This is a genomic window from Paeniglutamicibacter sp. ORCA_105 (assembly GCF_045798545.1).
Taxonomy (GTDB): Bacteria; Actinomycetota; Actinomycetes; order Actinomycetales; family Micrococcaceae; genus Paeniglutamicibacter; species Paeniglutamicibacter sulfureus.
In genome coordinates, this window is sequence record NZ_JBIXLM010000028.1 from 1 (window position 1) to 56,993 (window position 56,993).

Here is a 56,993-nt window from a genome sequence, read left to right on the forward strand (position 1 = left end):
CCCCCCCCCCCCCCCCCCCCCCCCCCCCCCCCCCCCCCCCCCCCCCCCCCCCCCCCCCCCCACAGCATGTTTCATCCACCCAAACCCGGAAGGCCCAGGCCATGACACAGCAGAACGAACGCGGTTCCGCTGCCGTTGAATTCGCCATTGTCCTTCCCGTCCTGCTCATGCTGGTCATGGGCATCATCGAGTTCGGGCATGCCTACAACGCCCAACTCACTCTGACCCAGGCCGCCCGCGAGGGCGTCCGGGTCATGGCCATCTCCAATGATCCGGCCAAGGCGCGCTCGGCCACCAAGATGGCCGCCACATCCCTGTTTTCCTCGATCACCGATGGAAACGTGGCCATCTCCCCCGCAGCCTGCACGCCCGGCACGCAGGCCAGCGTCACCATCACCTACCCCCTGTCGACGATCACCGGCATCGTCTCCCCCATCACCCTCACCGGCAAGGGGGTCATGCGATGCGGAGGCTAAGGAAATCTTCGGATTCCGAACGCGGAACCGTGAGCGTCATGACCGCCCTGCTGCTGGTCGTCCTGCTCGGCTTCACCGCCCTCGTGGTGGACGTCGGAATGCTGTACGCCGAAAAGGCCCAGCTGCAAAACGGCGCGGACGCCGCGGCGCTTGCCGTTGCACAGGAATGCGCCCGTAGCCTGGCCAGCGCCAACTGCGCCACCGCCTCTCCGCTGGCTGCAAACTACGCGAAATCCAACGCCAACGACGGGCTCAGCAACATCCAGTCCGTCCAGCTGAACAAGAGCGCGGGCACTGTCACCGTGACCACAGGAGCCCAGCAGGCAGGCGGCGAAGCCAACAAGGTCTCGCTGTCCTTCGCCCGCATCCTGGGCTTTGACTCGGCCGAAGTCGGTGCCAGTGCCGGAGCCCAATGGGGCAGCCCGGTGGCCGGTCCCACCGTTTTCCCTGCGGCATTCTCCGTCTGCCAAGTCGAAGGCCACGTCGACGGCGGACTCCAACGCCTGGGGTTGCACGGCGGGTCCTACGCCAACCCGGGCTGCAACTACGGACCCGCGGGGGCACCTGTCCCCGGCGGCTTCGGCTGGCTGTCGCAGATTCCCGGACAGTGCGGCGGCTACATCGACCTGCTGGTCCAGGAAGGCGGCAGCGCCCCGGGCAACAGCGAGCCGCCCAACTGCGACGCTGTCCTGAACCGCTGGGCCGCCGAGATCGCTGCCGGCGGCCGTCCCACGGTTCTGCTTCCGGTCTTCAACCTCGCCATCGGAACCGGCTCCGGGGCCATCTACAAGATTTCCTCCTTCGCTGCCTTCGAGGTCGCCGGCTGGAAGTTCACCGGTGGGTCCTCGCTGCCCTCCGTATTCCGCAACACCACCGCCTACGCCGGTTCCCAGGCATGCACAGGGGACTGCCGCGGCATCATCGGCAAGTTCGTCCGCTACGTGTCCCTCGACGAGGGGCACATCCTAGGACCTGTCAACAAATATGGTGCCACCGTCGTCCGAATGACCCACTAGGAGCTTTTCTTGAAATCCCGACTCTTGGGCGGTGTTGCCGCCGCCGTCCTCGCGCTGCTGGGCGCCGTCCTCGTCTACTCCTACGCGGCAAACGCCGACGCGCGCGCCATGGCGGCACTGACGCCCACCAACGTCTTGGTCGTTCGCCAGGCCGTTCCCGAGGGAACGTCCGTTGCGGACCTTGGCGAATCCGTGGCACTCGAAGCCAGGCCCGCGGGCACCGTGCCAGCCGGGGCGATGGCCACCCTGGACAATGTCGCCGGCCAGGTGACGGTCGCGGATCTGGCACCCGGCGAGGTGCTGCTCTCCAGCCGTCTCGTCGACCCTGCCTCCCTCCAAACACCCGGCACCGTCGCGGTGCCCAAGGGCCTGCAGGAAGTCAGCTTCGCCCTGGAGCCGCAGCGGATGGTCGGCGGCAACATCACCGCCGGAAGCACCGTCGGGGTCTTCGCCTCCTTCGACAAGGGAGCGATCAAGGACGATGCAGGTTCCCCGGCCACCGGCCGGGTCTTCCACAAGATGCTCGTCACCCGGCTCCAACGCGCCGATGCCGCAGTGGAACCGGCCGAAGGCGCCCAGGCCATGCCCGCGGGCACCATGCTCGTCACCGTCGCGGTCAATGACCGCGATGCCTCGAAGCTCATCCACTCCGCCGAATTCGGCCGGATCTGGCTGACCAACGAACCCAAGGATGCCAAACAGGAATCCCGTCCCCAGCCAGTTCGCCTATCGGAGGTGTACCCGTGAGCCGTTTCGTCCTGATCTCCCCGGATGCCCAGTTTGACCAGCTCGTCCGCGCCGCCGTCGAAGGCGGCCTGCACGGTGAGGTGCGCTCCTTCCTGACCACCAGCGTGCCCACCGACCCCCGGCAATTGCTGGACTCCCTGGAGCAGGCCCCCGAGGTCCTGATCCTGGGTCCCGGCATCCCCGTCGAGGAGGCCCTCCGCCTGGCCACCGTCTTCGATGTCCAGTGCCCGGAAATCAGCGTCGTCCTCGCCGCCGAGTACGACCCCGAACTCGTGGTCTTGGCCATGCGCGCCGGCATCCGCGACGTCCTCGGCCCCTCGGCCGACATCGCCCAGGTCGCATCGGTGCTGGACCGCGCCTGCCAGGCGCACTCGGCACGCAGCCGCCACCACCAGCCGGCGAGCGCCGAACCGCAGGAGAAAAAGGGCCAGGTGATTGGCGTGTTCTCCCCCAAGGGCGGCGTGGGCAAGACCACCGTGGCCACCAACCTTGCCGTGGGCCTGGGCAAGATCGCGCCCATGGGCGTCGTCATTGTCGACCTGGACCTGCAATTCGGGGACGTCGCCTCCGCGCTGTCGCTGGATCCCGAGCACACCGTGATGGACGCCGTTTCCTTCTCGGCGAGCCAGGACACCCTGGTCCTCAAGGCCTTCCTGACCGTCCACCCCGCCGGGCTCTACGCGCTGTGCGCATCGAAGAACCCCGCCGACGCCGACCACGTCACCAGTGAGCACATCGAGCGCCTGCTCGACCAGCTGGCAGGGGAATTCCAGTACGTCATCGTGGACAGCGCCCCCGGCCTCACCGAGCTCGCCCTGACCGCCATGGAACGCTGCACCGACGCCGTGTGGGTCAGCGGCATGGACGTGCCCAGCGTGCGCGGACTGCGCACCGGCCTGGATGTGCTCAAGAAGCTGGATATCCTTCCCGAAACCCGCCACGTGGTGCTGAACATGGCCGACCCCAAGACGGGGCTGACCATCGGCGACATCGAGACCTGGATCGGCGCCCCGGTGGATGTGAGCATCCCCCGCTCGCGGACCGTGGCATTCTCCACGAACCGCGGCATCCCGGTGCTCCAGGATTCCAAGCCAGACCGCGCGGTCAAGGGCTTCGCCCACCTCGCCCGGCGCTTCGATCCGCAATGGCGGGCCCAACCCGCCCGCAAGCTTCACCGACGGGTGGTCGTGCGATGAAACTCTCCGAGCGACTCAGCGCCGCGGAAAACGCTGCGCCCTTGAACCGTGCCGCCGGCGCCCGCCAGACGGCAACCCAACGCCTGGACAACGCCGTGCCCCAGGCGGCTTCCGTCCCCATGCCCGCAGCCAAAACGGTCATGCCTTCGGCGGCGCCCGCTGACATCTACAAGCCGGCCGTGCAGGCACCCGTCGCGGGTTCGGCGAGCGCGAAGGCCTCGATCTCCCACCCGGTGGATGCCTATGCCGGGCTGAAGCAGCGTGCCGCCAAGGCACTGTTCGAACGCATGGGAAGCCGCTTCAACGATTCCACCCTGACCGAGGAGGATCTGCGCGCCAGCGCCCGCGAGGAACTGGTCCAGGTCATCGACGCCGAAAAGGTCCCGCTCTCCCCCGCCGAACGCTCACGCCTGATCAACGACGTGGCCAACGACGTGCTGGGCTATGGTCCGCTGCAGCAGTATCTGGAGGACGAGGACGTCACCGAGATCATGGTCAACCGCATGGACAGGATCTACGTGGAGCGCAAGGGCAAGCTGGTCCTCAGCGACTCGCGCTTCAGCTCCGAGGAGCACCTGCGCAAGGTGATCGAGCGCATCGTGGCCAAGGTGGGCCGTCGCATCGACGAGTCCTCGCCGCTGGTCGATGCCCGCCTGGAGGACGGGTCGCGTGTCAACGCGATCATTCCGCCGCTGGCGGTGGGCGGTTCCTCCCTGACCATCCGAAAGTTCAGCAAGATCCCGCTGACGGTGCAGGACCTGATCCGCTTCGGCACGCTGACCCCGGCGATGGCCGAACTGCTCAATGCCTGCGTCAAGGCGAAATTGAACATCATCGTTTCCGGAGGCACCGGCACGGGCAAGACCACCTTGCTCAACGTGCTGTCCTCCTTCCTGCCCGAAACCGATCGCATCGTCACCATCGAGGATGCCGTCGAACTCCAGATCCAGCAGGACCACGTCGTGCGCCTGGAAAGCCGCCCGCCCAACACGGAAGGAAAAGGCGAAGTGACCATCCGCGAACTGCTGCGCAACTCCCTGCGCATGCGCCCGGACAGGATCGTGGTGGGCGAGGTCCGTGGCGGCGAATCCCTGGACATGCTCCAGGCCATGAACACCGGCCACGACGGCTCGCTCTCCACGGTGCACTCGAACTCGCCCCGCGACGCCATCGCCCGGCTCGAGACCCTGGTCCTGATGGCAGGCATGGACCTTCCGCTGCGCGCCATCCGCGAACAGATCGCCTCCGCCGTGCACCTGATCATCCAGATTTCCCGGCTGCGCGACGGCACGCGGCGCATCACGCACGTGACCGAGGTCCAGGGCATGGAGGGCGACATCGTCACCCTGCAGGATGCCTTCGTCTTCGACTTCGCCGCCGGCGTTGACGATGACGGGCGCTTCCGCGGCACGCCGATCCCCACCGGCATCCGGCCCACGTTCATGGACAGGTTCCAGGACATGGGCATCCAGGTTTCGCCCGCCGTCTTTGCCGGCCGGCAACACGCCGTCGCCAACGCCTAGGAGGGCGAGATGGAACTGATGATCGGATTGGCCTTCGTGCTGCTGGCCCTGGGCCTGGCACTGGGTATCGTATTTCGGCCGGCACGGGTTGCCGTGGATCGCCGTGCCCCCGTGGACGTCTCACCCACCACCGGGCTTTCCCGGCTTGCCGGCGGAACCACCGGATTCCTCGAATCCATGCTCGCCCGGCGCAAGCTGCGGATCTTCAGCAGCGAGGCGCTGGAAAGCGCCGGACTGCGCCTGCGCCAGAGCGAGTTCCTGGTGCTCATGGCCTCCGCCGCGCTCGTCGCCATGGTGCTGGGCATGCTGATTGCCGGACCTTCCCTGGGCGTGCTCTTTTTCCTGCTGGTCCCGGCGTTAGGGCACCTGTACCTGCAGCGTCGCACCGCCAAGCGCCGCCACGGATTCGGCGAGCAATTGGTGGACACCCTGCAACTGCTCTCCGGCAGCCTGCGTGCGGGGCACAGCATCCTGCGCGCCATGGACGCTGCAGCCCTGGAGTCCCCGGTGCCGACGTCCGAGGAGATGCGGCGCATCGTCTCGGAAACCAGCCTGGGAAGGGACCTGCTGGCCTCGCTGAACGACACCGCCACCCGGATGCAGAGCGAGGACTTCAAGTGGATCGCACAGGCCGTGCAAATCAACCGCGAGGTCGGCGGAAACCTGGCCGAAGTGCTGGACCAGGTCAATGAAACGATCCGCGAACGCAGCGAAATCAAGGGACAGATCGCGTCCCTTGCCGCCGAGGGCAAGTTCTCGGCCTACATCCTCATGGCCATGCCCGTGGGCATCATTGCCATGCTCATGGTCATCAGCCCCGGCTACATGACCCCGCTGTTCACCCAGCCCCTGGGCTGGGTCATGATGGGCGCCTCCGTCGTCCTCATGACCGTCGGCGGGTTGTGGATGCGCAAGATCATCGACTTGAAGTTCTGAGGACCGGAAAATGCCACTCATCGTCACCGCCGGCGCGTTGCTGGTCGGCTTCGCCATGCTCTACCTCGGTCTCGCCTTCTTCTCGGTCGACCGCAAGGGCCAGGCCGCCAGCAGGGAGAACCTGCGCCGCGGCCACGACCCGGAGGAAATCGCTGCCCGGCCGGATACCGGCCTGCTGGTGCGGATCGGCAGGCGCCTCACCCCCGAGGCGTATGTTCGCCGACTCGACAAGCTGCTCTCCCTGGCCGGGCGCCCGACCTCCATGCCGTTGGACCGCCTCCTGGCGGTGAAGCCCGCGCTGGCGTTGGCCGGTGCGGTCCTGGGGTTCCTTTTCGGCCTGGATCCGCACCCGATCATGAAGGTCATGGGGCTTGGGGTCTTCGTCGCTGCATATTTCATCCCCGACCTGCTGTTGATCAGCAACGGCCAGAAACGACAACAGGAATTGCAGCTTGAACTGCCCAATACGCTCGACCAGATGCTGATCAGTGTTGAGGCGGGCCTCGGATTCGAGGGTGCCGTGTCTCGGGCCGGTGAAAACGGCCGGGGACCCCTGGCGCAGGAATTGATCCGCACCCTGCAGGACATGCAGGTCGGCCGTTCACGCCGGGAGGCTTACTCCGCCCTCGCCCAGCGAACCAACGTCCCCGAATTGCGCAGCTTTGTCCAGGCCGTCGTCCAGGCGGATGCCTACGGCATCGCCATCAGCCAGGTCCTGCGGGTGCAAGCCAAGGTCATGCGGGTGAAAAGAAGGCAACGTGCCGAGGAGAAGGCCATGAAGTTGCCGGTCAAGATCCTGTTCCCGCTCCTGTTCTTCATATTTCCCGTTCTCTTCATCGCCATCCTTGGACCGGCGGTGATCAATGCCATCGCAACGTTCAGCGGGCAATGACCCCACGGAAGGCACCCTCATGACATCCCCACCCCGGGTGGGCCGCGCAGACGCTCCCGCGGGCCAACAGCCAATGGACCCAAGCACTGATCAGGCGGTCTTTAACGGCACTTACAACGTCTTGGCCCATTGCCAAACGCAGGATTCACGCAGATTGTCCCAGTTGTCCGGTTTTGCCCTTATCTTGCCCAGTCCCAGCGGATATCCTAAGGCAATGCACACTCCGTCCACCGCCCCGATCATGGGCCTAACCGACACCATGGCAGGGGTCGCCAGAGAAGACTCGCCAATGTCCACCTTGCCATCACCCAACGGCCAGCCCCTGGTGGATCTTGCGGTTCTCCGGGAGCTCGAGCAGCAAGTCGACGACCCTTCGATCGTCGTGGGCTTCGTCCACGACTTCGTGGATCTGTGGGAATCGCGTTATGAACGGTTGGCCCAGGCACTGGATCCCCTGGATCCGGATACTGCGCTGGACGCCCTGATCAGCATCAAGACTGCCGCTGCCATGGCGGGAGCCGTGCGCCTCGCAGGGGATGCGCGGGAACTGGGGGAAGTCGTCAAACGCGGCGATGAAGCGGCAGCGAAGGCCTTGTTGCCGCTTCTGGCATCCTGCGGGCAGCAGACCTTGCTTCAGCTGCAGGAGCATTACCCCAAGTCGAAGGAACAGGGCTAGGGGCGAATCATTCCTGTTCCGGATGGGGCGCCGCCATGCGGTAGCCCACTCCGCGCACCGTCAGCAGCCACTGCGGGTTTTTGGCGTCCTCACGAAGTTTCCGGCGCAAGTTCCCGATGTGCACCTCGATCGCGCGTTCATCGACATCGCTGACATAGCCGCGGCCACCGCCGCGTTGGGACTCGCCGCGGACGACATGGACCAGATCGGCCTTGGTCCGTACCGCGCCCACGTTGCGCAGCAGGTCCTGCAGAAGGTCAAACTCGCTTTTGGTCAGGGAAAGCCCGGCTCCTGACAACCGCGCGGTCCGCGCTTCGCTGTCCAGGACCAGGTCGCCGTGGCGCAGGACCGACCGTTTCCCGGTGGGTACCTGCACCGCCGGGAGCCGGGGTTCGGGTACCGGGGATCCGGAGCGCGGACGGCGCAACAGTGCCGCAACCCGGGCACGTAGTTCCCGCGGACGAAAAGGCTTAGTGAGGTAGTCATCGGCACCGGCATGCAAGGCGGTCAAGGTGTCCGCCTCATCGTCCCTGCCGGTCAACATGATGATGTAGCAGTCGCTGAACTGGCGGATGCGGCGAAGCACCTCATGGCCGTCGATGTCCGGCAGGCCAAGGTCCAGGGTCACGACGACCGGCTTCTTAATCCTGGCCATTTCCACGCCTTCGAGCCCGGTGGCCGCCGGGACCACATCGAACCCGGACTGCCGCAGTACCGCGACCACGAGGTTCCGGACGTCGGCGTCATCCTCAATGACCACGACGGTCCCTTGATCCATAGTCCGTGTCCTCTGGCGTAGGTTAAACGTAAATACGAATACACCTCCCCACGGGCTCCCCTAAATACCTACCAGTGGATTCCTGAAACCACAAGTGGAATGCAGGTTAAGCCAACGAAGAATGCTCGGGGAAGCCGGGGATTCCTGCCCAATCGCGAGTCCATGGTGGCACTATGGTTCCATGCGGTATTCAGGCGCGGGCATGAATGGTCGATCTTCCGTTGGGGCGGGAATCCCCGATCCCCTACAGCCGACGAAACTGCTGTTCCATCTGCGTCGGCTCGGGCCGCGGGCGCGTATCGGCCTCTGCCATTTGCCGCTGACCGTGGTGCTCACTTTCGCCATGATTGCCGCGACGGTCGCCTCGCCCATCCTGCTGGAGCGAGAACTCGTCGTGGCCGGGCTGGCCGGGCATGGAATGCTCATCCTTGCGGCGTGGCTGGTTCCGTGGGAACGGCTTCCACACGGTGCCCCGCTGCTGATCCCGGTCTGCGACTTGGTCGTCATCGGGTTGTTGCACAACGGGGCCTCGGACATCCTGCGGGGCCTGGCGGCACTCGCAGTGTTTCCGGTCATCTGGTTGTCGGTCTCGGGCATGTTCCCCTGGGCTGCGGCCATCATCAGCTTCGTGGGCCCTCTGGCAATCATGGCCGCGAGCGTGCCCTTGCTCTCTGGTGCGACGGGGACCCAGCTGACCAGCATGTTCCTGTTGCCCTTGATGCTTTTGGCCGTTTCCCTGGCCATCCGTTCGGTGGCCGGCAACGTGGCCGTGCAGCAACGGCAATTGGAGCGGCAAGACAGGGAATTGCGGGAGCTGTTGAATTCCAGCATCGAACGTGAACGACTGCTGGGCACCGTCCTTGACACCGTGGACGTGGGCATCGTGGCCGTTGATGCCCAAGGAAAAACCATCCTCTCCAACGAATGGCTCCGGCAATTGACCCGGCGCACCGCCGCGCAGGCAACCGCCGAAGAGGGATTGGTGCTGCTGGGCCAGGATCGGGAGGCGGTCCTCCCTGTCGACAAGCACCCGATCCGCAGGGCGGTGAATGGCGAGGAATTCGGCGACTACGTGGTGTGGACGGGGACGGGGAATGAACAACGGGCGCTCGGCACGGCTGCCCGGAGCATGCGCGGACGGGACGGAGGCTTCGGCGGGGCCGTGATCGCCTTCAGCGACGTGACGGGCCTCTACGAGGCGGTCTCGGCCAAGGACGAACTGATTGCCAACGTTTCCCACGACCTGCGCGCGCCGTTGACCTCGATCTTCGGAAACCTTGAGCTGGTGCTCGACCAGCTGGACATCGACGCCGAGGCAACCCTGGGCAGCATGGGCCAATACCTTCGGTACTCCCACCACAGCGCCGAACGCCTGCTCGAACTGGTCTCGGACCTGCTGCTCTCCGCCTCGGCTGCAACCACCATCCATCCCCGCAAGACCGACCTCGCCGGGCTGGTCCAGTCCTGCGTCGGGGCCGTCAGGCCGCAGGCGCAGGCAGCAAAGGTCTCAATCGTGACTGACTTTCCCTCCCCGCTGTGGGCTCACGCGGATCCGGCGAGGATCGCCCAGGTGGTGGACAACCTCATTTCCAATGCCATCAAGTACTCACCCGACGGCGGCGAGGTCCGCGTCACCGCGACCTCGAACGGACGCGAAGCGATCCTTGAAGTGCGCGACTCGGGTCTCGGGATATCTCCCCACGACGTGTCCCGGGTCTTCGACAAGTTCTTCAGGAGCAACGAGGTGCGTGATGCCGCCATCCCCGGGACCGGCCTGGGGCTCTCCATCGCCAAGGCCATCGTGGACCGGCATGGCGGAAGCATCCAGTGCACCAGCACTCCCGGCGAGGGCACCAGCATGAACGTCACCCTGCCCGTGGAGCCAGCCCTGGCATGATGGCCGGGGAACATCGAAGTGCCGGGTTGCCGGCCCCGATGGACCTAAAGAACGAAATAGCCAGGAAACTCCCGCTAGAACGCCGAGGAATTAGCAGAACCCCGCCCTCCGGAAGGATTGGGCAGGGTTCTTACCGCGGGAAGCATCGATGAAGGAGACCGATGCGAAAATCATGTATCAATTCACGGTGGGCAGCGGTGCCGGGGCAGGCGTCGTCGCGGTATTTGGTGAACCAGGCCTCCCCGCGAGTCGCTTGAATCCCTTGGCTATCAGCCAAACACCGATGAACACCTCCCAGAGACCGCCCGGAATGGCGTGCATCGAGAGCAGATCGAAACCCAGGATTTCGAGCGCGGAACCGCAAAGAATGATCGCGTACCCCGCGAGCCCCCACACCGCCAACGGACGCGGAAGCAAGTTCGCCCTGTAGAAGACCCAGCAAACAATCAGCCCGGCAACACCCAAGGTAAACATGGCGATGCTGTAGGCATAGAGCTGTGTCTGCATGAACACGGTGCTCAAACCAAGCAAGGACCCGTCGGACGTTTCTGCCACGCTGTCCAAGCCGGCGATGGGAACCTGGGCAAGTATCACCAGGACCATGATGGCAATGAACGTGGCATCAACGATCCTGAAACCCAGGTAGCCAACGGCCATCCGTTCGCTATGCTTTCGCAAAATTGGGTACATCAGGATTCCGTGGGCGACGTCGCCGGCCACGGTCAGCAACCAAAGCAGTGCTGCGATTGCCAACAGCATGCTGTTTTGTGAAATCGAGGCCATTCGATCGGGCGCCGAAAGGATGGACAGGATGAGAACGTTTCCGAGAATTCCGATGACCATCCCTGCCAAGTAGATGACACCGACGATTTTTGCGGTCCTTCTGTAAGATCCGGTCCCGGACTGAACCGCACCGACCATGATTTGGTTATGCATATTCTTTATCCCTTGTATCGTGGTTCGCCGTAGTCCTGAACAGCCAGGGAGATACAACCGGTGAAGCCGACGGGCCACCCCTCGACCGGCCCTGCGGGCTTCGCCATCTCCTCCAATGCGGGGACGGTATGAACCAGTTTGGCCCCCTCGACGGAACGATGTTCATTGGTCGTCAAGGGAAGCTTTTGATGACTGAAAATGGAGAGATGCCCATGCGGGGAGAAAATCTGGCGCATTCCCCGACAAGAAGATGGGGAGCGCAAGGATGATTCGGGCGCGGGTGATTGGTAAACGGACCTCGAGCGCGACGACGATTCCGATGGCTGACTTCGGGGCAGTCGCGGGACGGTGCCGGGCCCCAGTCCCGGTATCCAGAGTCGGCACGATGCGTGGGCCGCGAAGCCTTGATGAACCCTTGCCGCTAGCCCTTGCGAACTCGCCTCAAGGAAGAGTTTGGGAGCAAGGGGTTAAGTCAGCGTCGCAGCTCTACGCTGATAAGGCGGTCGTACCCTGAGGAGAGGGTGCGCGGCGCCATCATTGACGCCGACTAAGGCGAACTGTACACGCGCACGCAGGCCGTGACGGCCTTGAAATATGACATTCTTTTAATACCGAGATGCCATCGAACGACGGCCGCACATCACGCCGGCCTTGCAGTACTTGCATGGGTTCCCCCGCCTTGTAAGGTGAACGCATGGAATTGCACGCGATTGGCGATTGGATATGGGCCTCGCTTCAAGAATTGTCTGGCATCGCACCTCTGGGAGCACTTCTCGCCGTCATCGTTGCCTATTTCTCCTATCGTGGGACGGTGAGACAAAAGACATTGGCCGATAACCGGAATGCCTGGTGGAACCGTGCTCAGTGGGCCATTGATGCCGCGTTGTCGTACGGCGAGCAGCGTCGGGCTACCGGCATGGCGGCGATCGAACAGATGCAGGACTCCGAGCTTGCGACCACGGCCGACCAAGCACTTCTCGCGGCCATGGCCGACGCCGTCGTTGACGAAACGCTCGACATCCTTGGGGCCGACGACGGCTCCAGGCCCATCGTTGAAGGCGCATCCGCGAAAACCGATGAGAAGAGCGAGAGTGGTGCAATGGGTATCCCACCGCGAATCAGCGGGACGACGCCTGCTCCCGCATCTTCGGGTGGGTACGAAATTACCTTGGACTCCCGCGATGGCAAGGTGGTCCACGCAAGGTCGCTTACACAAAAGCGGATCCTGGAAAGCGCCGAACGGATCATCGCCAAGGCAAACAAGAAGATAGCCGAGTAGCCGCCCCGCCAACGACCCAGGCGATGGCCGATCGCACATCGCGCGCGGTCCTGCGGACCTATGTACCCGGGCCTCTGGCCTCAAGCACCGGGAATCCCAGTTCCCAGACAGATTCCGGGGACAGGGTCTCCTCCGCGTGCAGGGACACCACCGCGTAGATCCCACAGGCCTTGGCGACGGCCTTGACCCAGGCGGCGCTGTCCTCGGCCTTGCGCCCGGCATCCACCGCGACCCATAGCTGGTCGGGAGCCAGCAACTCCAGCAGTTGCAGCTGCGCAGGCAGTGCCAGCAGCGGATTGATGGCAACCGAGACGAGCAGGGGCACGCCGTCGGCCACGGCGTTGGCGCGGGCCCGCAGGATGCCGCGCCGGTCAAGGATCGGTCTGCGGGCCAGGGCAAGGGTGTCGAACTTCTGGGCCAGCTCCCCCGCGTTGCGCCGCAGCGCAGTGCCCTCGTCAAGTTCCCCGGCTGCCATCCCGGCATCTCCCCAGAGTCCGATCACCACGACCAGGTCCCCGGGTCCGGCCAGCGGAGAGGGAACGATGTCGGGGCCCGGCGCCGCAGCCTGCCCGGCCCGATTCCCCGGCGCATCGAACGGGTGCGTTGGTCCTCCGGCGGCGCGGGTGCCGGTGGCCGGTTCTAGGGCGAAGGCCTGGCTGTCCAGCAGGCGGTCGAAGTCGGGGCGGCCGGGCAGCGGTGTCGGCATGTCCCGGTCTACGAACACGGGCACCTGCGGGGCCAGGCGCAGCTCGGCCTCATCAGCCCGTGCCAGCAGCCCGTCGATGCCGCCGGCCACGGCCGGGGAATCGGGAGTCAAGGCAGGGGCCATGAAGGAGTCGGGTGTCGGGGAAGCCGGCTTTCCGGCTACCTGTTCCCCATTGGGTGGAGATGAAATAGATGCTTTCGATGACCCTGGTTTCGATATCCCGGGCTTCGGGGACCGGGGTTTGGGAGCGGGCTCGAGGGCGCGCTGCGGCGCCGGTTCGTCCCCGGGTTCCAGAACGTGGCCCTCGGGCGCGTACTCGTCAGGCACCTCGATGATGGCCTCCAGGTGCGACTTGGCCATAAACCCGCCGATGCCGCCGATGGTGACCCGCTCGGCGGAGACGATGCGGGCATGGGGCCCGTACTCGGCCATGGCCTGCTCGTGGATGTCTGGCAGGCTGGCACCCTCAAGCCGAAATCGCATCGGCACCGCGCACCACCCCCACGGTCTCGATCTCGGCCCCGCCGGCGGTGGCCTCCTGGTAGGAGAGCACCGGGATGGAACCGGGTGCAGCGCCCAGCAGGCGGCGCACCGCCGGGCGCAGCGCCGGGGCGCAGACCAGCACCGCCGAGAGGCCACGGGTTTCCAGCTCCCCGGCGATCTGCTTGACCGAGGCCAGCACCGCCTCCAACCGGGTAGCATCCAGCATGATCTGGCTTCCGGCCTCCGCGGGCCGCAACCCCTCGAGCATGCCCTGTTCCAGGACGGGATCGATCATGACCACGCGCAGCGTCTTGCCCTCCAGGTAGCCGGCGGCAATGGCCGGGCCCAGTGCGGTGCGGGCCGCCTCGATGAGGCCTTCGGGGTCGGTGCTGGCCTTGGCGCGCAGGGCCAGGGCCTCGTAGATGCGTCCCAGGTCGTTGATGGGCACGGACTCGATGAGCAGGCCCTGCAGCACCCGCTGGACCTCGGCCAGGGACAGCGGGGAAGGCACCAGTTCCTCCACGGCCGAGGGGTTGGTTTCGCGCACCGCGTCGGTGAGCACCCGCACGTCCTCGCGGGTCAGCAGCCTGGCCGCCTGCGCCTGGACGATCGAGGAGAGGTGCGTGACGATCACCGAGACCCGGTCGATGGTGGTGGCCCCCGCCATCTCGGCGTTGTGTCGCAGTTCGGCCGGCACCCACTTGCCGGACAGCCCGAAGACCGGTTCCACGACCGAGGCCCCGGGCAGCGAATCCAGGTGCTCGCCCAGGGCCAGCACCTTCCCCCGCGGCGCGGTGCCGCGCCCGGCCTCCACCCCGGCGATCCTGATGGTGTAGGTGGCCGGGGGCAGGTCCACCGAGTCTCGGGTGCGCACCGGCGGCAGCACAATGCCCATCTCCATGGCCACGCGGCGGCGCAGGGCGCGGACGCGGGCCAGCAGGTCGTCCCCTCCCCCGTTGACCACGTCCACCAGGTCCGGGGCCAGCTGGATCTCCAGGGCGTGCACCCGCATCTTCTCGATCAGGTCCTCGGTGGTTTCGGTGGGCACCACGGCAGCCTCGTTTTGCCGCGCCACCTCAGCCAGGGATTCGGACTTGGCCAGGTTGGACTTGATGCGCTCGGCGGTGAGGATCAGCAGGGCGCCGATGAGGAAGAAGGGAAGCTTCGGCATCCCCGGCACCAGGGCCAGGGCGATGGCCGCGGAGCCGGAAATCAGCAGCGCGGTGCGCGACTGGGCCAGCTGCTTGGAGGCGGTGGAGCCCATGTCGGACGAGGCATTGGAACGGGTGACGATCATGCCGGTGGACACGGCCATGAGCAGGGCGGGGATCTGCGTGGCCAGGCCGTCGCCGATGGTCAGCAAAGCGTAGGTGTTCAGTGCCTCGGAAATGCCCATGCCGCGCTGCAGCATGCCGATGGCGATCCCGCCGACGAGGTTGATGATGATGATGATCAGCCCGGCGATCGCGTCACCCTTGACGAACTTGGAGGCACCATCCATGGCGCCGTAGAAGTCGGCTTCCGCGGCGACCTCGGCGCGGCGCTCGCGCGCCTGGGAGTCGGTGATCAGCCCGGCGTTCAAATCCGCGTCAATGGCCATTTGCTTGCCGGGCATGGCGTCAAGGGTGAATCGCGCCCCGACCTCGGCAACGCGCTCGGCGCCCTTGGTGACCACGACGAACTGGATGACAACAAGGATCAGGAAGATCACGCAGCCGATGATCAGCGAGCCGCCCACCGCGATGGAGCCGAAGGCGGCAATGACCTCCCCGGCATACCCGTTGCCCAGCACCAGCCGGGTGGAGGCGACGTTCAGGCCCAGGCGCAGCAGCGTGGCTACCAGCAGCAACGAGGGGAAGACCGAGAAGTCCAGCGGCCGCTTGACGAACATGGTGGTCAGCAGGATCACCAGGGCCAGCAGGATGGACACGGCGATCAGCACGTCCAGCAATGCGGCCGGAACCGGGACCACCAGCAGCATGATGATGCCCACCACGCCCAGCGGCACGGCGATCTTGGCGAGGGAAGCAAATTTCATTTAGGTCTTGCTCCTTGGGACTGGGCGGTTGGCCTGCGGTTGGACGGTGAGCGGGGATGGCGTCTTGGAAAGGCGGAAGGGGCCGGGGGTCATCAGGTGCCGGCCCCTCGTCCGGGACCGGGGTTGGCACTCGGTGTCGCCGGCCCCGGCACGGTGTGGACGCCGGCGGCGTTGCCGCGGGCCTTGAGCGCCATGACGAAGGCCAGCACGCGCGCCACGTCATTGTAGGAATCGGCGGGGATCTCGTCCCCGATCTCGCAGACCTCGTGCAGGGAACGCGCCAGCGGAATGTCGCGCACCATGGGCACGGACTTCTCGGCGGCCTCCTCGCGGATGCGCGTGGCGATGTTGCCCGCGCCCTTGGCCACGAGACGAGGCGCTGACTTGCCCGGTTCGTAGCGCAACGCAACGGCGACGTGGGTCGGGTTCACGACCACCACGTCGGCGTCGGCGATCGCCGCGATCATGCGGTTGCGGCTCATGGCCATCTGGCGGGATCTTCGCTGGGACTTGATCAGCGGGTCCCCGTCGGTGCGCTTGTTCTCGTCGGTGACTTCCTTGCGCGTCATACGGGTGTGCTTGCGGTTCCGGCGCATGACCACCAGCACGTCGATGGCCGCCAGCACGAGCCCGGCGATGACCGAGGCGCGGATCAGCGAGGAGGCGCCGTCCGATCCGGCGGCCAGCAGCGAGGCCAGCGGCAGGGAGCCCGATTGCAGGAGCAGCGGCATGAGGGAGGCGACGACGAACCAGAGCACCAGGCCAATGACGGCGACCTTCAGCAGGGCCTTGAGCCCCTGCCAGAGCGCCTGGAGTCCGAAGACCCGCTGGACGCCGGTGACCAGGTTGAGGTTGGCCGGATCCAGCTTGAACTTCTTGAAGTTGATCCCGCCCTGCAGCGCGGCGATGACCACCACAACCACCAGCACCACCACGAAGAGGGGCAGCAGCGTGCCGGGCAGCGAACCCAGTCCGGTGCCCAGCGCGTCGACTGCGGCCTCGGGATTGGGGGCGGCAATGATGCCGCGCACCGCCTCCAGCTGGGCACGGCCCGCCGTCTCGGCGGCAGCCAGCACCCCGGGCAGCATCAGGGCAGCTGCCCCGATGCCCAGCCACGCTGCAAGGTCCTGCGAGCGGGTCATCTTGCCCTTCTCGCGCACCTCCTTCATGCGCTGGGCGGTGGCCTTCTCGCTGCGCTCCCCCGAATCCTGGCTCACGCTCCGCCCACCCCCGAAAGCAGGGACAGGGCTGCCCGCACCAGCGAGGAAACCAGCGCAGGCAGCACCACGAACACGGTGCCGACCAGTGCGAGGGTCAGCATGATCTTCAGCGGGAAGCCCATGGCGAAGGCGTTCAGCGCCGGGGCGGCGCGCGTCAGCAGGCCCAGGCCGATGTCTGCAAGCACCAGCACCACCAGCAGCGGCCCGGCGATCTGGACGGCCGCGACGAACATCTCCCCCACCGCGCCGACCAGGGATTCGGCCACGTACGGCAGCCCGATGCCTCCGCCCAGCGGGATGACGGAAAAGGAGCGGAAGAGCCCGGCGAGCACCAGCTGGTAACCATCGGAGGCCACCAGCAGGGCCAGGGCCGCGAAGTGGAAGAAACGGGTGAACTGGGCGCCATTGATCATGGACTGGGGGTCGAAGCCCTGGGCCATGGCGAAGCCGCCGAAGAGGTCGATGAGGCTGCCGGCCGACTGGATGGCGGAAAACACCAGCATGACCATGAAACCCATGGCAGCCCCTGCCACCAGTTCGGCGACGATGGCGCCCAGGAACGGGCCGGTGTCCAGGGATTCGTAGCCGGCGCCCAGCCGCGGGGTGACGGCCAGGGCCAGCCCGATGCCGAGCATGCCCTTGATCCGCAGCGGGATGGCGTTGTGCGAGAACGGCGGGGCGATGACCAGGAACGCGGTGACGCGCACCGCGGCGAGCATCATGACCTCCAGCCAGGCCAGCGGCACGGTGGCCAACATGCCTAGCCGCCTCCCAGCAGGGCCGGGATCTTCTCGAAGAGCTCGTGGGTGAAGAGCACCATTTCGGAGATCATCCAGTGCCCGCAGACCAGCAGCGCGATGGCGACGGCAGCGGCCTTGGGGACGAAGGAGAGGGTGATTTCCTGGATTTGCGTCATTGACTGGAACAGGGAGATGGCGAAGCCCACCACCAGCGAGGTGATGAGCACCGGGGCCGAAAGCTTCGCGGCCACCAGCAGCCCGGAGAACCCGATGTCCAGGACGGCGTTGGGATCCATCAGCCACCACCAATCCTGTAGGAACCGATGAGCGCGGTGATGACCAGGCCCCAGCCGTCCACGAGGACGAAGAGCAGGATCTTGAAGGGAAGGGAGATCATCACCGGCGGGAGCATCATCATGCCCATGGACATCAGTGCCGAGGAGACCACCAGGTCGATGACCAGGAAGGGCACGAAGATCACGAAACCGATGATGAAGGCCGCTCGCAGCTCGGAGATCATGAAGGCCGGGATCAAAGTGGTCAGCGCGACATCCGCAGGCGTGGCGGGGTTGGGCAGTTCCGCCGCGCGGGTCATCAACGCGATGTCGGCCTCGCGCGTGTGCGCCAGCATGAACTCGCGCAGCGGCACCACCCCGACCTCGAGGGCCTGGGTGAGGTCGATGGAGCCGTCCAGGTAGGGCTGCACGCCGGTCTCGTTCATGGCCGTGAGCACCGGGGCCATGATGAACAGGGAGAGGAAGAGTGCCAGGCCGGCCAGCACCTGGTTGGGCGGGATGGTGGGCAGCGCCAGGGCGTTGCGGGTGAAGGCCAGGACCACGAAGATCTTGGTGAACGAGCTCATCATCAGCAGCAGGGCAGGGGCCACCGAAAGCATGGTGATGGCAATGAGGGTGACGATGGCGGAGCTGGGTGTGCCGTTGGGTCCGTTGATTTCAACGGACAGCCCGCCGTTGTCCCCCGGGGCACCCGGGTCAACGGGCGCGGCAAGGGCGGCGGAGGCACTGAACCAGGAAAGGGCAACCAGAAGAGCCAGCAACAGCCCGGCCAGCAGTGCCATCCGGGCGCGGGAATGCAGGGAAGGGCGAAGCGCTCTCATGAGCCGCGGCCAGACCGGACGGCGGACACTGCCCGGCGCCAGGTGTCCGGCGACAGGATCGAGCCAGCAAGCGCTCCCGAAGGCGTGGATGAAAGCGCCGTCGGTGCTGCCTGGTCGTTCACAGCCGGCCCGTCCGCGCCGGATATGTTGGCGGGGACGCCGCCCTGCCGCATGGAGTTCAGGTGAGCTGCGAAGGCGCGCGAGCGCTCGGCCATGGTGATCGGGGCGTTGACCTGTTCCAGGGCATCTGTTTCCATCGGCTCGGGGGCCTCGAAGGAATCCAGCACGCTGATGGAGGACTCGGCCACTCCCAACAGGTAGCGCCGGCCCTGGACGTCAAGCAACACCACGGAGGACTTCGGGCCCAGGCCCTGGCGCTCGACCACGGAAAGCTGAGAGGCACGCGGGGACCCGAAGCGCGTCAGCACGCGCTTGCGCAGGTAAAACAACAATCCGAAGACCGCCGCGAGCGAGACGATCACCCGCAGCACCAAGAAGAAGCTTTCCAAAACTAGGCCAGGCCCTCGTTCACATCAAGGATCTGCGTGATGCGCACCCCGTAGTCCTGGTCCATGACCACGACCTCGCCCAGGGCGATGAGCCGGCCATTGAGCAGGATGTCCGCCGGAGCACCGGCGGAGCGGTCGAGTTCCACCACGGCGCCGGGTTCCAGGCCCAGCACATCGCGCACCGACATGCGGGTGCGCCCGATTTCCACGGTCAACGCCATTTCCACGTTGTTGATGCGGCCCAGTCGGCTTGCCACGTCTTCGCGTCCCTCGAGGGCGGATCCTGCGGGCAGCTGCGTGGGTTCGTTGTTGCGGATGCGGATGGCAAAGAAGCCGATTTCCTTCCCGGCGCTGTGCAGTTCAAAGCACACGGTCTCGGCGTCCCCGAGCATCGCATCGGCGTGCACCGCCGAATCGGTGGAGAGCACGCCGGCTCCCAGCACGCCGGTGGCGGCTTCGAGCGCAGGTCGCAGGATGTCTGCTGCGGACACCAGCGAGCCGGGTCCGCCCGGGGCTCCTCCCAGCATCGGGGCAGCCACCGAGAGCAGCACGTCGGCGGAGAGCTGGCCGACGAAGCCGGCGGCCACCAGCTCGCCCGATCCCTTCAGCATGGCGGCATCCCGTGTGCCGGAGTGCAGCACGGCGGTGACCGGCGAGGTGGTGGGAAGCATGCCGGCCAGGGCCTCGGCAGCCGCCGAATACAGCGCCGTCGAGTGCAGGACCGGGATGGATGTTGGTTCGGGGCTCAAGAGAGGCTCTCCTCGGTAGAAACGACGACGGCGGCGATCCGGCCGCTGCGGGTGCCGGCTGCTGCGGTGCCCAGGCGGCGCCCGTCAACAGACAGCTCGAAGGGCCGGTGGACGGGGTGCGGCAGCGGCAGCACATCTCCCACGGCAAGGTTCAGGATGGTGCCGGGGGTGACGAAACTGGGACCCAGTGCCAGGGCCACGTCCACCGGGACCCCGGCGATGGCCTCGGTGAGCAGCTCGGCGGCGTTCTCCACCGGCGTGCGCGGGTTGGTTTCGCCCAGTTGCGGCAGCAGCATGTCGGCCGGCACCGCGACCGAGGCCAGGGTGCTGCGCTCCCCCACGCGAACACGCAGCCATGCGGCGATGACGATCTCCGACTTGGTGGCTGCCTGCGCGAACTGCGAGTTGTGGTGGATTCCGACCACCGCGAGCTGTTGCTGCAGCAGGGCACCGAGTGAGTAGTGCAGGTCCTCGAGCGCCTCGTCCATCAGCCCGCGCACCAGTGTCTGCTCGATGCGCGTGTACTTGCGTTCGGGTACATGGGTGGTGGTGGGGCTGCCGAGCATGTGCGAGACCCAGTTCAGCGCATCCGCGGCGGGGAACTGGATGACGGCGCGTGCGCCATGCCCCTCGGCCTCGCAGAGCACCATGGTGGTGGCTGGCGGCAGGCCGGCGACGTAGTCGTCGTAGGACTGCATCAAGACGGATTCGAGGGTTACCTGTGACATGACCCGGATCTTGGCCGTCAGTTGGGTGCCCCATTGACGGGCAAAGGTCTCGAAGGCAAGTTCGAGCACGCGCGCGTGTTCCCGAGCCAGGGTGGTCGGGCGGCGGAAGTCATAGACAACGGCGGCGGCCGGGTCGGGGGGTGTTGGATTGGGCCCACCCGCATCGGGGCGTCCCGCAGGCAAGATCGTCACTGGCACCACTATCGGCAGACAGTGGCTGGTTAGTTAGCCGGTTGGGGCAAATATTCGTCCCGCGATTCCTTGGAATCGTCAGCAGCAGACTGACTAGGGATTTTGCGCGAACTGATCGCTGCTCGCCGATAACCGATCGACTCAGGCTGGTTTGTCACCGCCCCTGTCACGTCCACGTTTGCCGAACCTCGGTCCAACTATTTCTATGAAGTCGGGTGTTGAAACGGCAGACCGGGATCTCTTTTAATTGCGCTGGATCCGGTCTACTGGCCGCGGGGGATATCATCGAACACCGCGTTACCGCCTTGGATTCGGGCATCGTTGCCTATCGGGCGACGTAGGGTTGTTGGCCAAGGATCAAGTGGAGCCGTAGTCGACCGAGAGTCTAAGCTCAACAGTGTTCACGTAGCGGATTCCCGCACATCGAAGAGGAGAGGTCCACAATGGCCAACATTTACGAGGGATTTATCGTCCAAGAAACGACCCCGCAGGCGTTCGCCCTCGTGGAGTCCTGGAACTCACGCGTGGCGGATCTCAAGAATCTTCCTGAGGTCGATCTGGCGGAGGCCGTCAATGAACTCAAGGATCACCACCTCGAGATGATTCGGGCACTGGGACGTATCGAGCAGGCTGTCAACACGAACGCAGGCAAAGTCATCACGGCCTAACCTTGCGCGGAAGACCGCACCGATCGGCCCTGCCCATATAACTCACCGCTTACGGATTGCGCACACGCGGCTTCCCATGTCACGAGCAGTGAGCGTGCCCGCAGAACAGTGACGGGCGCCGATTGGCGGCGCATTGTCCGCTCAAACTACCAGCACACCCTCACCTAAACGGCAGATAGTCGGATTCGCGAGCTTGGCAAAGCCCGCCACGGGTTGCGACGAACTGAGCGAGCTATCAGGAACGGCAGGTAGCTTGGACTGTGGGTCCTGTACGGGAATCACATTTCAAAGACTTGGAGGCTGATCATGAGCAAGCGTCGTTATTACAGCCAAGGTCCACGCATTCCGCTTCTGTGGCAGAACATTGGTTTGGGTATTTTGGTTTTAGCGGTTATTGGGATTGCTGCCTACCTGATCGTTCGGTGACGGCAAGAGCAAGAGCAGAAATTTTACCACGGCTTGTGGCGGGCACGAGAATTGAACAATCGCGACGGATAGTGCAGTGAAACCCTCCTATCAGGCAGGACGAAGTCCTCCCGGGTAGCAGGCAATGTGTCGCCGGTCTTGCGGACATGCGACCCCGCTGGACCGCGCCGCGAGTGAACAATCCCGGCAGATTGGTGCCTCGGCGCGGCTCACACCAAGGGTTCTGATGGACAACACGTCGTTACGTGGCCTGCACAGGGTGAACCGCGGGGTGAAAGCCACGTGAATGACAATCCGGTGTACCGCAGCTCACATACTGTTGGAGTTTCAATCACCAGCTTGGGAGCTAACTTTGGGAAATCGTCGTTATTACGATCAGGGGCCACGAATTCCGGTGTTATGGCAGAACATCGGCCTTGCGGCACTCATCGCCGTCGTAATCGGATTGGGCGCATACGTTTTCTCTTCGTAAATGCGGACCATCAATGTCTAATACGGACTGATCGTCAGCACCATCTGCACGGGCTGCGGGGAGAGTTCCTTCCAATCGGAACGCAACTGGTCGTCGCTATCCGATAATGCGCTCCTGTAGGGCTGGCCAGCATGAAATATCCGGGCAGTTAGGCGTGTCCCCTGCACTCCGGATCTGGGACGGAAATTACGCGAACGTCGCCAGCCCGGATACAGGTGCAGACCACTGCGCGACCTGGCGTCCGGGTATATTCACCGCCGAGCATCACCATGCCGGTGGCCTGGTTCCCGGTTCTTCGCGCGATCTGCGGTTCATCGTCCAGATGGAAGACGTCGATGAACATGGTTGCCAGTATCGTTCGCCGGGGCCTTCTGGATGGCGCTAGGTCACGCTCTTCCATTTGACCTGAATGCACTTTGTTTCCACGGTGTCTCAGCATTGGCCACCAGCCACTTCCCCAAAAGTGATCTCAGAGCAGCCCCGCGCAAATTCCCCAAGCCACGCGATTCCGCTCCCTTGGCATCACCCTACGACACCATGAGGGGAAGTAGAAGAGAGAAACGTGCCGGCGCAGGGTTCTTCCAAGGTCTTACCGCTTTGGAAGGCTTCCGACCCGGCATTGTCGCAGGCCCGCTAGGTGACTATGGGTTCTGCTTCAGCAGGCTTCGGACCGACTCGGGCTGGTTGGACAGCACTACTATGTCGACACGGCGGTTAAGCGACAGGTCCTTGTTGCCTGGGACCGGACGGGCGTCCCCGTAGCCGACTGAGGAAATCCGCGAGGCCTTCACGCCACCGTCTTCGACCAATGAGCGCAGCACGCCGGTGGCGCGGGACGCGGAGAGCTCCCAGTTGGTGGGGTACGGCTTGACAGGGCGGCGCTCGTCCGCGAAGCCCTCCACCTCGAAGTAGCGCTTGGTGGGAGCCAACACCGGGGCGATGGCGTCGATGATCTCGCGGGCATTATCGGTGAGCTCTGCGCTATTGGGCACAAAGAAGGTTTCCGCACTGACCAAGCGCACGGTGAGGCCCCTGTTGTCGATGGAAAAATCGGCTGCGCCGGCGTGCCCAGAATCCTTCAGCCGCTTTTGGATGCGTTCCTTGAGCTCAATCAGTTCGGACTGTTCGTCCTGGGCCAGGGCCAGCAGGGCTTCCTTGGTCTGGCCGTCGATCTGGCTGCTGGCCAGCAACCCCTCGGTGCCCACCAGCTCGGGCGGGACCACGACGCCCTCAGCGGTGTCCGCGGTGATGCTTTGTTCGGTGCCGAAGCCGGTGGCAAGGGAATTCTTCAGTTTCGTGTACTTGTCCTGGTCGACAGTGGACATCGCAAAAAGAACGATGAACAGGCACATCAGCACCGTGACCATGTCCATGTAGGAGGCCATCCAGCGCTCGTCCGGACCGTCGTGCCCGGACTCTGCCGGCTTGCGGCCCTTCCGGCCCCCGCGCCGGCTACTGCTGCGGCCGCCACTCACGCGGCTTCCTTGAAGTCATCAAGCATTGCTTTCTCCGTGACCTTCCCGGACTTCTTGCCCAGCGCGTGGGGCGGGACCATGGCCTGCAGCTTCTCCTCGAGCAGGATCGGCTGGCTGCCGCCCTGGATCGCCAGCACGCCTTCCATGGCCAGGGTCATGCTGTCGATTTCGAGTTCCGAAAGCCGGCGCAGCCGCGCACCGATGGGAAGCCAGATGAAGTTGGCCGAGACCAGTCCCCACAGCGTGGCCACGAAGGCGGCGGCAATCATGTGCCCGAGTTCGTCGGGCTTGGATAGGTTTTCCAGCACGTGGGTCAGGGAGACCACGGTGCCGATGATGCCCACGGTGGGGGCATAGCCGCCCAGGGTGGAAAAATACTTGTGCGCAATCGCATCGGTGCGCTCGCGGGTGGAGATCTCGTCCTCGAGCTGGTCGCGCAGCTCGTCCCCGTCCATGCCGTCGGCCATGGACTGCAGGGCCCGGCCCAGGAACGGGTCCTTGGTTTCCCTGGCCTCGGACTCCAGCGCCAGCAGGCCCTCCTTGCGCGCGAGGTCAGCCAGTTCGACCAGGCGGGTAATCAGCTCCCCCACCGGGGCGATCTTGCCGCGGAAGGCCGAGGGCAGGGACTTGAAGGCAATGATCGTGTCGCTGATGGTGCCGCTGGCGATGCCCACGGCGATGGTCCCGAGGAACACGATGATCATGGGGGCCGGAAGCAGAATCGACGAGACGTTGGCGCCCTCCATGAAAAGCATGGTGAACATGGCGCCGAAGGCCAGCAGAAGGCCAATGATTGTTGCTGGATCCACTTGGGGGCGTCCTCTTTATCGATGCGTCAGGGGCGGAACGGATGGTTGCGGCTGCTCATAGTTGCGCGCCAGCGAGACCACCCGGGCACGATGTCCCGCCACCAGGGCGATGACTTCCTCCATGGTCTCGGTGACCACGTACTTCGCGCCGTTGACCATGAACACAACGGTGTCGGGGTTTTCCTGGATCCGCTCGATGAGGTCGGCGTTGATCGCAAAGCGTGTGGCGTTGAGCCTGGTTACAACGATCATTGAAGCACCCCGTCCTTTCAGTGGAGCACTCTCGGCAGAAAGGGCGGCGCCGTTAGCCAACGACACCGCCCACCTACCCCCGGCTTACCGTTTACGGCAGGCCGGGATCTGATTAGTTCGCTGCGGCGAGCTGTGCCTGGCCGAGCATGTCGTTGCTGACAGCGGTCGTCCCGCCGAGCACCACGAGCTTCCCCGGGTTCAAGCGGGCGAGCTCTCCTGCCACAGTTGGTGGAAGGGTGCCGGTGGCGGGCACCAGCAGGATGGGTCCATCCGTGTACGGCGAGATGGAAAGGGCGTCAACCATGCTGGCGGCGTTGGCCAGGTATACCGCGGGGACGCCCGGCTCGGCGTTGATCTGCGAGATGAGCACGGCGGTCTCGTACTTGTTCGCCCCGCCGATTCGCTCAACGGGAACCGCCGCCGGTTCGGGGCAAGCCCCAACGAGCCATCCGCCGCCCGAATAGACCTGGCAGGTGCCGTCAGCGGCCAGAGCGGTTGTGGTGCCGATGATTCCGGCGGCGGTGAGGGCGAGTGCGGCAAGTCCTGCGGTGGTCTTTTTCATGGCGTAATCCTACTTTGTCGTAGATGAAGGTGACTCTAAGGGGCCGCCGTTGCCATGGAAGCAACCGTGGACTGATGTGCCGAACAACCCTGACCCGCGGGAGGCAGTCGCAGAAGCAGATGGTGATTGCGTGGGCGGCACCGTTTACCAACGGTGCCGCCCCTATGCTTGCTAGCGCTTGAGGTTGGCCAGTTCCTGGAGTACCTCGTCGCTGGTGGTGATGATGCGGGCATTGGCCTGGAAGCCGCGCTGCGCAACGATCAGGTTGGTGAATTCCTGGGAGAGGTCAACGTTGGACATTTCCAGCATGCCGCCGGAGATGGTGCCCATGCCCGGGTCCCCCGGTACGCCGTATTCGATGGCACCCGAGTTGGCGGTGACGGTGTAGCCCGATCCTCCGGTCTTCTGCAGGCCGCCGGGGTTGGCCACGGAGCCGAGTGCGATCTGGGCGATGGCCTGCTGGGCGCCGTTTGAGAAGGTCCCGGTGAGCGTGCCGTCCGAGCCCAGTGTGTAGGACTCGAGGGTTCCGGCGGAGCGGCCGTTCTGCTCGGAGATCGATACGGTCTTGAGCCCTGCATAGCCCGTGACCGCGGACAGGTCCACGGCGATGCCGCCGAGGTTCATGGTGCCGCCATTGAGGGTTCCGTCGCCGGCGAGGGTCAGCGTTGCGGTGCCGGTGGCCCCGGCGCCGTCGTTGCCCGCGACATTCCAGCCGTTGGCGGTGCGCGTGAATGTCATGGTCATGGTGCGGCTCGTGCCGTCAGCAGCGAAGATCTCCTTGTCCTGCACGATGGATTCGCCGGTGGCCGTTTCCTTGGGCAGGTTGCCGGAGAGTCCTGCGGTGCTGGTGCCGACACCCGGTGCGAGCAGGTCGCGCGGCAGGGCAATGTCGGTCAGGGCGCCGCCGGTGGCCAGCTGCCCGCCCTGGGCCATCCAGCCCTGCACGATGCCGCCGTCGGCGCTGGTCAGCCTGCCGTTGGCGTCAAATTCGAAGGCACCGGAGCGGGTGAGCGAGGTGGCATTCCCCGAGCGCGTGGCGAAGAATCCTTCACCGGCGATCATCATGTCCGAGGAACGGCCGGTGCTCTGGGCGGAGCCCTGGCCAAAGTTGGTCGAGATGCCCGCGACCTGCACGCCGAGGCCGACCTGGGCGGGGTTGCGCCCGCCGGCGTTCTCGCCCGGGGTCGTGGCGCCCTGGGTCATTTGGGACAAGGTGTCCTGGAACTGGACGGAGGAAGACTTGAAGCCCGACGTGTTGACGTTGGCAATGTTGTTGCCGGTGGTGTCAAGCATGGTCTGGTGGGCGCGAAGACCGGAAATTCCTGAATACAGTGAACGAAGCATGGTGGATGTCTTTCTGCGTTGAAGGAAATTGGGTGGAACAAGAAAACTTGGGCGGACGCCTAGGCGCCCAGGGCATCCGGTTCGGCGGTTTCGGACTCCGGTTCCCCGCCCTCAGGCAAGGCTTCCGGGGTCGTGTCCTGCTCCGGATCGGGAACCGGCGCGGCGGGTGCCGCGATGCCGATGATCTGCGCGTAAGGGATCTGTTGCTCCCCCACCGTGACCACCGGTGCGCCCCCGGCAAAGGACACCGCGGTGACCACCCCGGTGATCGGCGGTTCCCCGGCGGTGGTGATTTCCTGACCAATCAGCGAGGATGCCGCCAGGCGCTGCTGGATGTCCAACGAGGCTTCCTGGGTGGCGCTGAGGGTGTTCATGCGTTCCATGGAGGCCAGCTGGGTGGTCTGAGAAATCATCTGGTTGGTGTCCATGGGCGAACTCGGGTCCTGGTTTGCCAGTTGTGTGACCAGCAGGTGCAGGAACACTTCCCCGTCCATGGCCTGTTTGGGGGCACGGACGGGCGCGGCTGTTGCCCCGAATTGCGTCGCTTCGATGGGTGGCACTGTCATGGGGGGTTGTCCTTCCTAGGCCATCACGTCGAGATGGGAAGTATCGTGCAGGGCAAGGGTGGTTTCCCGCCCCGCTGTTTCGGGTGCCGGTTCGCCGCGGGTGCGCATTCCCGGAGAAGGGGCACCGGTGAACGGGCGTGCGTCCCCGCCGCCCGCGTTCTGGCTGCCGGTGTGGCCGCCAGGAGTGGAGGAGGAATCCGTCCCGGTCGACAGCATGATGGTTCCTGAGCCCGTGGCGGCCAGTTCACGGCGCAGTTCCGGCAGCATGGCACGCAACGCCTCGCGGCCGGCGTCCGTGGGGGCCGATAGCTCCATGCGGATGCCTTCACCGCCCAGAAGCGCCTTGACTGTGATGGGCCCCAACGCCTCGGGAGCGATGTTGACACTCAGTGTTCGTTCCCCGTTAGGCCCTGCAGCAAGGCTGGCGATGGGCCCGAGCAATTGCCGGTGCAGCGGGGCCGGTGTCTGGGTCCGCTGTAAGGGCATGTCCACGGCGGAGGACTCGATGGGGTCCACTGCCGAGATGCCTGCATCGCTGGCGACGCCGGCCGACGCCGTCGCTCCAGTAGCGGCCATCCGGGCATCGCCCTGGCCGGCGACCACTGGAATCTGCTGGGAGCCCGCGTTGGATACTGCCGGTATCTCTTGCGTTCCGGCCAGTGCCGTGGCGGCGTGGTCGGCCGGGGACTGTCCCCCTGCCTCCGGTTCAAGTTGCGCATCAGCCGAGGTGGAATTAGGTGTGGTTATCTGACCTTGGGCTTCGGTGGCTGGCACCGCCGCTACGGGTTGGCGAGTGAGTGTTGCGGCCTCATTTGTGCCAGCACCCAATGCAATAGCGGTTCCGGTGGGTTCAGATTCACCTGACACAGCGAGTGCTTGCGGCGACGGTGTCACGGCAATTCCGGAGTCGTCAACGGTGGCCCCGGGCGTGGGTGCCACAGGTAAGGACGCGCCGCCTTCCTGCAGCGGGAGAACCAACAAGGGCGCCACCGCCACGGGCAACTGCGTAGCTTCCTGAGGAGCAACGGTTCCCGGCATCGGGACGACCAGCCACGGCGCGACGGCAACAGGCAACGGTGTCGGGCCGTCGGAGCCAGTGACCTGTTCAACGGAAACGGATTCGGTAACTGTACCGGATCCCGCGGGCAGCGCGGCAGGAGCCGACAGCGCCGGGTGCTGCGCCCGCTGGTTCATCACGGCCCCTGCACCCGCTGCTGAAGTACTCGATGTCCGTGCAGCAGGTGCGCCGGTTTCCGGGGACTGCGAGCCAACGAGGGATGCTTCCGGGATGTCGATTGCCGGTTGCCCATTTTCTGGATTCGCCGGTTCGGCATCTGTTGCCCCCTCGCCGGTCGCCACAGGTGCACCCGAGTTAGCGGGTACATGCGCGGTGGGAATCATGGAGGCAAAGACCTCGGCGAACTGACCCGAAGGAGAGGCACCCAGGTCCCCGGATTTCGCGGAAGCCGAGGACACAGGGGCAACCGGCAGTGTGGCGTGAGTGGACGGGAAGGGAATCATGCTCCACTCACCGCAGTCGAGAAGAGAGCCCGCTGCGCTGCCGCGGTGAGCTCGGCCTGCTGGGTCGCGGCAGAGGCCGTGGCGGCGGCAGGGGTCTTGGCCTCGGACGCCCCGGCGGTTGCGGAAGGCACAATGCGGCGAATGGTCATGATCGTGGCATCGGTTTCAAAGAGTTTCCGGATGCTCACGCTTTCCCCCGGACGCGGGGCATGAATCATCTTGTTGTCTCCCAGGTAAATGCCAATATGGCCACCTCCACGGGTGACAATCAAGTCGCCGGGCTTGGCCTTGGCCAAGGAGGGAACCTCGGTTCCTTCCTTGGCCTGTTGCCGGGCTACCCGGGGAAGTTCCACGCCCAAATCTCTGAAGGTGTGCTGCACGAAGGACGAGCAGTCAAGGCCGATCTTGGGGTTGTTTCCGCCCCACACGTATGGGATGCCCAAGTACTTCTTCGCGTTCTGCACCACGTCGGAGCCATCCACGCCGTCGGCCGTTGCCGGAGGCTCCTTGCCCACCGACGTGGATTTTTCAATTGCCGCCCCGGAGCCCGACGCCACGGTGGGCGCAGGTGCCGGTGATGCGGTGACGGGGCTTGCCGCCACCGAAGGTGCCATGGCCTGTTGCAGTGCCTGGGTGAACGCGGCCGGGGTCGTGGGCAGTGCACCGGGAGTTGCACCGGGAGTTGCACCGAGTCCCGGGACGGTGCCGGCCAAAGCAGCAGCACTCGCGGAAGCGGCGGGTGATGCCTCGGCCTTCGCAGGTGCCGGGGTTCCGCTCACGCGCGCCAGTGTTGATTGGATAGCGCCAATACGTGTTGCCATGCCATCAAAGCTCACGGTGTCTTCCCTTCAAAGGCGCTGGTGGCACCCAAGTCGTCAAGGAGCAATTGTTCACGGGAGAGGGCTTCGGTACGTACCCTCACCTCATGGCGGTCGGCCAGCTTTTCCAAGGCCTTGAGCTCCTTGCGGGCCTGGCCATGGGTTTCCCGGGCTTCTTCAGCTTTCCCGTCCAAGCTGGAAACCAGCGTGTCCAGTTCCAGCAGCATGCCGCGCGTGGAGGCACGCGAGGCAACCAAGGCCATCAGCGTCTCGCTGTCCACCGGTGCCCGCTCGGGAGCCGCCATGGCATCGCGCATGGCGTTCCGTTCCATAGTCCGCTGGCGCAGGCTGCGGTTGGCTGCGGCGAGGTCTCCCGCCGCCTTGGTCTCCTGCAGTCCGCGCAGGCGCAGCAGCCCCGAAAGTGCAAATCCCCTGGACATCAGGACACCCCCATGGTTCGTAGCAATGCTTGAAGTTCGGCCCAGGATTGGCCGCTGGGCACCGGCTCCTCGAGCCGTTGCTGCAGAAATCGATTGATGGCAGCCTCGTGGTCGACGGCCGCGTCCGCCAACAGGTTGCTTCCGCGCTGATAGGCACCGACATCCAGAAGGTCCTGCACGGCACGGCGTGCGGCCATGACCTTGCGCAGGGCGCCCGCCGCGGTGGCCTGTTCACGGCTGGTCACCCGGGAGGCGACGCGCGAAACCGAGGCCAGTGCGTCAATGGACGGGAAGTGGCCGGAGATGGCCAGTTTCCGATCCAGGACAATGTGCCCGTCCAACAGCGAACGGGTCGCATCGGCGATGGGTTCGTTGTGGTCGTCCCCGTCCACCAGCACGGTGTAGATCCCGGTGATGGAACCGGTCGCGGACGTACCTGCACGCTCTAGCAAACGGGCCAGCAGGGAGAAGGTGGAAGGCGGGTAGCCGCGGGTTGCCGGAGGCTCCCCGGCCGAAAGCCCGATTTCACGTTGGGCCATGGCCACACGGGTCAGGGAATCCATCATGAGCAAAACCTGTGCACCGGATTCGCGGAAGGACTCGGCAATGCGGGTGGCCACGAAGGCTGCCCGCAGGCGCATGCGCGCCGGTTCGTCGGCGGTGGACACCACGACGATCGAGCGGGCCAAGCCCTCGGCTCCAAGGTCTTCCTCCAGGAATTCCCGAACCTCGCGCCCGCGCTCCCCCACCAGAGCAATGACATTGATCTGGGCCGAGGTGCCGCGGGCAATCATGGACAGCAGCGAGGACTTGCCGACTCCGGATCCGGCGAAAAGCCCGATGCGCTGGCCGGCACCCACCGCGGTGAGGGTGTCCATGGCGCGGACACCGAGTTGCAGCGGGGTGGTGATCCTGCTGCGTTCCAGTGCGGCTGGTGCCTGGTGCTCCATGGGAACCAGGGTGTGCTCCCCCAGCGGACCGCGCCCGTCAATGGGCTGGCCCAGCCCATCCAGCACCCGGCCGAGCAGTCCTGTGCCCACCGGAATGTAGGCGGCCGATCCGCTGCTGTGAACGAAGTCGCCGACCCGGATGTCGTCCATGGGTCCCAGCGGCATGCAATGAAGCGTGTCCCGGCGCGCAGCAACCACTTCGGCGGCAACCTTGTCCTCCCCGATCTCCAGCACCGTTCCCAGAGGCGCGTTCAAGCCCGCGACCTCGAGCCCCAGCCCGACCACCGAACTAACCACTCCCATCCTGACGGGCTCGGCTGCAAGGAGTGCTGCGTCCAGGCCGGTCCAGGACCGTGCGTCCACGCTCACGGGGTTGCCCCGCGCAATGCGGCACAGGCACGTTCGAGTGCCGTGGAGATGCGGGCGTCAAGGAATCCTTCGTCAAATGCCGTCAGTGCATCCCCGCGGGCAAGTACGGGATCGGCAACCAGCGCGATCCCGGTGCCCGGAACCTTGTCCAGTTCCAGCAGGGCCAAATCCTGCGGGTTCATGCGGACTTGGCGAACAGTGGTCTCGTCGATGCCAGCCATGGCGCGGTCCAAGGCTGCCTTGGCGCCGAAGCGGTCATTGGAAAGTTCCTTGCCGATGATCTTTTCTGCCAACAGCAGCGCCGATTCCACCAAGATGGTGGAGGCTGCCTCCAGCACCGGGACTGTGCGGGCATGCAGGGCCGTGGCCGCCGCACCCAGGGCGCGCACCGCCTCGGCGTGTTCGGCAGCGCGCGCTGCATCGGTCTGGGCCGCTGCCCGCGCCAGCTCCTCGCGCTGGGCCCGGGCTACGGCCTCGGCGGCACGGATGCCTTGCGCGTAGCCGGTGGCGTAGCCATGCGCCTGCGAGGAGTCCTGCTCGCGCCGGGCGGAGTCGGAAATTTCCAGGGCACCGAAGTGCGCCGGTTCAAAGGCGGTCGGGTCAGAGGACATAGTCTTCCTCGTCGCCGCGCTTGATGGTGATCTCGCCGCTGGCCTCCAGCGCCCGGATGGACTGGACCACGTCGGCGCGGGCCTCCTCGACCTGGGAGACACGCACCCGGCCCATGGAGGAGATCTCCGCATCAAGTATTTCCTTGGTGCGGTCGGAGATGTTGGCGCGGATGGTTTCCTCGACCTCGGCCGCCGCGCCCTTGAGGGCAAAGGCCAGCGTTGCCGCATCGACGCCGCGCAACACGCGCTGCACGTCGCGGCGGTCGAACTTGACCAGGTCCGCGAAGGAGAGCATGCGTGAGCGCACTTCCTCGGCCAGCTCCGGGTCGTGCTCGTCCAGGGACGCCAGCAGGTCCTTCTCCACCGTGATGTCAGAGCGGTTCAGGATGTCGACCAGCGGCTGGATGCCGCCAACGGTCTCGAGCGGTTCGTGGGACGTAATGACCGATCCGGTTCGTTTCTTCAGTTCCTCGGCCACCACGCGCACTGCCTCGGGCACGGCGGTGCCCATGGTGGCCAGGGCCCGGGCGGACTCGGTGCGCAGTGGCGCCTCGAATCCCGCCATCACCGCCGAGGCCACCTCGGGGCGCAGGTGGGCCAGGACCAGGGCGATGGTTTGCGGCAGTTCCCCGTCCAGCAGCGAGCCGATGTGAGCAGGTTCGGTGCCTTCAAGGAATTCAAAGGTCATACCGGCCATGGAAGAGGACAGCCGGTTCATGACCGTGCTGGCCTTTTCGCTGCCAAAGGAGGCCTCGAGCAGACCCGCGGCCATGTCCCGCCCGCCGCGCGCGCTGGGTTTTCCGGAAGTTGCAAGTTCGTGGATTTCACGGACGGTGTCCTCCACCAGGGAGGAATCCACCCGGCGCAACCGCACGATTTCGGCGGCGATCTCATCTGCCTCGAACTCGGTGAACTGGCGCATGACTTCCGCCGCATTCTCCTGGTCCAATTGCATGAGCATGATGGCGACCTTTTGGGTGCCTGTCAGCTTCCGGGGCGTCCCGGCTCCTTGAGCCATTATTCGGTCCCCTTGTCATCCATTACGGAACGCAGGTAGTCGGCCATCTTGGCAGGGTCCCGGGCCGCCAGTGCCGAGAGTTCCTCGCGCTTGACGTGGTGCGGGGTGACCAGCTCGGCCACCGGGGACGTAGGCGGAACCTGGCTGATGGCCATGGTGTTCGGTGACGCGACTTCCGCTGCCGCCGGTGCCGGCGGCAGCGACGTGAACTCGCGGAACTCGCCGAGGTCCACCGGTTCGCGGTTCTGCTTGTTGCGCCGCACGTACAGTGCGTAAACCACCGCAAGGATCAGTGCCAGGCCAATGACCCCGGCAATGATCAAGGTGCGCTGGAGCTCCGCGGTGCGGGCTGCCTCCTCCGCGGCGGCTGCGGCGGCGAGCGCTTCCTCCGCGGCTGCGGCGCCGTCGGCGTTGAAGGGCACGACCGAGACGTTGACAGTGTCGTTGCGTGCCTCGTCGATACCTGCCGCGGTGCTGACCATCTGGGTGATGTCGGGGATGCTCAGGCCCTGGGTGGCTGCCGAGTTCAGGGCCACCGAGACGCTCTGCCGGTTCAGGTTGCCGGAGGGGATCAAGCGGTTCTCGGTCACCTTGTTCACCGCATTGGTGCGTTGGTTGTCGGTGGAGGTGAAGGTTCCCTCGCCGTTCTCGCCGCCGGGCACCGCAATGTTGTCCGGGCCCAGCACGCCTGCGCCGGCCCCGCCACTGCCCTCGTATTCCTCTTCCTTGACGGATTCGGTCAGTGCAGGATTGCCCTCGGGATTGGTGAAGGATTCCTCGGTGCGTTCCGCTGATTCCAGGGAAAGGTCGGCTGCCACGGCGACCGTGGCGTTGCCGGGTCCCACCACGCGGTCAAGCATGGCCTGGATGACTCCGGCAACCCGGGTTTCGTAGTCCGCAGCTTGCTTCTCGGCGCCGCCGGTCAGTCCGACCCCTGCGGCGGATAGCAATTTGCCCGTCGAATCCACGACCGAGATGTCCTCGGCCTTGAGTCCGTCAACGGCGGCGGAGGTCAGGTGCACGATGGCCTGGACCTGGTCGTTGCCCAGGGTCACGTTGGGCTTGGTCTCGACGAAGATCGAGGCGGTGGGGTTGGTCTTGGAATCCACGAAAACCGTTTGCTCCGGAATGGCAAGCTTGACCGAGGCAAGGTTGACCCCGTCCATGGCCTGGATGGTGCTGGCCAGTTCGCCCTCGAGCGCCCGCTTGTAGGTGACGGACTGCTGGAATTCACTTGAGGTCACGCCCATGTCATCGAGCAGGGAGTATCCACTGGTGCCGGCTGTGGGCAGCCCGGCAGCTGCGGCCTTGAGACGCGAGTCGTAGACATTGGCCTCGGGCACCAGGATGGTGCCCCCTCCCCCGGTAAGTTCATAGGGAACCGAATCGGCTTTCAATTGCTCCACGACACCGGCGGCGTCCTCCGGGGCAAGGCCCGTGAACAACGGCGTCAGCTTGGGCTGGCTCATGAAGGAAACCAAGGCAATGGTTCCCAAGGCCAGGACGGCGATGCCGATCAAGGCAATGGTGCGTTGTGCCAGGCTGAAGCCGCGCACGGCATCCGCGGCCTTGGCCAGCGGGGCTGGAACGTTGGCCACTAGGCTTGCATCCTCATGATCTCGTTGAAGGCCTCAACGCCACGGTTGCGGAAGGTGGATACCATTTCCAGGGCTACTGCCGAACGAGTCGAGGCGAGGGTAGCGGCATGGATATCCGTAAGGTCCCCGGTCACGGCCTTGATGGAAAGATCATTGGAGGCGGCCTGCAGGGACTGGACCTGGTCCACTGCCCCTCCCAGGGCATTGGCAAAAGCCGAGCCATCGGTGGCGGGTGCACCGGCCGGCTTCAGGTATCCGGTGGGCAGGGTGGGGCTGACGCCCGCGACGGGGCCGATTTCGAAGGCCATTACTGGTTGCGTCCGATCTGCAGTGCTGCCTGGTATGTTTCCTTGGCGCGGTCCACAACCGCGGCGTTGACCTGGTAACCACGCTGGGCCATGATCAGGGATCCCATTTGCTCGGACATGTCGATATCCGGGTAGCGGACATTGCCTTCCTCGTCCGCCAAGGGGTGGTCCGGTTCGTGCACGATGCGCCCCTCGGCGTCACCAAACTCCGCACCCGCGACATACACGCCGGTGTTCTCGGCACCGGCCTGGGCCAAGACGTAGCGGGCCCGGAAGGCTTCGCCGTCGGTGGCAGTGGCGGTGTTCGCATTGGCCAGGTTGTCGGAGACGGCATCAAGCCATTTGCGGTGCACGGTCAGTGCGCTGCCGGCGATTCCGATGGCGTCAAGCATTAGTTGCTCCGAAGGGCGGTGCGGATGGAGTTGAACGGCCCGGAGGCGGCCTGCGTGGCGAATTGGTAGCGCAACACGGTGTCGATGTTCGAGAGCGTCTCGGTGTCCAGATTGACGTTGGAACCGTCGAGACGTGTGGGCTCCAAGGATGCGGAGGTGGACGCCGTGGCTTGGCCGTTGCCTTCGGCCACCGACTTTGCCAGGGCCGATTCAAACTCAACACGGCGGGCGTGATAGCCGGGGGTGTTGACGTTGGCGATGTTGTTGGCAATGGCACGCTGGCGCAGTGCCAGGCCATCCAGGGCACTTTCGATCGCCATGGACGTGACGGAATTGAACACGACGAATCGCTCCAAGGTCGTTTCGTGGCCCATCCGTGGGCTCAAAAGGAAGTGAGCTATCCGTGCTCAAAATAGACAATCGGCTACCCGGCGTTGGCCGTTAGCTGTTTGGGCTATCCGACCGAATCCAGGTAAACGGAGGTCGCTGCCGAGTCCCGTGGAACCGATGAAACGGCACGGAGCTGCCGTGCGGCTTCGTCGCGCCGCTCCCCCAGGACCGGGGTGAGCGAATCCATTTCCGCAAGTAGCGCTCGCGCCCGTGGGGCAAGCTCCGGTGGCAAGTCGCCGATGCCGGCCGGCGGGCTCCATGAAGTGTCGGGCAGCTCGAGCAGGGAGGCGTCATCCGCGCAAGATTCGCGCAGTTGGGCCACCTGGTCCTCGAGACCTGCGAGGACGCGTTCCCACTGGGCAGAGTGCCCAGCGGATTCAGGCTGGCTAGCCAATGTGGACGCCACCGGTGCTGGGGGCAGCCGGGGCGGACGCGGCCTCGTGCCAGGTTTGCCGCAGCGGCTCCATGATGCCGATGGCCTGTCGCGTCAACGCCGGGTCGCGCTTGACGTTCGCATCAATGAGCAACTGGGTGGCGAAGGCGTAGATGCCGTGCAGCGCTGGGGCCCCCGACCAGGCCTCGGAGTTCAGGCTTGAGACCAACTCGGAAATGATGGCTTGGGCATGCACCAGGTTTTCCGAGGCCACCGCCCAGTCCGCTGCGAGTTGCGCGGCTTCGGCGCGGTTCAAGTCCACCAACAAGCGGTCGTAGAGCATGGTGAGAAGGCGCGCCGGGCTGGCCGAAAGGATTGCTTCGCGATTGAGTTGGGCAAGTTTTTGGGCGGGGTTCATCATGACTGCTTCTGTGTTGTCGGGAGCGAGGCCAATTGAGAGGCAAGATACGACGATTGGGAATTGAGATTGCTCATCTGCACCTCTAGCGTTGCATAGATCCGCTTGAGGTTGGATTCCCTCTTGTCCAGGCGTAGGTCCCAGTCCGCGATCTGGTCGTCGAGCCGGGTCACCGTCGATTCTTGGCCCTTGATCCGGGAAGTGATCATTCCGTCATATTTGTCCGACATGGCCGTGGCCACCGTGGATACACGCGAGGCTATGGTCTGCAACACGGCTTCCACCCGGGCAGGATCCTCGGCCAGGGCCTGGGAGAACTTTTCGGCATCGAATTCTAGCTTGCCGTCCTTGGTGATGGAGACGCCTATCTCGGAAGGCGACTTGCCGTCAATCGGCGCGATCGCAGCGTCCATCACCCGCTGCTTCACCATCCGCGCCGTGCTGTCACCGGTGAAGATCATGCCCTTCGTGGCACCGCCGGTTCCGGAAGTGACCGCCGAGTTCGTGGCAATGAAATTGAAGAGGCCATTGAGGGAATCCACCAGGTCCGAGGCAACCTTAGAGGTGGCTTCGCCGTCGCGCTCAACTGACACGCTGACTGGTTCGGTGGAAACCTTGGAGACTGTGACATCGACGCCCGGCAAGAGGGAGGCGAAGGTGTTGGTCGTGGAGCTAACAGATTGCTCGGCGGCGGTTCCGGCCCAGAGCTTGACCTCGGCGTCCTGTGCCGCGCGGATTTCCGTCATCGGAACAGCGGTCCCGGAAATGGTAAAGGAGTTCGCGGCACCTGATTCGCCGGAGGAAAACTGGACCCGGTATTGGTCCACGCCGTTCGCGTCCTTGCCGGCGGAAACCTTGACCGCCTGCACGCCGCTATCCGAGGCATTGACTGCTGTGACGATGTCATCGAGTGAATTCGATGGTGCCGTTATGAGCGTTTCGGTGCCGTCGGCGGCGGTGATGGAGAAGCTGGATTCGGTCCATTCGGTGACTGGGTCAGAGACCTGGAGCTGGCTTTGGGCCAGCTTGGTCACCGTGAGGTCCAGGGATCCCGCGCTGGCGCCGGTGGTGGTCGTTACGGTCAGTCCCTCGGAGCTTCCCGAGGTGCTGAAAAGCTGCAGCGATTCCGGCTTGGCCAGCTTCGTGGTCAGCGTGGCGAGGTCGGCGACACGGGTGTTGAGCGCCTGTAGGGCCGACACCATGGTTTGGGTCGCGCTGACCTTGTTCTTCAGAAGGGTCTGCGGGATCGCCTCGATCTGCATGAGGGATTTGATCAATGCCGTGGTGTCCAGCCCGCTAGCGAGTCCGTCGAGTGCCAGGCCCATGTTTTCTCCGCTTCTACCTATGGTGTGGATACCGCAAATCTCCCGTGGCAGGCAAGCGACTCGAAGAGTCGATGCCTGCCACGGGAGATCGTTTGCTGCCTAGCGCGGTCCGGAACGTCTTCAATGCCCGGAAACGCCAGTTGCTAAACCGCTATGGTGCTTAGCCGAGGAGCTGGAGAACGCCCTGGTTGGACTGGTTGGCCTGCGCGAGCATGGCGGTACCGGCCTGGGACAGGATGTTCGAGCGGGTGAAGCTAACCATCTCACCGGCCATATCAACGTCGCGGATACGGGACTCTGCAGCCTGAAGGTTCTCGCGGGTGACATTGAGGCTGTTGATAGCGGACTCGAAGCGGTTCTGCTTGGCACCCAATTCGGAGCGTGCAGTCGAAACCGCGGTAATTGCAGTATCCAACGTTTCGATAGTCGTAGCGGCCATTGCGCTGTCCGTGACACCAAACGTCGCGGCGAGTGCAACATCAGCACCTGTGGATTCGGCCGTGAAAATATCGGTGGTCGTTGCCTTGAGATCGACGAAGTTGACGCTCAGGGTGTTGGAAGCGTCTGCAGCCGTGTTGCCATTGGACCCAATCTGGAAGCTCATGGTCAGGGCAGCACCCGCGCCATCACCTTGAAGGAGCTTCGTGCCGTTGAATTCCGTGTTGGCGTAAACTCGGTTCAGTTCTGATCCCAGCTCTTTGAGCTCAGTGTTGATAGCCGTGCGCGATTCGGCGTTGTTCGAGTCGTTGGCACCCTGAACGCCCAAGTCGCGCATACGCTGGAGGATCGAGTGGACCTCGGTCAAGGCGCCTTCAGCGGTCTGGATGACGGAAATGCCGTCCTGGGCGTTGCGGGCAGCAACGTTCAAGCCGTTGACCTGCGAACGCAGGCCCTCGGAAATGGCCAGACCTGCTGCGTCGTCGGCCGCGCGGTTGATGCGCAGGCCCGAGGAAAGCTTCTCCAGAGACTTGGAAAGGTCGTTCTGCGTGTTGGACAGGTTGCGGTGAGCGTTAAGCGCCGCGATGTTGGTGTTGATCTGCATACCCATGGTGAATTCCTCCGTGAGACGGGTGTCTGTAACGAGGTCCGTCCGTGGACCTCAATCAACGACTATCGGCCACGCACCATGGTTTGTTAGCAACCCGAGGAAAAAGTTTTTTGGGGTCTGGCTAGGCCGTTGGAGACACCGCGCTGCCGGCCATGCGCGCGATCCCGCCGGACACCCGCTGGCCAAATTCCTTCAGGTAAAGCTCGCGCCGCTGGGTCGCGGCCCGGGTCATTGCGGTTTCCGGCGCGGGCGCCTGTTCCGGGACATAGCGCGTTTGCAGTCCCTCGTGAAGCAGCTTCATGGCGGTGGTGCGGCGCTGGGAGATCGCCGAATGGGTGACGCCCATTTCGGCCGCAAGCTCCTTCACCGTTGATCCGGCAAAATAGATGCGCTCAATAATGACACGCAGGTTCTCCGGCAACGCCCCAACGGCATCCCGGATCACCTTGGTGCGCTCGGTCTCGAGCAAGGCCTCTTCGGGCGTCTCGGAGCCTGATGCCAAGTAGTCGTTCATGGTGTCGTCGATCGATACGACCGTGCGGGCCGAATCGCTCAAGATCGCAAGGGTTGATGCCTGGTCCATGCCGAGGGCTTCGGAAAGCTCGGAAACGGTGGGGGTTCGCCCCAGTGCTGCGGTCAGGGATTCCTGGACCGTACGGGTTTCGGTGATTTTCTTCCGCGCCCCGCGGGTGGCCCAGTCATTGGAGCGCATGTCATCCGCGAATGCGCCGAGGATGCGCCGGCGCGCGTAGGCCCCGAAGGGAACACCAAGAGAATCGTCGAAGGCGTCCGCCGCGGTAATAAGTGCAATGGCACCCACCGATGCGAGGTCCTCACGGGAAAGATGTGTCGCCTTGGCGCACAATTCCGCTGCTAGATATCCGACTAGGGGAAGGTTCTCTAAAACCAACTGGTTGCGTGCCTGTCGCTCCACCCGGATCGTCCTTGTCAATTTGAGTGATGATCAAGCCAAGAGCTATTGCTACTGGCCACGTGTGTTTTCCCCAAAAAAACAATTTCCCCAACGAAGATAGTAGCCCGAATATCCCCAAAAAGCGGACTTGAAAGCACCCCAATTTGAAGTTGTACAACTAACGTTCACTTTGGACCGGCCGATAGACTGAAATAACTGGGGATACCTTGGGGGCACAACAGTCTAGAGAGATGGATACATGGGAACCAATGAGCTTTCGGCCCTGTTGTGGAAAGAACGGGAACTACTCGAGTTGCTTCACTTCAAGTTGGAGGAAGAGCACTTGTTGTTGGTCTCCGGGAAGTCGCAATGGATACCGCTGGCGACGCGGGAGATCGAGAACATTCTCGAGAAGGTCCACGCCGCCGGTCTTGCGCGCGCCTTGGAAGCGTCACAGCTGGCATCCACTTGGGGAATTGACGCGGCTTCGCCCTTGACCCGGATCATTGAGGCTGCGCCTCCCGGTCCATGGAATGAAATCCTCACCGCCCACCTGACTGCGCTGCGGAACACCACGGCTGAAATCACCCGACTACGGGACGCCAATGAACAGTATCTGCGTGCGGCCTACCGCTCCACCCAGGAAACGCTGGCGAACCTAGGTGAGGACACCTCGCTATACGGCCCTTCCGGAACATCGGCGGCACACAATTCCGGTGCACACATCATCGACACGAATCTATAGGGAACTGACATGAGTACGTTCAGCGGACTGAATACGGCCATGTCCGGCCTCAACGCGGCGCGCCTCGCCATGGAGACTGCCGGAAACAACCTGGCCAACGTGGGCACCGCGGGTTACACGCGGCAGCGCGCCGATTTCGTCTCTGCAGGTTCCGTCGCTTCCACCGGCATGCTCGCTTCGCGCCCCGGCGTTGGGCAGGGAGTGGTGCTCACCGGAATCGCCCGGCTCGCCGATGCGCACTTGGATGCCCGCGTGCGCGGGACCGTGGCCTTGGCCGCGCAGTCCGACACCCGCGCCGAGGGCCTGACAAACCTCGAGGGAATCCTGCGGGAACCAGGCGAGAACGGCTTATCCTCACTGCTCAATGACTTCTGGGCAGGGTGGGAAGACGTGGCCAACCAGCCAGGCGAGTCCTCCCCCGCAGCCGTCCTGCTGGAGCGGGCCAAGGCGGCGGTTAACCGCATCGGCCAGTCCCACACCGAAGTAACCGACCAATGGGCGGCCCAACGCCAGTCCCTGGACACCATGGTCAATGACGTCAACAGCGCGGCAAGCACCATCGCCGGGCTCAATGCCCAAATTCGTTCCGCGGTCGCGGCCGGTGGGGCACCGAACGCCTTGCTGGACCAGCGTGCCGTACTCACTCAAACCATCTCGGAACTTTCCGGCGCGACGGTTCGTGAACTGCCCGATGGCACCGTGGACGTGTTGATCGATGGCAACGCCTTGGTCACCGGCTCAACGGTGCGCCCGTTGGAGGTCACCGGGTCGACTACGTTCGCTGGCGGCACGGCCCCGGCCCTGCAGTGGGCGCACCGCCCGGGACAGCCCGTGGCTCTGCAGGCAGGCCGCATCGCCGGCACTGTTTCCCTGCTCGCACCGGCCGATGATGCTGGAACCGGCGGCCCGCTGGCCGAGGCAGCCAATTCGCTGGATGTCATTGCAGAGAAGCTGGCCACCACCGTCAACGCGGCGCAGGGCAACGGCAAGACGGTGGATGGCAACCCCGGTCCCCCGTTCTTTGGAATAACCGATTCCAACAATCCGGCACGCTCGCTGACGGTGTTGGCCACCGGGACCAAGGACCTTGCCACCGCCGGCACCAACGGTGGCGCGCTCGACGGCTCCAACGCAACGGAAATGTCCAAGCTGGGCGGCTCGCCCGACGGTCCCGACGCACTCTGGGCCAATATGGTCATCAAGATCGGAACCGCGACCAAGTCCGAGGCCCAGCAGGCAGTCTCGACGGCCGTTGCCGCTGCCGGCGCCGTCAACGCCCAGCAGTCGGTCTCCGCTGTTTCCATCGATGAGGAAAACGTTGCCCTCATTGCCAACCAACACGCCTTCCAGGGCGCCGCACGGGTCATGACCGCCATTGATGAAATGCTCGACACCCTCATCAACCGCACCGGGCTCGTTGGACGATAAAGGAGAAGGCCCATGACTCGAATCACCACCGCATCGCTGACCACCAATACCGAGCGCAACCTGCAGGCCGCCATGAACCGGCTCGCCACGATCCAGAACAAGGCCGGCACCCACAAGGAAATCGGTCGGCCCAGCGACGACCCCGCCGGCACCGCCAATGTCATGGCCTTGCGGACGCAGCAGCGCCAGAACGAGCAGTTCTCCCGCAACGTGCAGGATGCCAACGGCTGGCTCTCCACCACGGACCAGGCGCTGACAACCGCCACCGACATCCTCCAGCAGGTACGCGACCTCACGGTCAAGGGCGCCAACGACGGTGCCTTGGCACCGGATGCCAAGGAAGCCATCGCTCTGGAACTCGAACAACTGCACGATGCCATGCTCAACGCTGCAAACACCCAGTTCATGGGTCGTCACGTCTTTGCCGGCACATCCGACCAAGCCAGTGCAGTGGACAGTTCCTATGGGTTCTCCGGCACCAGCGGCGTGGAACGCCGCATCGGAACAAACTCGAGCGTCCGTGTCGATGCCGACGGCGCCCAGGTATTTGGAGAGGGCAACACCAGCGTGTTTCAACTGATCAAGAACATCGCCGCTGATCTGCGCGCGGGCGCCAATATTTCCTCCCGAATCGGCGAGGTTGATGTGAGCCTGCAAAAGGTCCTGGGATCCCAGGCAACTATTGGTGCCAGCCACGCAGCGGTCCTCGCCGCCGAAGATGCGTTGCTCTCGGACTCCGTTTCCTTGGAGGCGCGGCGCAGCGGGATCGAGGACATCGATTTGGGTTCTGTCATTTTGGAACTCAAGACCCAGGAGGTTGCCTACCAAGCGGCCTTGTCCGCGGCTTCGCGCACCTTGCAGCCCTCGTTGATGGACTTCCTGCGATGAGCCGCGTATTGGTTCCGGCAGCGGCCTTGCCCGGGTTCCCCGAAGCCACCACGTTGTCCTTGGAACCGGTGGAGGGAGCACTTGGCTTGTACGCGTTGGCTTCTCCCCAGGCAGCCGGGCTTCGCCTCTTCGTGTTGGATGCGGCCCTGCACCTGACCGACTACAAGCCCGTCTTCACCAACGAGCAAATGGCGCTGGTGGGAGACCCGGAGCCTGGCTCCCGAGGCGTCCTGGTGATTGTGAATACCTCCGACCACCAAGCGAGCGTCAACCTCTTCGCTCCGCTGGTGTTCAACGCCGACACCGGCAGCTGTGCACAGGTCATCCTCGAGGGCCAGGACTGGCCCATCCGCTCGGCACTGCCCCTCTAAGGTTTCGGTTCCGGAACTGGCTTCCCGCCACATGCCATTCACTCTGATGCGGGCTCACCCAGGGTGGACAATGGCTGGAGTTGCTCAATGTGGGGGTACCTGACTTCCCCACAAGTATGTTCTCCGTGAACTACGGAGCTTACGATTGACAATACTCGCGGACCAGTCCTTTCTGGCCTGCCGGCAGCTGAACCAATCCTCGCTTGGGGGGTCGGATTGTGGCGAGACCTTGGGGTTGGACCACCCACGTGCACGGGGACACACGTGTGCGTCACTTGCCGCCCGTGCACTCGGGCTTGATCCGGTGTGCCCCACCGTGCACCGCCATCTTGAGACAGGTTCAATCCTCATGGCTCGCAGAAGACAATTTCGTTTCCTCACCACGCTGGGCATCGGCGCCGCGGCGCTTGCCCTCACGTTCACCGGCATCGCCCCGGCCACCGCTACGGCCGCCCAAACCAAGACCCAATCCAAGGTCATTGATTACGTTAATCTCGGCGATTCATACTCCGCTGGCTTCGGTTCAGGAACCCTGGCCCAAAACCCGATGATGCCGCCCGGCTGCCTCCAAGGCAGCGGACCAACTCACGTCACGGCGTTGGACGCGCGGCCTAGAGTCAACCTCACCGCTAATGCCGCCTGTGCCGGCCTCACCACGGCCCAAATCGCAGGTACTGTGCCGCTGCTGACGCCTTACCTGGCCGGTGCCGAATTGGTGACCCTCACCCTGGGCGCCAACGACCTCGATATCAGAGGGATCGTCACGGCCTGCAGCACGCTGGGAAGCGATGCCGCCTGCGAGGGCGCCTTGCGCCTGGGAAATCTGGCCATCCCAACGATCGGGGCATCCGCGCACCAGACCCTGCGCACGCTTGACGCCGCCACCCGCGGCAAGATCTTGGTACTTGGCTACCCGCGACTGTTCACCACTTCAAACGGGGACCAGCCGCTCATCACCGCCACGCGGGCCAAACAACTGAATCGCCTGGGTGATGCGCTCAACCTGGCCATCAAGAAGGCCACGAAGCGTACCAGTGCCAAGTTCGTTTCAGTTACCGGGGCATTCAACAACCATGGTCTCGGCGCGAATAACCCATGGATCTACTTCAACCAGGTGGTTCCGGCTGGTCTGGATGATCCATTCAATCTTCACCCCACCACCGACGGGTATCTCAAGGGCTATTACCCGGTGGTGAAACGCCACCTCTGAGTGACGCAATCGCGCACAAGCGCTCTATGGGTCCACGAATCCCTTCAAGGGAAGCTCGATCGAAAGGGTCTCGAACCGGCCCACCCTCGGAATCACGCAAAGATCTATTGATGAAACAAGAAACCGCTCGTATCTGGCAGCTGTGGCCGGATACGAGCGGTTTAGTTTGCGAGGATTAGCGCCTCAGGTGCCGCATACCTGCTCGCGTAGTAAGCACATCGTCGAATTCAGCATCCGCCGGGATGTAAGTTGCCCCTGAATCGTTGTCGTCCACTTGGACAACAGCCGCGGTCTGTGGCTCTACAGTTCGCATGGGTGCCTGCACTGGAACTGCCTGCTTCAGGCGGCGGCTCGGCTTCGTCTTTTTCGTCGAGCCTGCCTGCGGTTCCTCGGAAGCGTAGTAGTACTGACCGTAGTAGCCATAGTTGGCGGCTCGGGCGCCAGTCGTTGGGACCTGGTTCAGGACGAATCCCAGAATGTGCGCACCAACCTTGTGTAGGTTGCTCAACGACTTGGCTACTTCATCAGTGGATGTGGAGTCTGCCTTGACTGCAACCAAGACACCGTCGACGAAGTTGCTCAGCACCGCTGCATCGGTGACCGGTAGGAGCGGCGGTGCATCGATAAGTACGAAAGCATCGCGGCTCATGTCATCAAGCAAGGCAAGCATTGCCTGTGAGCCCAAAAGCTCCGAAGGGTTCGGCGGAATCCGCCCGGCGGCAAGGATCGACAAATTGGGGATGGGTCCATACGGCTGCAGAACGTCGTCAAGCGTTGCCTGATGGCTGAGTACATCAGTGAGTCCGGCGCCTCCTGGAAGGCCGAACACGTCAGTCACCACCGGACGACGCAGGTCTGCATCGACAAGAATCGTTTGACGACCAGTGGAAGCAATGGCAATCGCCAGGTTTGCAGCCACGGATGACTTGCCTTCACCGGGAACGGAGGAAGTCACAAGGATAATCCGTGCCGGCTTGTCGACATCAACGTAGGTGAGGTTGGTTCGCAGTTCGCGAAGGGCCTCGGCAAAGGGATGCGAAGCACGATCGTCATGGTCCAAGGCACCCGTGTCGACGACCGTTCGGTTGTTCACCAAGCGCGGATCCAAAGGGATAGTGCCGATCACCGACGTGCCGAGTTTTTCGAGATCCTCCACGGATCGAACGCGGCGATCCAAATGCTGCCGTAGTAACGCATAGCCGATACCAAGCGCCAGTCCTAGTACCGCTCCGAGTGCAATGGAGAGCTTCGTGTTTGGCGAAACCGGGGATGTCGGTACTTCGGCATTGACAAGTGGAACTAGTTGAACGAATGATTCCTCATTCGACGATCCACTGGCGAAGCCTGACTCAATTTCCGCGACTTGTTCAGCGAGGGCGTCCACCCAGGCATTCGCGGTCTTCTGCGCCAAAACGGGATCAGCGTTGGTGATACTCAAACGCACTTCGGCAGTGCCCGTAGGCAGTTCGACTTCGAGCTGCCCTAGAAGCTGCTCGGCACTTGTATCTAGTTTCAGGTCATCCCGCACGCGTTCGGCCACAGTCCGAGTGGCTGCAATGCTCTTGTAGCTAATTGCCCGCGACTTTGCCAAGCTATCGCCTGACAGGGCCAAGGCCGCTGTGTCCGATCCGCTGGCGATGACGAGGCCGGATGCTGACGCGGCGTATAAAGGCTGCTGTGTAAAGGTCCAACCGAAGGCACAGATAACTGCAATTAGGACGACGCTGGTGATGCTTCGCCAAAACGTGCGCAACGTACGCAGATACTGCCTCAAGTCCGGGCCGTCCGCTACATTTTCTTCAAGTTGTTCCACTGATAGTGCTCCCGGTAAATTTGCGCGCAGTCGAAAAGACTTTGGGGTTTGATTCAATCTTAGCTGGAATTGATGCATAGTTTGGACATTCGGCCCCTGACGGCACAAGACAGCCATCACGTATAGCAGCTGTGATTACATCCGATCGATTTCAAGAGGCGAAGGCCTGCGGAGTTTTGTTGCCACGGCTCACTCGCTGAAGACTCACAAGATTGACTAAGATCAAGTTATGATCAGGATCCTCACAGTCTGCACCGGCAATATTTGCCGTTCACCTTATGCCGAGCTGTTTCTTCAAAGCGAACTAGACCGTATCTCCCCCGAGTCATTTAAGATTCGCAGTGCAGGATCCCACGCGTTGGTTGGACATCATATGGATGAGCGGTCTTCATTGAAGTTGCGTGATGTCGGCGTGGACAGCGATGGATTCGTAGCAAGGCAGATTAACGCAGAAACCGCGATCGGCTATGACCTAATACTTGCCTTGACCGACGAGCATCGAAGCCGCATCGTTGCAATGAGCCCAAGGCTGCTCAAGCGTACATACACTGTTCGGGAATTTGCTGCAGTTCTGGACGAATTGGCGGCAATGCCAGACGACACCCTGCCCAACGGAAGCGATCCAACGACTGTGGATACACGCTGGGCTGCGATACTCAAGGCCGCCCAGCTAGTGCGGCACTCGGCGCGTATGAAGTTGGCAGGAAATTTGGATGTCGTTGATCCGTATCGTCAAAGCGATCCCGTGTACGACCGCATGGTCGATGAACTGCTTCCCTCCCTCAGATCGATCGTCAAGTTCGAGTCCTCTTACGCAACCGAGAAGTGAACGACTAACTCGTCGCAGCATCGTCCAGAAGGCACTAACATGTGAAGGCCTTATGGAAATCAAAAGCCGTCCAGCACTTGCATCGATTGGCAGATAGGAACGCTGCGATCAGATGGCACGCCGAGTCTGGAATAGTCATCAATGTCCTCAATATTTTCAACAATTCGGTGCTCAAATCATCAAGCATCCTCACTTCGTCCGCTATTCCCGAATTCAGAGGCATGCGGACTAGTAAATCCGCCTGTAGGCCATGAGCGTTAGCGTATGGACGGAGCCTTCGGTAACAGCTGTGGAACGAAACGAAGCCCTGAGACTAAATGTCATCGAAGTCATGAGATTCGGTGTACATAATGTTGCGAGGTCACACCAACAAGCCAGAACAGCCTCCTGAGGACCCTTCTATGTCTGTCAAGCGGCTTCCGGAACATTCCTTTCTTGGGCTGAAGTGGTCAAGACCTTAAAGACACGGCGGGCTGCCAAGAACCGCTTGACGCACCTCCGATCTCCCGATCTGTTTTGCCTTGCGCGCGCCGCTTTTCAACATATGTGCGGGTCTCTTGGTCATGAGTCATTCGGGTCGATGCGGCCGAGAGCAACGCGCTGTTTAGCCGCCGGTCGCCGCCCCGGTTCAATCTGTGTCGCTCCGCGTTCCCCGACGACGCGGGGATGGGATTCACCCCCGCCAGACAGGCGAAGGCAGCCTCGCTGCGAACCCGACCCTCGTGCGACCTCGCCAACAAACATTTTGCGACTGTCACCGCACCGAACCCATTCTCCTCCAACAGGGGCGCGGCCTCGCTGACGCTGAACAACTAATCCAGTTTGTGCTCGTTGGACTTCAGCTGCTCAGCTAACGCCAAAATGTGTTTGGCCAGGCGGACTGCCTCGGCACGGGCGATACCCACCGCCAGATCTTCCTCGCGCTCACGCCACCGGGAAATCTCCTCGATCAATCTGAGTTGGGGTGAGTTTCTTGCGGGCATCAACGCCCAGGCCATTGCTGCGCACCAAAGCATTCAAAGCATTCAAAGCATTCAAAGCATTCAAAGCATTGATCGAACGGGTACGGTCCTTGAACTTGTATTCGCGAGCGGTCACCAGTATCCGCAACCCCTCGCGGGTCCCTTCATTTAAGCGGGGGCAACGCAGTTTCTCAATCTGCAATGGAAGAACGGCTCGGGCCGTCCGTTGGGCGTCCAGTGAATCCGATTTTCCGATGCCGCGGTTCTTTTTCGCGTCAATGCGCGGGGCCTCGGCGACGGGAATTCCGTGGGTGGCCACGGTACCGGCGAGGATCGCTCCATAGGATGCACCTCCCTCAATCACCCAAAGGGTATCAGCGTCAGCGTCGGGGTGCGGCGAGCCACTCATTTGATGGCCCGGTTGATGCCGGCCGCGGTGGTCGGTATCGACTGCGTATCCAGCACTGCGCCGTTGGTGGCGTCGAGGATGGCGTAGACGCAGTTGAGTGGGTGAGTGTCGACACCAACGACAAACGGGTATCAATGAGCGACGATAGACATAGCGGTCACCGTTCTATTCCTTCGTGTCGGACTTGGTTTGCGGCCGTTATCGGCCGGTACCGGTCCGGCTAGGAATCACGACGGAACAGAACTGTGAGGGGTCACGCCCGTAAGGGTAGACAATCTACTAATGAAGCTGCCGCGGTGGGCCGGACGGGTACCGGCCCACCCACTTGAACGGACAGGTCCTCAGAAGGACACCGTGAGGGTCAGCTACTTAGTGAGTCACGATCAAAGGGTGGAACGGCCGATAACTATCCAGCCAGTCCCAGACCAGCTACAGTCAGTCTCACAGCTATTTGGCACTCTGAGCTCCTATGAAAATGAAACCCAAAATCGGGAGCGAAGAAATACGATTACAAGTCTCTTAAAATAGTGCAATGGTCCCTCTCGCGTAATAGGCACGACGATCTGACCTACTGCGCTTTTGATTTATGGCCGACACAAGAAGAGCTTTCAAGGATTACATTAAACAATCACAAGTCACAAACGTCGGTCACACTTACGATACACATCATCAAGGTGGCTTCGATAGTTTTTCATGGAATAAGATTCCTCCCACGTTTTTCTGGCTTGCATTCGGATTCGTTGGACCTTGCTCGGGTCCCCTAAGAGACGCTCAAGCTGAACGCTCAGAGCGTCCGCAGATCCCACCGGAACTAAGATGCCATTGTGGTCGTTAATGACCACCTCAGGAATGGCCCCGACCGGCGTTACGACTGGGACACAAGAATGAGCCATCGCATCAAGTAGTCCGAGGGGCAATCCTTCGGCATGGGATGGCAGGACATAAATCGAAGCGCGATCAAGCTCACGGCCCAGCTCGTCTTGAGACAACCAACCGAGCAAATTGAAACGCGGGTCTTGAGACAGCTGTCGCAGTTCATCCGCTGGGATTGAGTCGTCGAAGTCCCCAGCAAGTCCGAGGCGCCACGGTAGTTTGGGGGAGATCTTTGGCAGCGCGGCCAGTAGTTCGCGAACACCTTTACGCTCTGACAAACGTCCGGAGAAGACCATGTAGCATTCGTCTCTTACGGAGTCGACAACTTTATCAGGGCCAGGAACAGCGTTCGGTACGACGTCGATCGACATTTTGTCGACCCCGATTGTATTCGCAACGTAGTCTCGCCACCCCTCTCCCAGAACGAGAACTCTCTGGGCAGACGCAAAGAATTTGACTACGAAGCCGAACTGCCACGGTGCCAGCCGTTCCACGAATTGGCGATAGCCTGCCCCGTGAAGATGGATTACATAGGGAATCCTGCATGCTCTTACGACCAAACTCAGAAGGATCTTCCTGAATGTGGAGCCACGTGAAGCAACATTGAAATGGACTAGATCCACTGATCGTCTCGACGCGACTATTTGGTACACGGCGCTGACGAACGCTGCGCCCCTTCTGGCACCCGATGAGCCAGGGTTTAAAAATCGCAAAGAACTGCTTGATGACCCGCTATCACGCAGATGGCCCATGAGCACACCCACACCACCTTGTGCGCCCGGTTCTGGACCAATGATTAGGACACTCAACTTCGGAAAATTCTGCTTCATGACAACGTCCATTCTGATCTAAATTATTCTGGCTAATAGGTCATAGGAGGAATCGTATTCTCGCTCATACTATGAATATGCAGGATCACTTCGCCGAGCTAAAAGTGCGTATCATTTCGAATGACCGAAGAATCATTAACTGCTCTAGGTCGTCCAGCTTTGAAATGGACTCGATCAGAGCCATCATGTGTATCAGTCTAATTCGTTCATTGACATTTTTTCATTGGATATTCCATGCGGCGATTCCAGTGGCTGGTACTTGACGATAAACGCAACAACAAGCCCAAGGCTTCGCACAGCCTCAGACACGAGCACGGCGATGCTTGCCGATAGAGGTGAAGCGTCTTGAAGCCATGCCAGCGTAGCCAACAGCACACAAAGTTGAAGCGCACTCGTTGCCAGAAAAGAACTTTCAAGAGAGGAGACAGCAAGCAAGTTGCTAATGCAGCTCGTCGAGGCATTCACTAGGGCTGCCACCATTAGTATGGTTGTCGGTAGCCACACGTCACCGTACTCGTCACCTAAAATACCCCTCGCCCGATCCTCTCCAATTAAGAGGAGACCCATGAGCAATGTTGCCGGCATAAGGCACGCCAACACCCCCATGCCGGCAAGCTGCAGTCCCATCGTCCTACGCCGTGCCGACTTCGCCGTACGAGCCAATACCGGCAAAACACTAGTAGAAACGGCCGTCACTCCAAGTGACCCTGCTGACTGCACACGCTGCGCGATTTCATAGGCACCTGCAGAAGCGGCTGAAGTGGCACCTACGAAGAAGATCGGTGCGCGAACCGCGATGGCAGTAAATGCAGAAGCGAAAAAATTGGTTGATACGGCTCTCCAGATAATGCGGTGGTCTTTGGCAGGGACCGCTCCTCTCCCCGGCGACAGAAGCCAAAAAGCAATGCCAGTAATAAGATAGGCAACTGCCTGTGAAATTAGAAGCGCAGCAACACCAGCCCCAGAAGTCAGGAGCGCACCGACTATAGCTAGGAGGGGCAGCCCAACAGACTCAATCGACTGCGCCAGGTGTATTCGACCGCTGGCAATCATATGTACGTACCAGAGTCTTTGCATTCCAGACGCTGCGCATGCGATGAGACAGATCAGCAGCACCGTAGCTACTTCACTAGACCAGAACGCAATAACAAAGCAGATGAGCAGGACAACACTGATACAAACTGCCCAAATCCGAAATAGGACGCTTCGGTACCTTGCTGCTATGGGCCCAATGTCGCGACCTTGTTCCTGAACCGTTGCAATCGCGCGAAGTGAAATCAGGTCCAAACCAAAAGTTCCGGCTGTCCGAGCAATCACTGCAGCACTCCAGAGAATGCCGTTAAGCCCGACGGCTACTTTACCGTGGTGGAGCGCGACGATAGCAACGAGACACAATATCAAAAGAGCTCCTGCGACGCGCACTACCAAGACGCCTAGTGAACTCCAAAGCGTAGAAGAGAAGCCCACTGTTTTCAAACCAAGGGATCCAATACGCGAGAAGCTGGCGCTACCACGCGACTTCTAGATGGCAAATCCTTCACAACGACTGCATTGACTCCGATTTGAGAACCTTCTCCTACCCTAATGGGTCCGAGAATTTTGGCACCAGGGAATACCTGGACTCCAGCCTCTAGGATAGGGACTTCCGTATGCCCTCCTCGACCACCTATTACCACACCAGGGGAGAGTAGACAATCGTCTCCAATGACCGCTCGCGGATGAATGACCAACCCAGAACCTCCGTATGCGATCTTTACCCTCTTTCCCAATGAAGCGCTAGAAGGGATGTAGGCGCCAAGAACCAGGCGTCCAACGACTGTACAGATGCGGGGAATCACCGGAATCGAGCGGAGGTGGAGCCAGTTGCCAATACGGTAAAAGACAAGGCTCATGAATGGTCTCGCCTTCGCACTGCCTGCTGGGATGTCCACTCACGCAGGACATAGTAAATGAACTTCGTGTTGCCAACGAGGTACCGTTTGAACATGCGCCGAGGCTCCTGTACCAACCGGAAAAACCATTCAATTCCTGAACGCTGCATCCAAGCGGGCGCTCGCTGCGTCCGCCCCGCGATTACGTCAAACGAACCACCAACTCCGACGCACAAACCGGTCGGTATTTGGCGGAGATTTTCGGCCAGGAAATTTTCTTTCATAGGCGATGGCAATGCAACAAAGAGTATGTCCGGCTGAAGCTGTGCAATTTCGTTGACGAGTTCCTTGTCAGTGAGATGCCTTCGCCAGAATCCATCGGCACGACCAACAACAGAGGCTCCCCGACGAACGAATTCCTCCTCGACAGCCGCCAATACGTCAGGTTCCGCTCCGAGTAGAAATATGCCATAACCACGCTGAGCAGCAACGTCTACAAGTCGATTCATAAAGTCAATTCCAGTGACACGCTCGGGCAAGGGACATCCCAGAAGCCTGCTGGCCCACACTACTGCTTGACCATCTGCGTTCACGATTGAACATCCATCGATGATTGCTCGCAGGTCGTCGTCGGCGACTGCCGCAACGAGTTTGGCGGCGTTGACGACCACATGCTGGGCCGATTGCCGAGTTTCAATAAGGCGAATGGCTTCATCAATGCTTTCATCCATGGTCAGCGCATCCACGCGCGTGCCAAGTATTCGAGGACTATGATTCTTCATTGTTATCAATTCCTAGCTGCAGCGATGTGCTTACTCAGCGCCAGGAAAGCATGGCCCTGATTCCATCGCATAAACGGAAGGCTATTCGCCGAATTCCTGAAACCCCCATCATTAGCCTGAAATTCAACGAGATAGCCAAGAACGGAATCGATGAAATGCTGGTCAAGTCCGAACTTCCGATAGTCGATCATGGCACCAGCAACCGTCGCTACATTATGTACGTCGCGAGACGGGGCTTTCGAATCAGCGAAGTAAGTAGGTCTCATGGCCTCTGTGAAAAAATGCTGCTTCCAGTACTCAAGTCCAGTCTCTACCGATGTACCGATGTCGAAGCCATGCTTTTCCAAGAAAGAAAGACTGTCCATCACATATATTGTGTGGAAACTGTCCTTCCACTCTAGCCCTGCCCCGCGGCCGTATGGCCAAGACCCCACATCGTCTTGTGCACTAACCGTCGTCTCTATAGCCTTCGGGATCCTGTCGTCAAACCCGCCAAGTCGCGCCAGAGATTCTGCGGCCAATAAACTCCCATTGTGGATCAGAGCATCCGATTCCAGCGTATAGCGGAAGAAGCCCCTAGGATCCCAGAGCGATCCGAGCCACTCCCGGACTGAGTCCGAGACTTCCTCTATTCTGTCGACGCTACTGATGGCCCGAAGTGCGTATGCGGTCGCCACAACATTCGGCGAGCCCTTTGGGTAGTATCCCCATCGTGTCTGTACGTCGAATTCATAGCCCCATGGGCCTCCCTTAATCTGCATTTCAAGGAGGTCATCCACCAAGTGATTGGCCAGCTTCATATTTCCTGTCAGAGCGCAGCCGTTAGCGAATAACGCGACGGCTTTGGCCATCCGCAGTGGCTTAACGCCAGTTACTGCCCTCAACCGTGCACCTAGGCGTTTGTGAGCCTGTACCCAGGCTTGCCTTGGAAGCCGCCCATAGAGCAGGCCAGCCATCGGCGAAGTCAATCCGTCGTATGGATCGGGGCCCGCAAAGTCGCTCCGCTCAGCGAAAGCCAAGGCCGCTCTTTGGGCCGCATGTATCGTCGAGGTCATGCTGAACCTTTCATTGTTGTGTATTGCTGGCGTGTTTGATTGGCTCAAGATTAATATCAATCGCCAGATATTTTATTCTTTGGGAGTTCCTACAATCCGTTGGTCAATAAGACGTATTTTTCCGTTGATCGTGTCGGGTATATGAGAAGTAATAACTGAACGAAACTTGACTTCTTTTCCGCACTTCACTTGGAACTCATTCACAAGCCGCTCGGCTGCTTCGATACCATTGCCTTCTGCAGGAACGACTAGTACATCTACTTCTCCCTGTTTTTCCTGAACGAGACGGTAGGCGAAGATGCCCTTGTAGGAAACTGAGTGCAAATTCAGGGCAGAGGACGAAATTAGTCCGCCAGAACTGCCGACCAGATGTTCTTGAGCTCTCTTCCCTGCCAAATGTCTGACTACCGGACTACCACACGCGTCGTAGCCGATAAGAGTGGCCCGATCGCCGGTGTCATACCTTAGCAAGGGTGCTGCCGTTAGCCGCAAGCCAGTTGCAACAATGCGGCCACTTTGCCCCAACTCCACCGGTTCGCCGTGGTCGTCTACAACCTCCACATAACCGTATAGCGGGTAAAAACGGTATGCATCAAGTACTTCATCGTACTCAGCCATCGCGACACGCTCACTTAGTCCATAAAACGGGACTAATCGAGAGTTTGGAAACGCTCGCGCAATTACTTCGCGTTGCGGGTCAAGGACTGATTCGGAAACCGGAAAAACACCGCGAATTTCGTGACGGTGGCTCGAATCTAATTTCATGGCGATCTGGGCAAACTGGGCCAGCGCCGAAGGATAGCCGTGGAGATACTCCACCTTGTGTCGAACTATCTGACGCCAATAGTATTCAACGGATTCTTCGTCCAGATTGAAAGCACTGAACAACAATTCCCTAGTTGAATGGGCACGCAAGAACTTACGACCGTGACGCTGGCCCAAGTCGATTCCACGAACAACCGCTCTCCATGCGCTCGGTTGGTATCCAGCCGATCGCCAGCCGTCACACACATATGCCCACTCGCTCGATCCGCGCCTCTTATTTAACCAGAAAACGGCGGGCTTCCCCGAGGAACCACTTGTAGTCATAAGACTGACCTGTGACTTATCCAATGTCAGGAAAGCATCAGGATCTTCTACGATATTTGCGCGTCCTAGGACAGGCAAACGTCGAAGAGCCTCATATGGATCTGCCCTACTCACTAGGCTCTCTGTTAAGAAGCCCCCGTTGTGATAATAGGGAGCAGTGGCTGCGATGGTCAGCACATTACTTAGCAATCGTCTCTGCTCATCCCGTCCCCACTCAGGGTTGGATCTTGCTTCACCGATTGACTCCAACGTCTCGGTAAAGTCCTTGCCAAATCGGAGGTAAGAAGGCAGGTACCCCGCCACCCCTCCAACAATCTCCCTGATTGCCGGAGAACTATGAGCCACAGTTTCCCTGATCCACGAAATCAATCTATTCCCCCAATGACGACCAACTCTGGTATTTAATGACTAAGGCCCTACAAACCTCGGCCTACGCGATTTTGCCGCCCACCAATAGCTTTTCTCCAGCAAATGGCAAACTCGAGCAAACTCTATCAGTGCACGCTCATCACCGTTTAAATCATGACCGGTCGCTGGCCATGAAAAGGGCGGAGACTCAAAGTTGCACAGTCTCACCAAAAATTCTTTTTGAGGCATGCAGAATTTCCGAACGTAATTTGCGCGTGGGCACTGTGATGGGCGAGCCAAGATTAGAGATTGCCAACATACAGGAGGCCAAAAAGAGGGACGTGGCGAGGCGCTTTCACGCTTCATCCATGTCACCTTCCATCCTGCGGGGCGCGAAAGGGTTCGTATGGGCGTGGCGTCTGCCCTCGCCCGAGAATTCAACTTTGCCAGCATCTGGATTGCCTCGATTACTTCATCGAGACGCCCTAACGCAACGCTTTACGGTGGTGTTGAAGCTAACAAACTCCAGGAACTTGAGTAGATCACTCGATGTTTTTCGAGTATTGCCTCTTCCCGGGTCGGGTCCCGCGCAGCGAAGCCCGCGCCTATCTAATTGCGTGTTGGATATTTTCGTGGTTCCGCGCAGGAATCTTTCGGTGACGCGGGCAGTAACGCCACTGAAGCCCGCGAGGCGTTGGCCTGCGAAGTCCCCACAGTTGCGGCGGACTTGCCTGCCTTGCGCGAGCTCATCGTGCATGGGGAAACTGGCCTACTCGTGGAACCTGACGACTCTCACCAACTCGCCGTGGCAATCAAGACTTTGCTCGAGCATTCATCGAAGAGAGCTTCGATGGGTGCTGCTGGAAGGAAGCAAATGCTTGCCGAGCGCACGTGGAGTGCCAACGCGCAAATGTTGTCTGAGACATACAAACTGATCTCCGACCAACTGCAGTGAATGGACTAATGCCGTATTCTGGTCGAGGTTACGAATCGTAGCCTCCTGAACTTCAGTGCCTCGGCTGTTTGCACGCTTGGGCGCGCCCACTAGAACCAAGGGGAAACGTCATAGTGACGAGTATCAAAGAAGTTGCCGTAGTCGGTCTGGGCTACATCGGACTGCCGACGGCAGCAATCCTTGCCTCCAAGGGCATCATCGTCAAGGGCGTCGACGTCACCGAGCGGACTGTTGACGCCGTCAACCGCGGAGAGGTTCCGTTCGTTGAACCCGCTTTGGGTGATTTCGTGGCGGCCGCGGTCGCCAATGGCACCCTCAGCGCAAGCTTTGACACTCCGTCCGCCGACGCGTTCATTGTTGCGGTGCCGACGCCATTCAACGCCGACCGCAGCGCGAACCTGTCCTACATCGAGGCCGCAGCCGACAAGATTGCCCCGCAGCTGCGCGGCAACGAGTTGGTCATCCTTGAATCGACGTCGCCTCCAGGTGCAACCCAGCACATGGCCGACCGCATACTTGCTGCCCGTCCGGACCTGGACTCCTCGACCCTGCACGTCGCCCACTGCCCGGAGCGCGTGCTTCCGGGACGCGTCATGGAGGAACTGGTCACCAACGACCGCATCGTCGGCGGCATC

The 56,993-nt window shown here is 62.3% G+C and carries 57 protein-coding genes and 1 pseudogene; 19 read left to right on the top strand and 39 right to left on the bottom strand.

Annotation, left to right across the window (positions count from 1 at the left end; genetic code table 11):
- Window positions 1–101 precede the first annotated feature (101 nt).
- From ACIPUB_RS13765 to ACIPUB_RS13800, 8 genes are all read left to right on the top strand, one after another.
- Window positions 102–476 carry a TadE/TadG family type IV pilus assembly protein gene (locus ACIPUB_RS13765; RefSeq protein WP_407607888.1) on the top strand — a complete coding sequence of 125 codons (375 nt, stop codon included), beginning with the start codon at window positions 102–104 and terminating at the stop codon, window positions 474–476.
- A 29-nt stretch (window positions 477–505) separates the two neighbouring features.
- Window positions 506–1,492, top strand: a complete 987-nt coding sequence (locus ACIPUB_RS13770) for a pilus assembly protein TadG-related protein (protein ID WP_407607889.1) — start codon at window positions 506–508, stop codon at window positions 1,490–1,492.
- A gap of 9 nt (window positions 1,493–1,501) precedes the next feature.
- Window positions 1,502–2,239, top strand: coding sequence for a Flp pilus assembly protein CpaB (locus ACIPUB_RS13775; RefSeq protein ID WP_407607890.1), 738 nt, complete (start codon window positions 1,502–1,504; stop codon window positions 2,237–2,239).
- Window positions 2,236–3,435 carry a CpaE family protein gene (locus tag ACIPUB_RS13780; protein ID WP_407607891.1) on the top strand — a complete coding sequence of 400 codons (1,200 nt, stop codon included), beginning with the start codon at window positions 2,236–2,238 and terminating at the stop codon, window positions 3,433–3,435. Before ACIPUB_RS13775 ends, ACIPUB_RS13780 begins: the two co-directional genes overlap by 4 nt.
- Window positions 3,432–4,958 carry a CpaF family protein gene (locus ACIPUB_RS13785; RefSeq protein WP_407607892.1) on the top strand — a complete coding sequence of 509 codons (1,527 nt, stop codon included), beginning with the start codon at window positions 3,432–3,434 and terminating at the stop codon, window positions 4,956–4,958. The genes ACIPUB_RS13780 and ACIPUB_RS13785 overlap by 4 nt, the downstream gene beginning before the upstream one ends.
- 9 nt (window positions 4,959–4,967) lie before the next feature.
- Window positions 4,968–5,894, top strand: coding sequence for a type II secretion system F family protein (locus tag ACIPUB_RS13790; protein WP_407607893.1), 927 nt, complete (start codon window positions 4,968–4,970; stop codon window positions 5,892–5,894).
- 10 nt (window positions 5,895–5,904) lie between these two features.
- Window positions 5,905–6,786 carry a type II secretion system F family protein gene (locus ACIPUB_RS13795; RefSeq protein ID WP_407607894.1) on the top strand — a complete coding sequence of 294 codons (882 nt, stop codon included), beginning with the start codon at window positions 5,905–5,907 and terminating at the stop codon, window positions 6,784–6,786.
- Between the two features lie 214 nt (window positions 6,787–7,000).
- On the top strand, window positions 7,001–7,462 hold the full coding sequence (locus tag ACIPUB_RS13800; RefSeq protein ID WP_407607895.1) for an Hpt domain-containing protein: 462 nt from the start codon (window positions 7,001–7,003) through the stop codon (window positions 7,460–7,462).
- A 7-nt stretch (window positions 7,463–7,469) separates the two neighbouring features.
- Here the strand turns inward: ACIPUB_RS13800 and ACIPUB_RS13805 are convergent, their stop codons facing one another.
- Complete coding sequence (locus tag ACIPUB_RS13805) at window positions 7,470–8,240, bottom strand: response regulator transcription factor (protein ID WP_407607896.1); 771 nt, start codon at window positions 8,238–8,240, stop codon at window positions 7,470–7,472.
- Between the two features lie 202 nt (window positions 8,241–8,442).
- On the opposite strand from ACIPUB_RS13805, the gene ACIPUB_RS13810 reads away from it, so the two are divergent.
- On the top strand, window positions 8,443–10,137 hold the full coding sequence (locus tag ACIPUB_RS13810) for a sensor histidine kinase (protein WP_407607897.1): 1,695 nt from the start codon (window positions 8,443–8,445) through the stop codon (window positions 10,135–10,137).
- Window positions 10,138–10,314: 177 nt separating this feature from the next.
- Here ACIPUB_RS13810 and ACIPUB_RS13815 read toward each other — a convergent pair whose 3' ends face one another.
- Window positions 10,315–11,073, bottom strand: a complete 759-nt coding sequence (locus tag ACIPUB_RS13815) for a DUF4386 domain-containing protein (protein WP_407607898.1) — start codon at window positions 11,071–11,073, stop codon at window positions 10,315–10,317.
- Between the two features lie 694 nt (window positions 11,074–11,767).
- Between ACIPUB_RS13815 and ACIPUB_RS13820 the strand changes: the two genes are divergently transcribed.
- Entirely contained in the window at window positions 11,768–12,352 is a 585-nt protein-coding gene (locus ACIPUB_RS13820; protein WP_407607899.1) for a hypothetical protein, read from the top strand.
- Window positions 12,353–12,410: 58 nt separating this feature from the next.
- On the opposite strand, the gene ACIPUB_RS13825 is transcribed toward ACIPUB_RS13820, so the two are convergent.
- From ACIPUB_RS13825 to ACIPUB_RS13865, 9 genes are all read right to left on the bottom strand, one after another.
- Window positions 12,411–13,541: a hypothetical protein gene (locus ACIPUB_RS13825; RefSeq protein ID WP_407607900.1), complete on the bottom strand. Its 1,131-nt coding sequence runs from the start codon at window positions 13,539–13,541 to the stop codon at window positions 12,411–12,413.
- Entirely contained in the window at window positions 13,525–15,579 is a 2,055-nt protein-coding gene (locus tag ACIPUB_RS13830; RefSeq protein ID WP_407607901.1) for a flagellar biosynthesis protein FlhA, read from the bottom strand. Before ACIPUB_RS13830 ends, ACIPUB_RS13825 begins: the two co-directional genes overlap by 17 nt.
- A 92-nt stretch (window positions 15,580–15,671) precedes the next feature.
- Window positions 15,672–16,796, bottom strand: coding sequence for a flagellar biosynthesis protein FlhB (locus ACIPUB_RS13835; RefSeq protein ID WP_407607902.1), 1,125 nt, complete (start codon window positions 16,794–16,796; stop codon window positions 15,672–15,674).
- A complete protein-coding gene (locus ACIPUB_RS13840; protein WP_407607903.1) occupies window positions 16,793–17,557 on the bottom strand; it encodes a flagellar biosynthetic protein FliR in 765 nt (254 codons plus the stop codon). Before ACIPUB_RS13840 ends, ACIPUB_RS13835 begins: the two co-directional genes overlap by 4 nt.
- Before the next feature lie 2 nt (window positions 17,558–17,559).
- Entirely contained in the window at window positions 17,560–17,835 is a 276-nt protein-coding gene (fliQ, locus tag ACIPUB_RS13845) for a flagellar biosynthesis protein FliQ (RefSeq protein WP_264271526.1), read from the bottom strand.
- Window positions 17,835–18,656, bottom strand: a complete 822-nt coding sequence (fliP, locus tag ACIPUB_RS13850) for a flagellar type III secretion system pore protein FliP (RefSeq protein WP_407607904.1) — start codon at window positions 18,654–18,656, stop codon at window positions 17,835–17,837. Before fliP ends, fliQ begins: the two co-directional genes overlap by 1 nt.
- Complete coding sequence (gene fliO / locus ACIPUB_RS13855) at window positions 18,653–19,165, bottom strand: flagellar biosynthetic protein FliO (RefSeq protein WP_407607905.1); 513 nt, start codon at window positions 19,163–19,165, stop codon at window positions 18,653–18,655. The genes fliP and fliO overlap by 4 nt, the downstream gene beginning before the upstream one ends.
- A 2-nt stretch (window positions 19,166–19,167) precedes the next feature.
- Window positions 19,168–19,914 (bottom strand): flagellar motor switch protein FliN, encoded by a 747-nt coding sequence (gene fliN, locus ACIPUB_RS13860; RefSeq protein ID WP_407607906.1) that lies wholly within the window; start codon window positions 19,912–19,914, stop codon window positions 19,168–19,170.
- Window positions 19,911–20,834 (bottom strand): flagellar motor switch protein FliM, encoded by a 924-nt coding sequence (locus ACIPUB_RS13865; RefSeq protein WP_407607907.1) that lies wholly within the window; start codon window positions 20,832–20,834, stop codon window positions 19,911–19,913. The genes fliN and ACIPUB_RS13865 overlap by 4 nt, the downstream gene beginning before the upstream one ends.
- Before the next feature lie 443 nt (window positions 20,835–21,277).
- On the opposite strand from ACIPUB_RS13865, the gene ACIPUB_RS13870 reads away from it, so the two are divergent.
- A complete protein-coding gene (locus ACIPUB_RS13870) occupies window positions 21,278–21,502 on the top strand; it encodes a hypothetical protein (RefSeq protein WP_407607908.1) in 225 nt (74 codons plus the stop codon).
- 1,539 nt (window positions 21,503–23,041) lie between these two features.
- On the opposite strand, the gene ACIPUB_RS13875 is transcribed toward ACIPUB_RS13870, so the two are convergent.
- The 21 genes from ACIPUB_RS13875 to ACIPUB_RS13975 form a co-directional block, all read right to left on the bottom strand.
- Window positions 23,042–23,875 carry a flagellar motor protein MotB gene (locus tag ACIPUB_RS13875; protein WP_302265335.1) on the bottom strand — a complete coding sequence of 278 codons (834 nt, stop codon included), beginning with the start codon at window positions 23,873–23,875 and terminating at the stop codon, window positions 23,042–23,044.
- Window positions 23,872–24,684 (bottom strand): motility protein A, encoded by an 813-nt coding sequence (locus ACIPUB_RS13880; protein ID WP_407607909.1) that lies wholly within the window; start codon window positions 24,682–24,684, stop codon window positions 23,872–23,874. The genes ACIPUB_RS13875 and ACIPUB_RS13880 overlap by 4 nt, the downstream gene beginning before the upstream one ends.
- A 15-nt stretch (window positions 24,685–24,699) precedes the next feature.
- Window positions 24,700–24,936 (bottom strand): flagellar FlbD family protein, encoded by a 237-nt coding sequence (locus ACIPUB_RS13885; RefSeq protein ID WP_407607910.1) that lies wholly within the window; start codon window positions 24,934–24,936, stop codon window positions 24,700–24,702.
- A 112-nt stretch (window positions 24,937–25,048) separates the two neighbouring features.
- Complete coding sequence (locus ACIPUB_RS13890) at window positions 25,049–25,498, bottom strand: cell wall-binding repeat-containing protein (protein WP_407607911.1); 450 nt, start codon at window positions 25,496–25,498, stop codon at window positions 25,049–25,051.
- Between the two features lie 171 nt (window positions 25,499–25,669).
- Entirely contained in the window at window positions 25,670–26,842 is a 1,173-nt protein-coding gene (locus ACIPUB_RS13895) for a flagellar hook protein FlgE (protein ID WP_407607912.1), read from the bottom strand.
- 59 nt (window positions 26,843–26,901) lie between these two features.
- The gene (locus ACIPUB_RS13900; protein ID WP_407607913.1) at window positions 26,902–27,408 is read right to left on the bottom strand and encodes a flagellar hook assembly protein FlgD; all 507 of its coding nucleotides are present in this window, start codon (window positions 27,406–27,408) and stop codon (window positions 26,902–26,904) included.
- Between the two features lie 15 nt (window positions 27,409–27,423).
- Window positions 27,424–28,929, bottom strand: a complete 1,506-nt coding sequence (locus ACIPUB_RS13905) for a flagellar hook-length control protein FliK (protein WP_407607914.1) — start codon at window positions 28,927–28,929, stop codon at window positions 27,424–27,426.
- Window positions 28,926–29,708: a C40 family peptidase gene (locus tag ACIPUB_RS13910; RefSeq protein WP_407607915.1), complete on the bottom strand. Its 783-nt coding sequence runs from the start codon at window positions 29,706–29,708 to the stop codon at window positions 28,926–28,928. The genes ACIPUB_RS13905 and ACIPUB_RS13910 overlap by 4 nt, the downstream gene beginning before the upstream one ends.
- A gap of 53 nt (window positions 29,709–29,761) precedes the next feature.
- Window positions 29,762–30,187: a flagellar FliJ family protein gene (locus tag ACIPUB_RS13915; RefSeq protein ID WP_217389482.1), complete on the bottom strand. Its 426-nt coding sequence runs from the start codon at window positions 30,185–30,187 to the stop codon at window positions 29,762–29,764.
- Window positions 30,187–31,440 carry a FliI/YscN family ATPase gene (locus tag ACIPUB_RS13920; RefSeq protein WP_407607934.1) on the bottom strand — a complete coding sequence of 418 codons (1,254 nt, stop codon included), beginning with the start codon at window positions 31,438–31,440 and terminating at the stop codon, window positions 30,187–30,189. The genes ACIPUB_RS13915 and ACIPUB_RS13920 overlap by 1 nt, the downstream gene beginning before the upstream one ends.
- A 62-nt stretch (window positions 31,441–31,502) precedes the next feature.
- Entirely contained in the window at window positions 31,503–32,117 is a 615-nt protein-coding gene (locus ACIPUB_RS13925) for a FliH/SctL family protein (protein WP_407607916.1), read from the bottom strand.
- A complete protein-coding gene (gene fliG / locus ACIPUB_RS13930) occupies window positions 32,107–33,135 on the bottom strand; it encodes a flagellar motor switch protein FliG (protein ID WP_407607917.1) in 1,029 nt (342 codons plus the stop codon). The genes ACIPUB_RS13925 and fliG overlap by 11 nt, the downstream gene beginning before the upstream one ends.
- Entirely contained in the window at window positions 33,135–34,733 is a 1,599-nt protein-coding gene (fliF, locus tag ACIPUB_RS13935; RefSeq protein ID WP_407607918.1) for a flagellar basal-body MS-ring/collar protein FliF, read from the bottom strand. The genes fliG and fliF overlap by 1 nt, the downstream gene beginning before the upstream one ends.
- Window positions 34,733–35,041, bottom strand: a complete 309-nt coding sequence (locus tag ACIPUB_RS13940) for a flagellar hook-basal body complex protein FliE (RefSeq protein WP_264271541.1) — start codon at window positions 35,039–35,041, stop codon at window positions 34,733–34,735. Before ACIPUB_RS13940 ends, fliF begins: the two co-directional genes overlap by 1 nt.
- Complete coding sequence (locus ACIPUB_RS13945; protein ID WP_217389476.1) at window positions 35,041–35,433, bottom strand: flagellar basal body rod protein FlgC; 393 nt, start codon at window positions 35,431–35,433, stop codon at window positions 35,041–35,043. The genes ACIPUB_RS13940 and ACIPUB_RS13945 overlap by 1 nt, the downstream gene beginning before the upstream one ends.
- A complete protein-coding gene (flgB, locus tag ACIPUB_RS13950; protein WP_310293507.1) occupies window positions 35,433–35,774 on the bottom strand; it encodes a flagellar basal body rod protein FlgB in 342 nt (113 codons plus the stop codon). The genes ACIPUB_RS13945 and flgB overlap by 1 nt, the downstream gene beginning before the upstream one ends.
- Window positions 35,775–35,887: 113 nt before the next feature.
- Window positions 35,888–36,217: a hypothetical protein gene (locus ACIPUB_RS13955; protein ID WP_407607919.1), complete on the bottom strand. Its 330-nt coding sequence runs from the start codon at window positions 36,215–36,217 to the stop codon at window positions 35,888–35,890.
- Window positions 36,210–36,617: a flagellar export chaperone FliS gene (gene fliS / locus ACIPUB_RS13960; RefSeq protein ID WP_407607920.1), complete on the bottom strand. Its 408-nt coding sequence runs from the start codon at window positions 36,615–36,617 to the stop codon at window positions 36,210–36,212. Before fliS ends, ACIPUB_RS13955 begins: the two co-directional genes overlap by 8 nt.
- On the bottom strand, window positions 36,614–37,939 hold the full coding sequence (gene fliD, locus ACIPUB_RS13965; protein ID WP_407607921.1) for a flagellar filament capping protein FliD: 1,326 nt from the start codon (window positions 37,937–37,939) through the stop codon (window positions 36,614–36,616). Before fliD ends, fliS begins: the two co-directional genes overlap by 4 nt.
- Before the next feature lie 160 nt (window positions 37,940–38,099).
- Window positions 38,100–38,987, bottom strand: a complete 888-nt coding sequence (locus tag ACIPUB_RS13970) for a flagellin (RefSeq protein WP_407607922.1) — start codon at window positions 38,985–38,987, stop codon at window positions 38,100–38,102.
- Window positions 38,988–39,108: 121 nt separating this feature from the next.
- Window positions 39,109–39,921 (bottom strand): sigma-70 family RNA polymerase sigma factor, encoded by an 813-nt coding sequence (locus tag ACIPUB_RS13975; RefSeq protein WP_407607923.1) that lies wholly within the window; start codon window positions 39,919–39,921, stop codon window positions 39,109–39,111.
- A 238-nt stretch (window positions 39,922–40,159) separates the two neighbouring features.
- Between ACIPUB_RS13975 and ACIPUB_RS13980 the strand changes: the two genes are divergently transcribed.
- The 5 genes from ACIPUB_RS13980 to ACIPUB_RS14000 all read left to right on the top strand — a co-directional run bounded on the left by ACIPUB_RS13980 (window position 40,160) and on the right by ACIPUB_RS14000 (window position 44,542).
- Window positions 40,160–40,645, top strand: a complete 486-nt coding sequence (locus ACIPUB_RS13980) for a flagellar protein FlgN (protein WP_264271546.1) — start codon at window positions 40,160–40,162, stop codon at window positions 40,643–40,645.
- A gap of 9 nt (window positions 40,646–40,654) precedes the next feature.
- On the top strand, window positions 40,655–42,073 hold the full coding sequence (gene flgK, locus ACIPUB_RS13985) for a flagellar hook-associated protein FlgK (protein ID WP_407607924.1): 1,419 nt from the start codon (window positions 40,655–40,657) through the stop codon (window positions 42,071–42,073).
- Between the two features lie 12 nt (window positions 42,074–42,085).
- The gene (flgL, locus tag ACIPUB_RS13990) at window positions 42,086–42,961 is read left to right on the top strand and encodes a flagellar hook-associated protein FlgL (protein WP_407607925.1); all 876 of its coding nucleotides are present in this window, start codon (window positions 42,086–42,088) and stop codon (window positions 42,959–42,961) included.
- The gene (gene fliW, locus ACIPUB_RS13995; protein ID WP_217389468.1) at window positions 42,958–43,332 is read left to right on the top strand and encodes a flagellar assembly protein FliW; all 375 of its coding nucleotides are present in this window, start codon (window positions 42,958–42,960) and stop codon (window positions 43,330–43,332) included. Before flgL ends, fliW begins: the two co-directional genes overlap by 4 nt.
- Before the next feature lie 349 nt (window positions 43,333–43,681).
- Window positions 43,682–44,542: a GDSL-type esterase/lipase family protein gene (locus ACIPUB_RS14000; RefSeq protein WP_407607926.1), complete on the top strand. Its 861-nt coding sequence runs from the start codon at window positions 43,682–43,684 to the stop codon at window positions 44,540–44,542.
- Window positions 44,543–44,717: 175 nt separating this feature from the next.
- Here the strand turns inward: ACIPUB_RS14000 and ACIPUB_RS14005 are convergent, their stop codons facing one another.
- Window positions 44,718–46,355 (bottom strand): polysaccharide biosynthesis tyrosine autokinase, encoded by a 1,638-nt coding sequence (locus tag ACIPUB_RS14005; protein ID WP_407607927.1) that lies wholly within the window; start codon window positions 46,353–46,355, stop codon window positions 44,718–44,720.
- A 229-nt stretch (window positions 46,356–46,584) separates the two neighbouring features.
- Between ACIPUB_RS14005 and ACIPUB_RS14010 the strand changes: the two genes are divergently transcribed.
- A complete protein-coding gene (locus ACIPUB_RS14010; RefSeq protein WP_407607928.1) occupies window positions 46,585–47,184 on the top strand; it encodes a low molecular weight phosphatase family protein in 600 nt (199 codons plus the stop codon).
- A 408-nt stretch (window positions 47,185–47,592) separates the two neighbouring features.
- On the opposite strand, the pseudogene ACIPUB_RS14015 reads toward ACIPUB_RS14010, so the two are convergent.
- From ACIPUB_RS14015 to ACIPUB_RS14040, 6 genes and pseudogenes are all read right to left on the bottom strand, one after another.
- Window positions 47,593–48,716, bottom strand: a pseudogene (locus ACIPUB_RS14015) (transposase).
- A gap of 474 nt (window positions 48,717–49,190) precedes the next feature.
- Window positions 49,191–50,258, bottom strand: coding sequence for a glycosyltransferase family 4 protein (locus tag ACIPUB_RS14020; protein WP_407607929.1), 1,068 nt, complete (start codon window positions 50,256–50,258; stop codon window positions 49,191–49,193).
- Window positions 50,259–50,450: 192 nt separating this feature from the next.
- Window positions 50,451–51,680, bottom strand: a complete 1,230-nt coding sequence (locus tag ACIPUB_RS14025) for a lipopolysaccharide biosynthesis protein (RefSeq protein WP_407607930.1) — start codon at window positions 51,678–51,680, stop codon at window positions 50,451–50,453.
- A gap of 466 nt (window positions 51,681–52,146) precedes the next feature.
- Window positions 52,147–52,875 (bottom strand): WecB/TagA/CpsF family glycosyltransferase, encoded by a 729-nt coding sequence (locus ACIPUB_RS14030; RefSeq protein ID WP_407607931.1) that lies wholly within the window; start codon window positions 52,873–52,875, stop codon window positions 52,147–52,149.
- A 41-nt stretch (window positions 52,876–52,916) separates the two neighbouring features.
- The gene (locus ACIPUB_RS14035; protein ID WP_407607932.1) at window positions 52,917–53,711 is read right to left on the bottom strand and encodes a hypothetical protein; all 795 of its coding nucleotides are present in this window, start codon (window positions 53,709–53,711) and stop codon (window positions 52,917–52,919) included.
- 327 nt (window positions 53,712–54,038) lie between these two features.
- Entirely contained in the window at window positions 54,039–54,908 is an 870-nt protein-coding gene (locus tag ACIPUB_RS14040; protein WP_407607933.1) for a hypothetical protein, read from the bottom strand.
- Between the two features lie 1,189 nt (window positions 54,909–56,097).
- Between ACIPUB_RS14040 and ACIPUB_RS14045 the strand changes: the two genes are divergently transcribed.
- Entirely contained in the window at window positions 56,098–56,358 is a 261-nt protein-coding gene (locus tag ACIPUB_RS14045) for a glycosyltransferase (protein WP_407607935.1), read from the top strand.
- 110 nt (window positions 56,359–56,468) lie between these two features.
- The coding region (locus ACIPUB_RS14050) for an NAD(P)-binding domain-containing protein (protein WP_407607936.1) at window positions 56,469–56,993 on the top strand (525 nt) is incomplete at its 3' end.

Excerpts from the sequence above, each read along its gene's own strand:
- ACIPUB_RS14000 (WP_407607926.1), top strand. The coding sequence starts at position 43,682 with ATGGCTCGCAGAAGACAATTTCGTTTCCTCACCACGCTGGGCATCGGC.
- ACIPUB_RS14020 (WP_407607929.1), bottom strand. The coding sequence starts at position 50,258 with ATGAAGCAGAATTTTCCGAAGTTGAGTGTCCTAATCATTGGTCCAGAA.
- ACIPUB_RS13915 (WP_217389482.1), bottom strand. The coding sequence starts at position 30,187 with ATGTCCAGGGGATTTGCACTTTCGGGGCTGCTGCGCCTGCGCGGACTG.
- ACIPUB_RS13895 (WP_407607912.1), bottom strand. The coding sequence starts at position 26,842 with ATGCTTCGTTCACTGTATTCAGGAATTTCCGGTCTTCGCGCCCACCAG.
- ACIPUB_RS13815 (WP_407607898.1), bottom strand. The coding sequence starts at position 11,073 with ATGCATAACCAAATCATGGTCGGTGCGGTTCAGTCCGGGACCGGATCT.
- fliG (WP_407607917.1), bottom strand. The coding sequence starts at position 33,135 with ATGGCTCAAGGAGCCGGGACGCCCCGGAAGCTGACAGGCACCCAAAAG.
- ACIPUB_RS13820 (WP_407607899.1), top strand. The coding sequence starts at position 11,768 with ATGGAATTGCACGCGATTGGCGATTGGATATGGGCCTCGCTTCAAGAA.
- fliQ (WP_264271526.1), bottom strand. The coding sequence starts at position 17,835 with ATGGATCCCAACGCCGTCCTGGACATCGGGTTCTCCGGGCTGCTGGTG.
- fliW (WP_217389468.1), top strand. The coding sequence starts at position 42,958 with ATGAGCCGCGTATTGGTTCCGGCAGCGGCCTTGCCCGGGTTCCCCGAA.
- ACIPUB_RS13940 (WP_264271541.1), bottom strand. The coding sequence starts at position 35,041 with ATGGCCTTCGAAATCGGCCCCGTCGCGGGCGTCAGCCCCACCCTGCCC.
- ACIPUB_RS13925 (WP_407607916.1), bottom strand. The coding sequence starts at position 32,117 with ATGTCCTCTGACCCGACCGCCTTTGAACCGGCGCACTTCGGTGCCCTG.
- ACIPUB_RS13785 (WP_407607892.1), top strand. The coding sequence starts at position 3,432 with ATGAAACTCTCCGAGCGACTCAGCGCCGCGGAAAACGCTGCGCCCTTG.
- ACIPUB_RS13810 (WP_407607897.1), top strand. The coding sequence starts at position 8,443 with ATGAATGGTCGATCTTCCGTTGGGGCGGGAATCCCCGATCCCCTACAG.
- ACIPUB_RS13890 (WP_407607911.1), bottom strand. The coding sequence starts at position 25,498 with ATGAAAAAGACCACCGCAGGACTTGCCGCACTCGCCCTCACCGCCGCC.
- ACIPUB_RS14035 (WP_407607932.1), bottom strand. The coding sequence starts at position 53,711 with ATGAAGCTGGCCAATCACTTGGTGGATGACCTCCTTGAAATGCAGATT.
- fliP (WP_407607904.1), bottom strand. The coding sequence starts at position 18,656 with ATGAGAGCGCTTCGCCCTTCCCTGCATTCCCGCGCCCGGATGGCACTG.
- ACIPUB_RS13980 (WP_264271546.1), top strand. The coding sequence starts at position 40,160 with ATGGGAACCAATGAGCTTTCGGCCCTGTTGTGGAAAGAACGGGAACTA.
- ACIPUB_RS13830 (WP_407607901.1), bottom strand. The coding sequence starts at position 15,579 with ATGAAATTTGCTTCCCTCGCCAAGATCGCCGTGCCGCTGGGCGTGGTG.
- ACIPUB_RS13970 (WP_407607922.1), bottom strand. The coding sequence starts at position 38,987 with ATGGGTATGCAGATCAACACCAACATCGCGGCGCTTAACGCTCACCGC.
- ACIPUB_RS13945 (WP_217389476.1), bottom strand. The coding sequence starts at position 35,433 with ATGCTTGACGCCATCGGAATCGCCGGCAGCGCACTGACCGTGCACCGC.
- ACIPUB_RS13790 (WP_407607893.1), top strand. The coding sequence starts at position 4,968 with ATGGAACTGATGATCGGATTGGCCTTCGTGCTGCTGGCCCTGGGCCTG.
- ACIPUB_RS13800 (WP_407607895.1), top strand. The coding sequence starts at position 7,001 with ATGCACACTCCGTCCACCGCCCCGATCATGGGCCTAACCGACACCATG.
- ACIPUB_RS13825 (WP_407607900.1), bottom strand. The coding sequence starts at position 13,541 with ATGCGATTTCGGCTTGAGGGTGCCAGCCTGCCAGACATCCACGAGCAG.
- ACIPUB_RS13870 (WP_407607908.1), top strand. The coding sequence starts at position 21,278 with ATGGCCAACATTTACGAGGGATTTATCGTCCAAGAAACGACCCCGCAG.
- flgL (WP_407607925.1), top strand. The coding sequence starts at position 42,086 with ATGACTCGAATCACCACCGCATCGCTGACCACCAATACCGAGCGCAAC.
- ACIPUB_RS14010 (WP_407607928.1), top strand. The coding sequence starts at position 46,585 with ATGATCAGGATCCTCACAGTCTGCACCGGCAATATTTGCCGTTCACCT.
- ACIPUB_RS13920 (WP_407607934.1), bottom strand. The coding sequence starts at position 31,440 with ATGGGAGTGGTTAGTTCGGTGGTCGGGCTGGGGCTCGAGGTCGCGGGC.
- fliS (WP_407607920.1), bottom strand. The coding sequence starts at position 36,617 with ATGATGAACCCCGCCCAAAAACTTGCCCAACTCAATCGCGAAGCAATC.
- ACIPUB_RS13795 (WP_407607894.1), top strand. The coding sequence starts at position 5,905 with ATGCCACTCATCGTCACCGCCGGCGCGTTGCTGGTCGGCTTCGCCATG.
- ACIPUB_RS13905 (WP_407607914.1), bottom strand. The coding sequence starts at position 28,929 with ATGATTCCCTTCCCGTCCACTCACGCCACACTGCCGGTTGCCCCTGTG.
- ACIPUB_RS13900 (WP_407607913.1), bottom strand. The coding sequence starts at position 27,408 with ATGACAGTGCCACCCATCGAAGCGACGCAATTCGGGGCAACAGCCGCG.
- ACIPUB_RS13885 (WP_407607910.1), bottom strand. The coding sequence starts at position 24,936 with ATGATCGTTGTAACCAGGCTCAACGCCACACGCTTTGCGATCAACGCC.
- ACIPUB_RS13805 (WP_407607896.1), bottom strand. The coding sequence starts at position 8,240 with ATGGATCAAGGGACCGTCGTGGTCATTGAGGATGACGCCGACGTCCGG.
- ACIPUB_RS13765 (WP_407607888.1), top strand. The coding sequence starts at position 102 with ATGACACAGCAGAACGAACGCGGTTCCGCTGCCGTTGAATTCGCCATT.
- ACIPUB_RS13840 (WP_407607903.1), bottom strand. The coding sequence starts at position 17,557 with ATGTTGGCCACCGTGCCGCTGGCCTGGCTGGAGGTCATGATGCTCGCC.
- flgK (WP_407607924.1), top strand. The coding sequence starts at position 40,655 with ATGAGTACGTTCAGCGGACTGAATACGGCCATGTCCGGCCTCAACGCG.
- fliD (WP_407607921.1), bottom strand. The coding sequence starts at position 37,939 with ATGGGCCTGGCACTCGACGGACTCGCTAGCGGGCTGGACACCACGGCA.